The sequence below is a fragment of the Kitasatospora sp. NPDC004531 genome (genome assembly GCF_053602195.1).
The window spans coordinates 1-55,632 of record NZ_JBSGDD010000043.1 but is presented as its reverse complement, the minus strand read 5'-3'; the positions used below and the strand labels follow the sequence as shown (position 1 = coordinate 55,632).

The following is a 55,632-nucleotide window of genomic DNA, read 5'->3' as shown; positions in this document are numbered from 1 at the left end:
GACCCGAGGGGCCCCGACAGGACGGGTCGGGGCCCCTCGTCCGCCCTCAGGGCGTGAGCACCAGCTTGCCGAACACCTGGCCGCGCTCCAGCTGCTCGAACGCCGAGCGCGCCTCCGCCAGCGGCCGCACCGAGTCGATCACCGGACGCACCCCGGAGTTCGCGCACAGCGCCAGCAGGCCGGCCAGCTCCTCCTTCGAACCCATCGTCGAACCGACCACCTTCAGCTCCAGGAAGAAGATCCGGTTCAGCTCGGCGGACTTCGGGCTCGGCCCGCTGGTCGCCCCCGAGATCACGATCGTCCCGCCCGGACGCAGCGACTTCACCGAGTGCGACCAGGTCGCCGCGCCCACCGTCTCCATCACCGCGTCGACCCGCTCCGGCAGCCGCGCGCCGCTCTCGAACGCCGCGTCCGCGCCCAGCTCGACCGCCCGGGCCCGCTTGGCCTCGTCCCGGCCCGTCACCCACACCCGCAGCCCGGCCGCCTTCGCCAGCACCACCAGCGCCGTCGACACCCCGCCGCCGGCGCCCTGCACCAGCACCGTGTCACCCGGCTTCACCCCCGCGTTGGTGAACAGCATCCGGTACGCCGTCAGCCACGCCGTCGGCAGGCACGCCGCCTCCTCGAAGCTCAGCTCCTTCGGCTTCGGCAGCAGGTTCCACGTCGGCACCGCGACGCGCTGCGCGAACGTACCCTGGTAGCGCTCGGTCAGGATCGACCGCGGCTCGTCCGGCCCCACCCCGTGGCCGCTCTGCCCCAACACCGAGTGGATCACCACCTCGTTGCCCTGCTCATCGACGCCGGAGGCGTCGCACCCCAGGATCATCGGCAACCGCTCGGCCGGCAGCCCCACGCCCCGCAACGACCACAGATCATGGTGGTTGAGCGTGGCGGCCTTCACCGTCACCACACTCCACCCCGCCCGCACCTCCGGCTCGGGCACCTCCCCGAGCTCCAGCGCGCTCAACGGATCGTCAGGACTGATACGGGCGGCATACGCAGCAAACATGGCCGGGACCATACAGCTCTAAAGGGTGCGAAACCAGGGAGAGCACAACCGCGGGCGCGTGGGGGTACCTCCCGGCCCGCTAGGGCTGGGGGAGAACTGCGCGAAGGGGAACGCACCCGTCCGCAAGATCGCGGCGCAGGACGATGACCTGCACTTGATCGCGACCTTGCGGACGGGCCTTGCGCTTGTCGCGCAGTTCCCCGCGCCCCTGTCTTCGCGCCCGCCTGCGTTTCGCTCCCTGGCGTCAGACTCGCGCGAGCCCCTCCGCCTTCGCCGCCTCCGCGACCGCGCGGGTGACCGCCGGGGCGACCCGCTCGTCGAACGGGGACGGGATGACCTTCTGCGGGGTCAGCTCGTCCGCGACGACGCCCGCCAGGGCCTTCGCGGCGGCGAGCTTCATGCCCTCCGAGATCCGGCTCGCCCGGACGGACAGCGCGCCGGCGAAGATGCCGGGGAAGGCGAGCACGTTGTTGATCTGGTTCGGGAAGTCGGAGCGCCCGGTGGCGACGACCGCCGCGTAGCGGTGGGCGACCTCGGGGTGGATCTCCGGGGTCGGGTTGGCCATCGCGAAGATGAAGCAGCCGGGCGCCATGGTGGCGACGGCCTCCTCGGGCACGGTGCCGCCGGAGACGCCGATGAAGACGTCCGCGCCGTTCAGGGCGTCCGCGAGGCTGCCCTTGAGGCCGGTCCGGTTGGTGAGCGCGGCGATCTCCGCCTTGACGTCGGTGAGGTCGCCGCGGCCCTCGTACACCACGCCGCGGCGGTCGCAGACGGCGACGTCGCCGATGCCGGCGGCGACCAGCATCTTGGCGATCGCGATGCCGGCCGCGCCGGCGCCGGAGATGACGGCCCGCAGGTCGCCGATCTCGCGGCCGGTGACCTTGGCGGCGTTCCACAGCGCGGCGGTGCTGACGATCGCGGTGCCGTGCTGGTCGTCGTGGAAGACCGGGATGTCGAGGCGCTCCTGGAGCTGCTTCTCGATCTCGAAGCAGCGCGGCGCGGAGATGTCTTCGAGGTTGACGCCGCCGAAGGACGGGGCCATCCGGACCACGGTCTCGACGATCTCGTCGACCTCGGTGCAGGCCAGCGCGATCGGGACGGCGTCCACCCCGCCGAACTGCTTGAACAGGATGGCCTTGCCCTCCATGACGGGCAGCGAGGCCTCCGGGCCGATGTCGCCCAGGCCGAGGACCGCGGTGCCGTCGGTGACGACGGCGACGGTGTTGGCCTTCCAGGTGTAGTCGTTGACCAGCTCGGGCTTCTCGGCGATGGCGGTGCAGACCCGGGCGACGCCGGGGGTGTAGGCGAGGGACAGGTCGTCCGCGTCGCGCACCGGGACGGTGGCCCGGATCTCCATCTTGCCGCCGCGGTGCAGCGCGAAGACGGCGTCGACCGGGTCGTCCGTGCTCTGGGTTTCGGTGATGATCTCCGCTGCCACAATGACCTCTTCGTCATATCAGCGAAGGCGCGCATCCGACGGACTTCGACCCGTTCGCGCGCCGATGCGCGAAGACGGGCACGCCGTCGCTCGGCGTACCCGTGGCCGGGTCGGGGCGCTGCCGTCGGGCGGGCGCCCTCGGGTGAGGGTTTTCGGTGTTCTGCGCTTTTCGTCGGGACGCCGGCTTCGCACCTTGCCGCCGGGTCCGTCTTGTTCCGCGTGGCCCCCCAAGCGAGGGGTCCGCAGGCACTCGCAGGAGTGAACGCAGACACGTGAAGGAGCTGGTGCCTCGGATACGGAGCCGGTGACGGCTTCCGTTCCTGCGCACCCCCGGCCCTGTGGCGAACCGGCGGTCTGAGTTCTGCGTCGGGGGTCACCCGATACCAGATTCTGACACACCCGCCACCGAGGTCGTCCGGGAGGGATGGCAGTATCCGGTGTTCGACCACCGTTGTCCGGACGTTCCCCCGCCTTTCCGGTGCCGTCCGGATCTCCCCCACCGCCTGCGCGGTCGCGCACACCCGCGCGCGCCCGCGTACCGCGGCGGGGCCCGCACCACCTCTCCCACAGGAGCTCCGTCATGTCGTTCACCCCCTCCTCCCGCTCCACTGCAAGACAGCGGCTCGCCCTCGTCGCGGCGGCCGGGTCGCTGCTGCTGACCGCCTGCGGCAGCGCGGCCTCGTCCTCCTCGGACGGCTCGGCCGGCCCCGACCTGCACGGGCAGCTGCCCGACCCGGTGCGCAGCTCGGGGGTGCTGCGGATCGGGACGGACCTGAGCTACGCCCCGATCGGGTTCAAGAACGCGGAGGGCAAGCCGGACGGCCTGGACGTGGACCTGGCGAACGCGCTGGGCAAGGTGCTGGGCGTGCGCGTGGAGTTCACCCAGGTGCCGTTCGAGCGGCTGTTCCTGGGGTTGCAGGGCCGCGAGTTCGACGTGGTGATGTCGGGGGTGACCGACAACCTGCAGCGCCGCGAGGGCACCGACGCCAAGGGCATGAAGATGAACTCCGGCGTCGATTTCGTGGACTACTTCGTCACCGGCACCTCGATCGTGGTGCCCAAGGGCAACCCGCAGAAGATCTCCACCCTGGACGACCTGTGCGGGCGGACGGTGGCGCTGCAGCGCGGGACCGTGCAGGCGGTGCTGGCGGAGCGTCAGGCGGGGGTGTGCGAGAAGTCGACCCGCAAGAAGCTGACGCTCCAGCAGACCGACACGGACGACCAGGCGCTCGCGCTGGTGGCGCAGGGCAAGGCGGCCGCGAACCTGAGCGACACGCCCGCCGCGGCGTACGCGGCGCAGCAGGGGCGCGGTGGGGCGCAGTTCCAGGTGACGGGTGAGCAGATGCAGGCGGGGCCGTACGGCATCGTGCTCTCCAAGGAGGACACGGTGCTGCGGGACACCCTGGTGAAGGCGCTCGACCGGGTGATCCGCAGCGGCGACTACGACAAGATCCTCTCTAAGTGGGGCCTGTCCGCGGGGGCAGCGCAGAACGCGGTGGTCAACGGCGGCTTCTAGCGCCGCGGTGGGAGGCGGGGCCCGGGCCGGTGGCGGTCCTGGGCCCCGTCGGCCGCATAGTGCATACTTATGCGCCATGTGACATGGCCAGGCAAATGGTCCGAATAGCGGACACATGGTGGTCCTGTTATCCGATTTTGATCTGATCCGAGGCCCGATCGGCCGTGCACGGTGGCAGGATTCCCCACACATCGGATCCACCTGTCACCTCGGCGGAGGGTGGCGAGAGCACCGACCCCGCTGTACCCGCACCGCTCCCCCCGGCGGCGCAGACCGTCCGACTCCCAGGAGGAGATCCCCCTCATGACCGCTCGTACCCCGCGCACCCGGCTGATCGCCGCGGCCGCCGTCCTCGCGACCGGCTCCCTGCTCCTGACCGCCTGCGGCAGCAGCACCAGCTCCTCCGGCTCCACCGGTGCCGCGGGCCCCGCGGCCATACCGACCCAGGCCATCGCGGCCGCGTCCGCCGACCCGGCGCTGGCCGCCCTGCTCCCGGCCGACGTCAAGTCCTCGGGCAAGCTGGTCGTCGCCGCGGACGCCTCCTACGCGCCCAACGAGTTCAAGGACGAGAGCGGCAAGATCGTCGGCATGGACGTCGACCTCGCGGTGGCCATCGCCCAGAAGCTCGGCCTGACCGCGGACGTCCAGAACGCCGACTTCACCTCGATCATCCCGGGCATCACGTCGAACAAGTACCAGCTCGGCATGAGCTCCTTCACCGACACGAAGGAGCGCGAGCAGACCGTCGACATGATCACCTACTTCACCGCGGGCTCCGCCGCCGCCGTGAAGAAGGGCAACCCGGCCAAGATCGACCCGAAGGACCTGTGCGGCAAGAAGGTCGCGGTGCAGACCGGCACCACCCAGGCCGACGAGGTCAAGGACGTCCGCAACCCGGAGTGCGTCAAGGCCGGCAAGCCGACCATCCCGAACGACGGCGACAAGTTCACCCTCCAGACGGACGTCACGCAGTCCCTGATGTCCGGCCGCGAGCAGGTGATGCTCGCCGACTCCCCCGTCATCGACTACGCGCTGAAGCAGACCGGCGGCCAGCTGGAGAAGATCGGCGACACCTACGACTCCGCCCCGTACGGCGCGATCGTCAACAAGGGCAGCGAGCTGGCCAAGGCCGTCCAGGGCGCGATCACCGCGCTGATCGCCGACGGCACCTACAAGGCCATCCTCGACAAGTGGGGCGTCGCCGCGGGCGCCGTCACCACCTCCGAGATCAACGCCGCCAAGAGCTGACCCCCTGCCGCCCGAGCCCCTGACGAGGTAATCACGTGAACAAGACCGACCAGGGGTCGGTGACATCGGGACGGCCTGAGGCCATCAAGGCCGTCCCGGTCCGCCACCCCGGACGCTGGGTCGGAATGGCGGTCATCGCCGTCCTCGCGGCGATGCTGCTGCACACCCTCATCTACAACCCCGCCTTCATGTGGGACGTGGTCTGGAAGACCATGCAGGACCGGACCGTCCTCCACGGCGTCTGGGTCACCATCGAGCTGACCGTGCTGTCGATGGTGATCGGCGTGATCGGCGGCGTGCTGCTGGCCGTGATGCGGCTGTCCGGCAACCCGGTGCTGTCCGGCACCGCCTGGTTCTACATCTGGATCTTCCGCGGCACCCCGCTGCTGGTGCAGCTGGTGTTCTGGAACAACATCGGCTTCCTGTGGCCGAAGCTGTCCATCGGCATCCCGTTCGGCCCGGCCTTCTTCTCCGAGGAGGCCAACACGCTGGTGCCGGTGTTCACCGCCGCGCTGCTCGGCCTCGCGCTGAACGAGGCCGCGTACATGGCGGAGATCGTCCGGGCCGGCATCCAGTCGGTGGACGAGGGCCAGACCGAGGCCGCGCACGCGCTCGGCATGTCCCGGGCCGCCACCATGCGCCGGATCGTGCTGCCGCAGGCGATGCGGGTGATCGTCCCGCCGACCGGCAACGAGACCATCTCGATGCTGAAGAACTCCTCGCTGGTGCAGGTGATCGCGCTGGTCGAGCTGTTCACCGCCGGCCACGACATCTACGCCCGCACCTTCCAGACCATCCCGGTGCTGATCGCCGTCTCCATCTACTACCTGATGATGACCTCGGTCATGACGGTCGGTCAGTACTACATCGAGCGGCACTACGCCCGGGGCGCCAACCGGACCCTGCCGCCCACCCCGATCCAGCGGCTGCGGGCCCTGCTCGGCGGCAGGAGCACCCCCAAGCCCGCCCCGGTGACGGAGGAAGGGAACCAGCCATGACCGACCTGACCAAGCCGCCGGTGGCCGTGGACGACCGTCCGATGGTCAAGGCCGAGGGCGTGCACAAGTCGTACGGCCAGGTCGAGGTGCTCAAGGGCATCGACCTGGAGGTCAAGCAGAGCGAGGTGTTCTGCCTGGTCGGCCCGTCCGGCTCCGGCAAGTCCACCTTCCTGCGCTGCATCAACCACCTGGAGAAGATCAACGCCGGCCGGCTGTACGTCGACGGCGAACTGGTCGGCTACCAGCAGCGCGGCGACCGGCTCTACGAACTGAAGGACCGCGACGTCGCGCTGAAGCGCCAGGACATCGGCATGGTGTTCCAGCGGTTCAACCTGTTCCCGCACATGACCGCGCTGGAGAACGTCATCGAGGCGCCGGTGCAGGTCAAGAAGGAGAACCGGGCCGCCGCCAAGGAACGCGCGATGGCCCTGCTGGAACGGGTCGGACTGGCCGACAAGGCCGGCAACTACCCCACCCAGCTCTCCGGCGGCCAGCAGCAGCGCGTCGCCATCGCCCGGGCCCTCGCCATGCAGCCCAAGCTGATGCTCTTCGACGAGCCCACCTCGGCGCTCGACCCCGAGCTCGTCGGCGACGTGCTGGACGTCATGCGGGGCCTGGCCGAGGACGGCATGACGATGATCGTGGTCACCCACGAGATGGGCTTCGCCCGCGAGGTCGGCGACGCCCTGGTCTTCATGGACGGCGGCGTCGTCGTCGAGTCCGGCCACCCCCGCGAGGTCCTCACCAACCCGCAGCACGAACGCACCCGGGCCTTCCTCTCCAAGGTCCTCTGAGACAGGGAGAGCAACCCAGGGGCGCGGGGAACTGCGCGAAGCGGAAGGCACCCGACCGCAAGATCGCGACGCAGGACAATGACCTGCACGTGATCGCGACCTAGCTGACGTGCACTCCCCTCCCGCGCAGTTCCCCGCGCCCCCGTTTGTGCTCCCACTCGCCCCCGCACCCAGCTGTAATACCCTGGAGTCCTTAGGCCCGTTACATCCCGCCTCGGAAGGACCCCCGTGGAGCTCGCCTCGTACGCCGACTTCGCCGTCCGGCTGGTCAACAGCGAGGAGCCCGACCGCGGCACCGACGAGCTCAGCTCGGTGGACGCCGTCCGGGCCCTGTTCGGCAGCACGTCGGCCCGCGCGTGCGCCCTCGCCGACGAGTCCGACCTGCCCCGGCTGCGCGCCGTTCGGACCCGGCTGCGCGGGGTGTTCGAGGCCGCCGCCGAGGGCGAGGCCGTGCGCGCCGTCGATCTGCTGAACAGCCTGATGGTGGAGTACCCCGTCAGTCCGCTGGTCTCCGGCCACGACGACCTGGACGACACCGGCCGCCCGAACTGGCACCTGCACCTGGCCGACAACGCGCCGACCGCAGCGGCCAATTACGCCGCGGTGGCGTGCATGGGGCTGGCCATCCACCTCACCGAGCTCGGCGTCGACCGGCTCGGCATCTGCCAGGCGTCGCCGTGCCGCAACGCCTACCTGGACACCTCCACGAACCGCTCGCGCCGCTACTGCTCTGACCGCTGCGCCACCCGCGCCAATGTCGCCGCCTACCGGGCCCGCAAGCGCCAGGAGGCGCAGCGCGCGCAACTCGCCGCCGCCGCACAGGACTGAGCGGTCGTCAGAGCTCGGTCTCCAGTGGTGCGCTGACGCCCAGCCGCTCGGCCAGCCGGGCCGGGCGGCCGTGCAGCAGTCGTTCGAGCCGGGGGCTCGGGGCCAGCCAGGCGGGCCGGGGCGCCAACCGCAGCAGGACCCGGCCGAGCACCAACTCGTCCGGTACGGCGCCGAATTCACGGCTGTCGGTGCGTACCAGCGGATTGTCGGACAGCATCCACCAGCCGCCCGGCCGGCGGCCCGCCGCGCGTTTCACCACCAGCAGGTCCTGCCGCAGCGGGTGCCGGAACAGCGCGATCGCGCCGGGCCGCAGCGGCGCGCCGTAGCGCACCAGCACCCGGTCGCCGTCGGAGAGCAGCCTGCGCATCGACGGTCCGGCGATGTCGGCCACGCCGAGCGGTGTCCCATATCGCACGATTCCAACTCCTTCTTTTGCCCTAGGCCCCCGGGGCGACGGCGAATTCGGCCCGTCGTGAGGGTAATGTCGGGCCCGGGAAGACGATCTAAGGAAGGACCCCCATGTTCTCTCGTCTGTTTGCTCCGCGGGTCACCGCCCACGCTCACTGCGACCTGCCCTGCGGCGTGTACGACCCGGCCCAGGCCCGCATCGAGGCCGAGTCCGTGAAGGCCACTCAGGAGAAGTACCAGGCCAACGAGGACCCGCACTTCCGGGCTCGCGCGATCGTCATCAAGGAGGAGCGCGCCGAGCTGGTCAAGCACCACCTCTCGGTGCTGCACACCGACTACTTCAAGGCCCCGCACTTCGAGGCGTACCCGGGCCTGCACGACCTGTTCAACCGTGCCGGCAAGGCCGCTTCGGCCGCCAAGGCGTCCACCGACCCGGCCACCGGCCAGGCCCTGCTGGACCTGATCGCCGAGATCGACGCCATCTTCTGGGAGACCAAGAAGGCCTGACGCTCCGCGAATCGAGCGCCTGCCGGAACCCGGCCGCCACTGCCCCCGCCCCGGGGCCCGGCGGCCGGGTTCCGCGTTGTGCGGCCCGGCCGGGGCGGGCCGTGCTCCGTGCGCCGTCCGGCCCCGGGTTTTCCCGGGGTTCTCCCGGGCATACAGCAATTTCCCGGGCGACGGGGCTTTCCGGAAGGAGGGGGGAGATGAGTACGCTCGATCGTATGATCCGCACCGCGACTCCCGCCGACGTCCCCGTCATCCACGCCATGATCCGCGAGCTCGCCGACTACGAGAAGGCCCTGCACGAGGCCCGGGCCACCGAGGAGCAGCTGCACGACGCGCTGTTCGGCGAGCACCCGGCGCTGTTCGGCCTGATCGCCGAGGACGAGTCGGGCGAGCCGGCCGGTTTCGCGCTGTGGTTCCGCAACTTCTCGACCTGGCGCGGCACTCACGGCGTCTACCTGGAAGACCTGTACGTCTCCCCGGACAAGCGCGGCGGCGGCCACGGCAAGGCGCTGCTCACCGAGTTGGCCCGGATCTGCGTGGAGCGCGGCTACCACCGGCTGGAGTGGTCGGTGCTGGACTGGAACGAGCCGTCGATCGGTTTCTACAAGTCGCTGGGCGCTGTCCCGATGGACGAGTGGACGGTCTTCCGGCTCACCGACGACGCGCTCGCCGAGCTGGGCTCCACGCCCCGCTGAGCGCAGTCCCGTTCGAACCCTGATCCCTCGTTCCCGTGACGGTGGACGGAGATCACGACAGACCGACCCCGGGCGCGGTAACGTCTCGGGGCACAAGGCAGTTGAACCGAATGCCAGTGGTGGTGCCGGGGCCTCCGGGCCTCCGAGCACCGAGCGTCACCCAGGAGGTGAGGGTGTCCCAGATCGACGGCGAGCCCGGAGTGAAGGACTTCGTTGAGGTCCGCCTGCCCGCGGCGGGCGCCTACCTCTCGGTGCTGCGGACGGCCACGGCCGGCCTCGCGGCACGGCTGGACTTCACCCTGGACGAGATCGAGGATCTCCGCATCGCGGTGGACGAGGCGTGCGCGATCCTGCTCCAACAGGCCGTTCCGGGCTCGATCCTGAGCTGCGAGTTCCGTCTGGTCGGCGACGCGCTGCGGGTCACCGTGTCCGCGCCGACCACCGACGGCCGCGCCCCGGAACGGGACACCTTCGCATGGACGGTGCTCTCCGCGCTCGCCGGTGAGGTGGACTCCGCGGTGGCCCCGGACAACACGGTCTCCATCAGCCTGCACAAGAAGCGCGGCGGGTCGCCCGGCCAGCCGTAGCCAGTGACGTGTTCTCGGAACGGAACGGGTGATCGCCGTGAGTGATCTGGACCGCACAGTTGCCGTCGTACCGCCGCAGGCGAGCATTGCCCGCACCGCCACCCCTGACGAAGCCCTCCCGAAGGACCCCAGCCGGATGAGCCAGCCGACCGACCCGAAGCCCGAGCGGCCCGCGGCCGAGCCCGAGGAGGGGGACGCCCCGGCGTCCGCCGCCGAGGCCGTCCGCTCGACCGTGCCGGCCCAGGGGCACCGCAGCGGCGCGCCCGACCGCGAGGCGGCCCGGGCCCTGTTCGTGCGGCTGTCCGAGCTGCCGGAGGGCTCGGCGGAACGGGTGGAGATCCGCAACCAGCTGGTCCGGATGCACATCCCGCTGGTCGAGCACCTGGCCCGTCGCTTCCGCAACCGCGGCGAGCCGCTGGACGACCTGACCCAGGTCGCCACCATCGGCCTGATCAAGTCGGTGGACCGCTTCGACCACGAGCGGGGCGTGGAGTTCTCCACCTACGCGACGCCGACCATCGTCGGCGAGATCAAGCGGCACTTCCGCGACAAGGGCTGGGCGGTGCGGGTGCCGCGCCGGCTGCAGGAGCTGCGGCTGTCGCTGACCACCGCGACCAGCGAGCTGTCGCAGCGGCACGGCCGCTCCCCCACGGTGCACGAGTTGGCGGAGCACCTGGGCATCTCCGAGGAGGACGTGCTGGAGGGCCTGGAGTCCGCCAACGCGTACTCCACGCTGTCGCTGGACGTGCCGGACAGCGACGACGAGTCGCCGGCCGTGGCGGACACCCTGGGCGCCACCGACGAGGCGCTGGAGGGCGTCGAGTACCGGGAGTCGTTGAAGCCGCTGCTGGCCCAACTCCCGCCCCGGGAGCAGAAGATCCTGGTGCTGCGGTTCTTCCGGAACATGACCCAGTCGCAGATCGCAGCCGAGGTCGGCATCTCCCAGATGCACGTCTCCCGGCTGCTGGCCCGCACCCTGGCCCAGCTGCGCGAGAAGCTGCTGGTCGAGGAGTAGCCGGCCCCGCACGCGCCGCAGGGCCCGTCCCCGTACCCGGGGGCGGGCCCTGCGTGCGGTGCGGCTACTGCTCGCCGTAGAGGACGGCGGTGACCCTCGGGTTGAGCAGCGCGACGATGCCGACCAGGCCGAGCACGGCGATCGCGGCGCCGACGGCGACCATGCCGCCGCCGGACTGCCACATGTAGTACGCGACCGGCAGGCAGATCGAGTTGGTGAGCACGGCGGGGCTGCGGCCCCAGCGCTGCCCGCGCAGCAGGGCGCGGCCGGCCAGCAGCGGCAGCAGGCCCATCAGCAGCAGCACGGCGCCGCCCATCTCGGTGCGGCCGAAGGCGGCGTCGTCCCCGAGGAAGCCGGAGATCAGGTCGTAGACCCCCCAGCCCGCCATCGCCGCGCCCTCCAGCGCGGTGATGCCCGCGCCGACGAGCAGCGGGACGGGCCGGTCGGGTGCGGAGGCAGCGGCGGGAGCGGTTTCAGCGGTCACCGGGCCAGGGTAACGGGAGTCCTACGCCGGGCGGGTCGTAGGCTGAGCGCCATGCGCGCTCTCCTGGTCGTGAACCCGAAGGCGACCACCACCAGTGGCCGGACCCGGGACGTCCTGATCCATGCCTTGCGCAGCGATCTGAAGCTGGACGTCGCGGAGACCCAGTACCGGGGCCACGCGGGCGATCTGGCCCGGCAGGCGACCGAGGACGGCGCGGTGGACCTGGTGGTGTCGCTGGGCGGCGACGGCACCGTGAACGAGGTCGTGAACGGCCTGTTGGCGCACGGGCCGGGCGAGCGGGTGCCCCGGCTCGCGGTGGTGCCGGGCGGTTCGACCAATGTGTTCGCGCGTGCGCTGGGGCTCCCGAACGATCCGGTGGAGGCGACCGGCGCACTCCTGGACGCGTTGGAGCACCGGCGGGAGCGCGCGATCGGTCTGGGCAAGGCGCTGACCAACGGTGAGCCGGACCGCTGGTTCACCTTCACCGCCGGACTGGGGTTCGACGCGGGGGTGGTCGGCCGGGTGGAGCGCCAGCGCAGGGCGGGGCGCAAATCCACTCACGCGCTCTATGTCATGGAGGCGCTGCGGCACTACGTCACCGAGCGTGAACACCGTCGTTCGGGCCCGATCTCGCTGGAGATCAGCGGCCGCGAGCCGGTGCCGGGCATGGTGATGGCGATAGTCTCCAACACCTCTCCGTGGACTTTTCTGGGCTCCCGTCCGGTCTTTCCGTCCCCCTCGGCCTCGTTCGAAACCGACCTGGACATCTTCGGCATCACTCGAATGACGGCGTTCCGCACCGCCCGGACGGTCCGTCAGATCCTGCGCCCGCAACCCTCCGCGGAGGACGGCGCACGCCCCGCCGGCCCGTCCGGGAAGCATCTCGTCTCCTATCACGACGTCAGGCACTTCACCTTGGTTTCACAGGAACCGGTGCCGTTTCAGGTCGACGGGGACCACCTTGGAGACAGGAGTCGCGTCAGTTTCACAGGCGTACGACGGGCACTGCGTGTGATTGTGTGACCAGAAGGGGGTCTTGGCCTTGCACTCGAACGTGCGAGCCCCTTCACTCCATAGAAGTACCGCCTGTGAGGTAGGCGACACCGAAGAATCAAAAATTTCTTGCCGAAGGGGGTTGTATCCGGCTTCGAGGTTTGCGAACCTCTACATGGCGATCGGGACACACCGCAGACGACATCGCGGCAGAGTCCCTCGAATCGCCGAACCCCTCTCAGCAAAGACCTCCCGGGCCCGGTGGGCCTTTGGTCCCTTTTGCTGTTGCGGGATTCGTGAAAGCGTTCACATTCACAAGCCATTCGAGTGAGTCGCAGGCCACCACACCTGTCGACCGGAGGAGTTGGACGACCATGGACTGGCGCCACCGCGCTGTCTGCCGCGAAGAGGACCCGGAGCTGTTCTTCCCGATCGGGAACACCGGTCCTGCTCTGCTGCAGATCGAGGAAGCCAAGGCCGTGTGCCGCCGTTGCCCCGTCATGGAGCAGTGCCTGCAGTGGGCGCTCGAGACCGGCCAGGACGCCGGCGTCTGGGGCGGCATGAGCGAGGACGAGCGTCGTGCGATGAAGCGCCGCGCCGCCCGCAACCGCGCCCGCACCGCCTGACGCGGCATCAGAAGCAGTACGGATCAACCCACGATCAAGGGTTCGGCCGCATTCGGCCGGCCGAGCCTTCCCGAACGGGCCCCGCTCCCATCGCGGGGCCGACGACGCGAGCCGCCCAGGCACTTGATACTGTTCACTTAGAGCAATATTGTGGACCTGAGGCGCTCACCGTGTGCAACACACCGGGCGGGCGTCGCGCCACACCAGAGCCCCCGTTCCGGCCGACTCCCCCCGACGGCCGGACCGGGTTGAGAGGCCCTGCCGACCCACCCCCCCCGGTCGGCAGGGCCTCGTTTCGCTCTCCGGCCGGCCCGCGCTCAGCGGACCGGGATCTCCAGCACCACCTTGGTGCCGCCGCCCGGCGCGGCCACCATGTCGAAGGTGCCGCCGAGTTCGCCGGTGGCCAGGGTGCGGACGATCTGCAGACCGAGATTGCCGGCCTGCTGCGGGTCGAAGCCCTCCGGCATGCCGCGGCCGTCGTCCTGCACGGTGATCAGCAGGTACTCCTCCGGCCGCGTCCCGCTGTTCCAGCTGTCCGACCAGCCCTTGCCGCTCACCGGGGCGCGCCCGCGCAGCGCGCTCACCTCCAGGTTGCCGGAGGCGGACGGGCCGAACGCGTGCTCCAGCGCGTTCTGGGTCAGCTCGGTGAGGATCATCGCCAACGGCGTGGCCACCTCGGCCGACAGGATGCCGAACGAGCCGCTGCGGCGGGCCGACACCCGGCCGTCCTGGGACAGCTCCATCACCATCGCCAGCACCCGGTCGGCGATCTCGTCGAACGCCACCTGCTCGTCCAGCGCCTGCGACAGCGTCTCGTGCACGATGGCGATCGAACCGACCCGGCGCACCGCCTCGTCCAGCGCGGCCCGGCCGGCGTCGGAGTCCATCCGGCGGGACTGCAGCCGCAGCAACGCCGCGACCGTCTGCAGGTTGTTCTTCACCCGGTGGTGGATCTCCCGGATGGTGGCGTCCTTGGTCATCAACTCGCGGTCCCGACGCCGGAGTTCGGTGACGTCGCGGCAGAGCACCAGGGAGCCGGTGGGCGTCCCCTTGGGCTTCAGCGGGATGGTCCGCAGGGTCACCACGCCGCCCTGCGCCTCCACCTCGGTCTGCCGGGGCGCCCAGCCGCTGGCCATCTTCACCATCGCCTCGTGCACCTTGCCGCGGCTCGGCGGCACCAACTCGGCGGTGGCCTGGCCGAGATGACTGCCCACCAGGTCGGTGGTCAGGCCGAGCCGGTGGTACGCCGACAGCGCGTTCGGGCTGGCGTACGTCACCACGCCCTCGGCGTCCAGCCGGATCAGGCCGTCGCCGACCCGGGGCGCGGCGTCCATGTCGGTCTGTTCGGCGCCCGGGAACGGGAAGGTGCCGGCGGCGATCATCTGCGCCAGGTCGGACGCGCTCTGCAGGTAGGTGAGCTCCAGCCGGCTCGGGGTGCGCACCGTCAGCAGGTTGGTGTTCCGGGCGATCACGCCCAGCACCTTGCCCTCCCGTCGCACCGGGATGGACTCCACCCGCACCGGCACCTCCTCCCGCCACTCCGGATCGCCCTCCCGGACGATCCGGCCCTCGTCGTACGCCGCGTCCAGCAGCGGCCGGCGGCCGCGGGGCACCAGGTGGCCGACCATGTCGTCCTGGTACGAGGTGGGGCCGGTGTTGGGCCGCATCTGGGCCACCGAGACGTAGCGGATGCCGTCCCAGGTGGGGATCCACAGCACCAGGTCGGCGAAGGACAGGTCGGAGAGCAGCTGCCACTCCGAGACCAGCAGATGCAGCCACTCCACGTCGGCACCGGTGAGGGTGGTGTGGCGGCGGACGAGTTCGTTCAGCGAGGGCACACCGTGAGCGTATCCCCGACCGCTCCGGGCCACGTTGTCCAGACCAATCGCGCCGGGCCTCTGGACAACGCGGATTGGTCTAGTCCACAATAAAAGTGCACCAAGGAGAGGCCCCCCGCGCAACTGCCCTGACCGCGCGAGGCCCCTCCGAGGTCGGAGGCGTCGTTCGAGAGTCCCGCACAACTCTCGGCCGGTCCCCGCCTCCGACATACAGCTCCGGGCTGCGGTGCCGCACAGGTTGAGGGTCCTGTGTCGGCGCCGTGGCCCGTAGTGTTTTCCGAAGGATTGTGCGGACGCGAAAACAGGGGCGCGTGGGGGCACCTCCCGGCCCGCCAGGGCTGGGGGAGAACTGCGCGACAAGCGCAAGTCACGTCCGCAAGGTCGCGATCACGTGCAAGTCATTGCCCTCGTCGCGATCTTGCCCTCGGACACGTTCCCCTTCGCGCAGTTCCCCGCGCCCCTGGTTTCGCACCCTCCCGCGCCCCTGGTTTCGCACCCTTCCGCAAACGCACGGCCGCCCCCACCCCGCAGGGTGGAGGCGGCCTTCGCGCAGCAGGTCTCAGTGGGTCTCGGTGACCTTCGCCAGCGCGCGCGGCGCGTCCGGGTCCTGGCCGCGGGCGATGGTGACCTCGTAGGCGAGGAGCTGGAGCGGCAGGATCTCCAGGATCGGCTGGACCTCCTCGGGCACCCCGGCGGGCAGGGCGAAGCCGGCGCTCGCGGCGTCGACCTGGTCCTGCTGGCCGACCACCACGAGGTCCGCGCCGCGGCCGCGGAGGCGGTCGAGGACGGGCTGGAGGGCCTCGCCGCCGCGGCCGTCGGGGACGATCGCGATGACCGGGGAGACGTTGTCGACCATGGCCAGCGGGCCGTGCAGCAGGTCGGCGCCGGAGAACGGGGAGGCCGGGATGTAGGTGGTCTCCATGAGCTTGAGCGCCGCCTCGCGGGCGGTCGGGTAGCCGTAGCCGCGCGAGGTGATGACCAGGCGCTGGGCGAAGCGGTACCGCTCGGCGAGCGCCTTGACCTCGGCCTGGCGGGCCAGGATCCCGGCCGCCAGCTCCGGCAGCACCTTCGCCGCGGAGCCGTCGTTGCCGCGCAGGCCCTCGACGAAGAGGTACAGCGCGAGCAGCTCGGCGGTGTAGGTCTTGGTGGCGGGCAGCGCCTTCTCCGGCCCGGCCAGCACGTCGATGTGGAACTCGGAGACCTCGGCGAGCGGCGAGCCGGCGTTGTTGGTGACGGCCAGCGTGATCGCGCCGGCCTCGCGGGCGGCCTTGGTGGAGGCGACCAGGTCGGGCGAGCCGCCGGACTGGCTGACGGTGATGACCAGGCAGTCGGTGAGGTCCGGCTTGGCGCCGTACGCGGTGGTGGTGGACATCGAGGTGAGGCCGGCGGGCTTGCCGAGCAGGACCTCGATCAGGTACTTGGCGTACAGCGCGGCGTTGTCGGAGGTGCCGCGGGCGGTGAGCAGGACGAACCGCGGGTTGCGGGCGGCGATCTGCGTGGCGATCTCACGGATCGCGGGCGCACCCTCGTCGAGGATGCGCTGCAGGACGGCCGGCTGCTCGGCCATCTCCGCCGACATGATCCTGCCGGGTACGGAAACAGTCTGCGGGTCGGACATCGGGGTGTGCCTCCGTGGAGAGATGGTTCTCACCCGTGGGGCGGGACGCCCGACGGGGACCTCTGGAACGGCGGCGAGTCCGCACCCTCGCTGCGTGGAACTGTGCTGTGCCGATCCTACGTGGACCGGGCACCGCGCGTCGGCACCCGGTCCGTCGGAATCGGATCAGGACGGGTTGTTGATCAGCTGGTCGATCTGCGCGTCGGCCTCCTTGGTGGCGTCCTCGACGCTCTTGCCCTTGAAGATCGCGTCCAGCATGTTCACCAGGACGTTCTGCTTCTCGACCGCGCCCCAGCCGGGGGCGGCCGGGGTGAACCAGGCGTCCTGGACGGCGTTGGCGGCGGCGGCGGTGGCGGGCTTGTTCTTGAGCGGCGCCAGCTGGGTGAGGTTGTTGGGGAGGGTGTCCTTGTCGGCGAGCACCTGCTCGGACTTGGTGCTGGTGAACATCTTGATCCAGTCGGTGGCCGCCGCGGCGTTCTGCGACTTGGCGGTGACGGCCAGGTCGGAGCCGCCGATGAAGGAGGGCAGCGGCTTGCCGTTCGGGCCGGGCATGGTGACGATCTTCAGCGAGTCCTTGAGCGCCGGGGTGCCGGTGATCGGGGCGACGGCGTCGCTCAGCTCCCAGCCGTTGGCGTAGATCAGCGCGGCCTTCTCGTGGCCGAGCACGCCGGCCTGCTTGGCCTCGTTCACCTTGAGGTCGCCCTTGTTGTACGTCCGCACCAGGTTGACGAAGTGCTGGAGGCCGGCCTGCGACTTGGGGTCGTGCAGGGTGCCGTGCCAGATGCCGCTGGAGTCGAACTTGGCGATCGAGCCGCCGAACGCGGTGACGTAGGACATCGCGGCGTACCAGTACGGGCCGGGCAGGTAGAGCGCGGAGAAGCCCGGGACGCTCTTGTTGCGCTGGGCCACCTTGTCGAGCGCGGCGGTCAGTTCGTCCTCGGTCTGCGGGAGGTCCGCGGAACCGGTGGCGTCCTGGAACATCTTCGCGTTGTAGACGCCGACCCGGGCGCCCGCGTAATAGGGGACGCAGTAAAGCTTCTGGTTGTACGTACAGGTGTCGGCGAGACCCTTGATCCAGTTGTCGGAGTTGTCGAAAAGGGTCCGGTCGAGTCCGGCCAGCGCGCCGTTGACCATGTACTTGGTGGTCTCGGTGTTTCCGAGCTCGACCACGTCGGGGGCCTGGTTGGCGGCGATCGCGGCGTCCAGCTCGGCGATCTTGTCCTTCCAGCTGTGGTAGCTGAGCTTCAGCTGCACGTTGGGGTACTTGGCCGCGAACTCGTCGTTGACCTGCTGCACCAGCTCCGGCCAGCTCTTCTGGGCGTCGTCCATCAGCCACACGGTGACCGTGCCGGTCACGTTCTTCGGGTCGATCGCGCCGGCGGGAGCGGCCGATGTGCCGTCGGACGAGCAGCCGACGGCGGTGGCCAGCAGCGCGGCGGTGCCGAGCGTGGCCAGAACCTGACGCTTCACGCGAATCCTCCGAAATAGGTGCGGGGAGGTCTGCGCGGGTGGTACAGACCAGCTTTTCGGATACTGGCCCAGACCAATTGCCGGGTCAACGCGCGTGATGGTTACAACTCACGCTTGTTGTCGATCCGTTGCTGATTCTGCCCCGATCACGTCAATACCTCGGTGGGTATGCCGCTTAAGGCTCACTTAAGGTGCCCTTCAGGCCACGTTGAGCAACCGGAGCGATGCGTTCCGCCGTGGTCGATTCGCCCCGCCATATCCGGATCCGCCCCCGACTTGGTCCAGTCCAACACGGCCGAGTCAAGCGTTGATAACGGCTTGTGCAGACGCTTCGCGATCCCTTGACGCTCGTCATTGGTCCATGCCAATCTCCAGGCGTTGGTCTAAACCAATGGTCTACTCCACCTCACGGATCGGCCCGCCTGCCCCGGCAGTTCGTGTCCGTGTCATTCGGTGACGTTCCCCCTACGGCACGACGCAGCTTCAGGGCCCAGTGGCCCGGCAGCCCGGTGCCCTACCTTGCTCATCCCTCTGGAGGATGGTTTGAACCGCAAGATCGCAGCCGTGGCCGCCATTGCCACTGTGCTCGTCGCCTCGGCTTGCTCCTCGTCTTCGTCCAGCTCCGGCGGTGACAAGGCCACCCTGAGCAAGGACGGCAAGGGCAAGAAGATCACCGTCTGGCTGATGGACGACGCCCAGAAGCAGTGGCCGGGCGTGGTCGACGAGGCGAAGAAGGAGTTCACCGCCCAGACCGGCGCCGAGGTCGACATCCAGTGGCAGTCGTGGTCGAACTACACCACCAAGCTGGACACCGCGCTGCTCTCCGGCAACGCCCCCGACGCCCTGGAGATCGGCAACACCCAGGCCGCCAAGTACATCGACGCCGACTCGTTCGTCGACCTCACCTCGGTCAAGGGCCAGTTCGACAACTCGGACAAGTGGCTGGACTCGCTGGCCGCCTCCGGCCAGACCGCCGACGGCTCCAAGACCTACGCCGTCCCGTACTACGCCGGCGCCCGCGTCATGATCTACCGCAAGGACCTCTTCGAGGCCGCCGGTGTCACCCAGGCCCCGACCACCCTGGCCGAGCTGAAGGAGGCCCTGACCAAGGTCAAGGCCGCCAACGCGGGCACCCCGAACTTCTCCGCCCTGTACCTGCCGGGCAAGAACTGGTACACCGCCGTCTCCTTCGGCGCCGGCTCCTACGGCGTCAAGAACGTCATCGCCAAGAAGGACGGCGCCAAGTTCGCCAGCACCCTGAGCGACCCGAAGTTCGTCGAGGGCGTCGCCACCTGGGCCGACCTCCAGAAGAACTTCTCGACCGGTGGCACCACCTCCGACGAGACCGACCAGGACGCCCAGATGGCCAAGGGCAACATCGCCGCCATCATCGGCAACGGCTGGGAGGTCGGCTCGGTCACCGACGAGAAGAACGGCAACCCGGCCCTCAAGGACAAGCTCGCCACCATCGCCCTCCCGGGCGCGGCGGCCGGCGAGCCGACCCCGGCCTTCCTCGGCGGCTCCGACCTGGCCGTTCCGACCAACGCCAAGAACCCGGGCCTGGGCGCGACCTTCCTGCAGATCTTCACCAACACCGCGCAGCAGACCGCGCTCGCCAAGCACGCGATCCCGAACGCGAAGAACCTGGTCGACACCTACAAGAAGGCCGACCCGGCCAACGTCGCCGCCGGTGCCGCCGCCGAGGGCAAGACCTGGTTCATCCCGAACTCCCCGCTGTGGTCCGGCGCCAACGAGACCGCTCTGAAGGACGCCTTCGGCGCGATCGCCGCCGGTGGCGACCCGGCCGCCGAGCTCAAGAAGGCCGAGGGCGACGTCCTCAAGACCCTGAACGGCTGAGCTGACATCAGCTGATCCGCAGGTCGGCCCGGGGAGTCCGGAACTCCCCGGACGGACCACCGCACTGAGCGCCGGATAGGAGGTGGGCAGTCCGCAATCGCGCGGACTGCCCACCCGTGCGCCAGGACCGACCAGATCCGCGGGCCCGGGAAGGACCCTGATGAGTGTGACCACCAACGAGGCCGTGACCCGGCCCGAGAGCCAGGGGCCTGCCCCGGTGAAGAAGCCGCAGCGGCGCGGCCTCTTCGCGGGCGGCCAGTACATCCCCTACACCCTCCTGCTGCCCGCGGTCGTCGTGCTCGTGGGCGTTCTGGCGTACCCGGTGTACCGCCTGATCGACCTGTCGCTGCAGAACGTCAACCGCTACGCCCTGCTGGCCCACCCCGAGAAGGCCGAGTACATCGGCCTCGACGGGTTCACCAACGTGCTGGGCGACAGCGACTTCTGGGACGTGGTCCTGCGCTCGATCTACTTCACCACGGAGCTGGTCGTCGTCTCCATGGTGCTGAGCATGCTGATCGCGCTGCTGCTGGGCCGGGTCTCCAACTGGGTCCGGGTCACCGTCATCACCGTGATGATGTTCGTCTGGGCGATCCCGGCGCTGGTCAACGGCCAGGTCTTCCGCTGGCTGTTCGCGTCCAACGGCGGCGTGGTCGACTACATCGCCTACCTGATCACCGGCGACGAGAGCTGGAAGCACTACGACTGGTTCGGCGACCCGACCGTCGGCCTGTACGTGGTCGCCGCCGCCGTCGTCATCTGGGGCGCCCTGCCCTTCCTGGTCCTCGGCCTGTACGCCGCGCTCACCCAGGTGCCCAAGGAGCTGATGGAGGCCGCCAAGCTGGACGGCGCCAACAGCTTCCAGGCCTTCCGCCACGTGACCATCCCGGTCATCCGGCCCTTCCTGATGATCAGCACCGCGCTGAGCTTCATCTGGGACTTCCAGGTCTTCGCCCAGATCTTCTCGCTGCGCAACGCCGCCCCCGAGAAGGGCTACCGGACCATCGGCGTCTACCTGTACCAGCAGGGCGTCTCCGCCTCCCGGTACAGCGAAGCCTCGGTGATCTCGATCGTCATGATCCTCATGATGCTGGCGGTACTCGTGTTCTACATCCGCCAGATGCTCAAGATCGGAGCCAACGAGCGATGAGCAACGTCACGTCCCCCGCTCCGAAGACCCAGCAGCCGCCGGCTCCGGTCAAGAAGAAGAAGGTCAAGGAGACCGAGGTTGGCCGCAGCGGCGTCATGACCTGGGTCTGGAACACCCTCGCCCTGCTGTTCGCGGTCGTGATGGCGTTCCCGATCTACTGGATGATCATCACCACGTTCAAGACGAACAAGGACCTGATCTCCCAGGACCCGACGTTCTGGCCGTCCGCGTTCTCGCTGGACAGCTACAAGACGATCTTCGACGACAAGGAATTCCTGCCGGCCCTGCAGAACACCCTGATCCTCACGCTCGGCGCGGTGGTCCTCGGTGTCGCGGTCGGCTTCCTCGCCGCCGTCGCGGTGGCCCGGTTCAACTTCCGCGGCCGCAGCTTCTTCATCGTCACCATGCTGGTGGTCCAGATGGTGCCGCTGATGGCGATCCTCATCCCGCTGTTCGTGGTGATGAACGGCGCCCACATGACCGGAAGCCTGATCGGCGTCGTCTTCGCCTACCTGGTCTTCACCGTCCCGTACGTGATCTGGACGCTGCGCTCGTTCATCGTCAACATCCCGGCGGAGCTGGACGAGGCCGCCATGGTCGACGGCTGCACCCAGTGGGGCGCGTTCTTCCGCGTCATCCTGCCGCTCACCCTGCCCGGCCTGGTCACCACCGCGGTCTACAGCTGGATCCAGGCGTGGAACGAGTTCGTCGTCGCCAGCACCCTGCTGAACAGCAGCGGCGGCTCCAAGACCTCGATGATCTGGCTGACGTTCTACTCCTCCACGCCGACCCGGGCCGCGGACTACGGCTCGCAGATGGCCGGCGGTCTGCTGGTCTCGCTGCCCGTGATCATCCTGTTCGTGTTCTTCCAGAAGAAGGTGTCGGCGGGTCTCACCGCCGGTGCGGTCAAGGGCTGAGTCCCCTTCCACACCCCAATCGCACCTGAAGCACCTCCACCCCCAGGGAAGGAAACATGGCGATGCCCGGTACGGAAAGCGCCGAACTCCTGCGCGACGCCGGAGCGGTCCTGCAGCCCGGCTTCGCCGGTCTGACCGCGCCCGAGTGGCTGCGCCGCAGACTGGGCGACGGCGAACTCGGCGGCGTCGCCCTGTTCGGCCGCAACATCCGCACCCCGCAGCAGGTCGCCGCGCTGACCGCGGAGATGTACGCGCTCAACGGCGACCTGCTGATCGCCATCGACGAGGAGGGCGGCGACGTCACCCGCCTCGAAGTGACCAGCGGCTCCTCCTACCCGGGGAACCTGGCGCTCGGCGAGGTCGACGACACCGACCTCACCGAGCGGGTCGCCCGCTCCATCGGGTTCGACCTGGCCGCCGTCGGCGTGAACCTCAACTACGCGCCCGACGCGGACGTCAACTCCAACCCCGACAACCCGGTGATCGGCGTCCGCTCCTTCGGCGGCGACGGCGACCTGGCGGCCCGGCACACCGCCGCGTACATCCGCGGCCTGCAGTCGGCCGGCGTCGCGGCCTGCGCCAAGCACTTCCCCGGCCACGGCGACACCGCCGGCGACTCGCACCTCGGGCTGCCCCGGATCGACCTGGCCGCCGAGCAGTTCGGCCAGCACCTGCTGCCCTTCAAGGCCGCCATCGCGGCCGGCGCGAAGAGCATCATGACGGCGCACATCCTGTTCGACGCCTACGACGCCGCGCTGCCCGCCACCATGTCGCAGCGGATCCTCACCGGCCTGCTCCGCGAGGAGCTCGGCTTCGACGGGCTGATCGTCACCGACGGCATCGAGATGGGCGCCATCTCCGGCACCCACGGCGTCGCGGCCGGCTCGGTGCGGGCCGTCGCGGCCGGCGCCGACACCATCTGCGTCGGCGGCGGCCTGCAGGACGAGGACGCCTTCGTGTACCTGCGCGACGCGCTGGTCTGGGCGGTCCGCGAGGGCCGGCTGTCCGCCGAGCGGCTGCACGAGGCCGCCGAGCGCAACCGGGCGGTGGCCCGCTGGTCCGCCGACCTGCGCGCCTCGCTGGTGGGCGAGCAGGGCGAGGTCGGGGTCGGCCTGGCCGCCGCCCGCCGGGCGCTGCGGATCACCGGCGAGCTGCGCCCGCTGGGCGGCGTCCCGCACGTGGTGGAGTTCTCCCCCGGCGCGAACATCGCGGCCGGCGAGGACACCCCGTGGGGCGTGGCCGGCCCGCTGGCCGAGCTGGTCCCCGGCACCACCTCCAGCCGGGTCTCCCCGCCCGCCACCGTGACCGAGGGCTCCGGCCTGCTGCACGTGGCGGTCGCCGCCGAGGACGCCGAGATCGACACCGCCCCGCTGCTGGGCGCGGCGGTGGGCCGTCCGCTGGTGCTGGTGGTGCGCGACGTGCACCGCCACTCCTGGATGCGCCGGGCCGCGCTCGCCCTGGTGGAGCACCGTCCGGACGCCGTGGTGGTGGAGATCGGCACCGCCCACGGCCTGGCCGACCTGTTCGCCCCGCACGGCGTCACCACCCTTGCCACGTACGGCGGTTCGCGGGTCTGCGCGATCGCCGCGGCGGAGGCGCTGGCCGGACTCGCGGTGACCGCGGCCGCCGCCGGCTGAGACACTCGGGTACGGGCCCGGGCGGGCGCCAGGCGCACCGTTCCGGGCCCGTCGCATGCCGGTTTGCCCGCAGGCGCTCCCGCTTGCTTCCCCGCGCGTGCAACCATGTGCTGTTACATAGGACTTAGGGGTCCCTTAAGGCCCCGTCTCCAACGAGGAGTGAGAGCTGCCATGAGTGGCGACAGGGATTCGGCGGCGCTCGCCGAGGGCTCCACGGTGCCGACCCAGACCGGCCCTGCCACCACCACGGCCCGGGTGCCCAAGTACTACGGGTTGAAGCGGCACCTGCTGCAGCTGACCGAGACCCAGCCGGCCGGCACCCCGGTCCCGCCGGAGCGGGCGCTGGCCGCCCAGTTCGACACCTCCCGCACCACCGTCCGGCAGGCCCTGCAGGAGCTGGTGGTCGAGGGCCGGCTGGAGCGCATCCAGGGCAAGGGCACCTTCGTCGCCAAGCCGAAGGTCGCCCAGGCCCTGCAACTGACCTCGTACACCGAGGACATGCGCGCCCAGGGCCTGGAGCCCACCTCCCGGCTGGTCGAGGTCGCCTACATCTCAGCGGACGAGCGGCTCGCCCCGCTGCTGGACATCAAGCCCGGCGGGCGCGTGCTGCGCATCGAGCGCCTGCGGCTCGCCAACGGCGACCCGATGGCCATCGAGGTGGCGCACCTGTCGGCCAAGCGCTTCCCCGCGCTCCGGCGCAACCTCGCCAAGCACAACTCGCTGTACACCGCGCTCCGCGAGGTCTACGGCGTGACGGTCGCGGAGGCCGAGGAGACCATCGAGACCACCCTCGCCAACCCGCGCGAGGCCGGCCTGCTCGGCTCCGACCTGGGGCTGCCGATGCTGCAGCTGTCCCGGCACTCCTTCGACGCGGACGGCGCGCCGGTGGAGTGGGTGCGGTCGATCTACCGCGGCGACCGCTACAAGTTCACCACCAGGCTGCAGCGGCCCGAATAGCCGTCGGACAACACGAAGTTGACAGGGTAGTGACACAGCTCACTCCGCTGCCCTACTCTCGCGGGGACCTTTCGATCACCGAAGGTACTGCTCGGCGGACGTGCAGCGATGTGCGGTGCGGTGCCAGTGAGGTGACTCCTCGTCATCCGGGAGCCGCTCGTGTCGTCTCAATCGCCATCCGCGGGCGCACTGCCCGCGGTCTCCCCCGCCCGGGTGCTGGCAGGCCTGTGCCTGCTGGTGCCGATCGTGGTGGTGCTGTGGGTGCCGTCGTACGCCAAGGCCGAGCCGGCGCTCGGCGGCATGCCGTTCTTCTACTGGTACCAGCTGCTGTGGGTGCCGCTGTCGGCGGTGTTCACCACCTCCGCGTACTTCCTGCTGCGGCGTGACGAGGCGGCCCGCAGGGCCGCCTCGGCGAAGCCGCTGCCGGTGCCGTCCCAGCCGGACGGGGGTGAGCAGTCGTGAAGCACGTGGACTGGACCGCGATGACGGTCTTCCTGCTGTTCTTCGCCGCCGTCACCGTGATGGGCTTCCTGGCCTCGCGCTGGCGCCGGGCGGACAACGCCCAGCACCTGCACGAGTGGGGCCTGGGCGGCCGCAGCTTCGGGACCTGGATCACCTGGTTCCTGCTGGGCGGCGACCTGTACACGGCGTACACCTTCATCGCGGTGCCGGCGGCGGTCTACGCGACCGGCGCGGCGGGCTTCTTCGCGGTGCCGTACACGATCGTCGCGTACCCGCTGGTGTTCCTGATCCTGCCCCGGCTGTGGTCGGTGTCGCGGGTGCACGGCTACGTGACGCCGGCGGACTTCGTGCGCGGCCGGTACGGCTCGCGCGGGCTGTCGGTGGCGGTGGCGCTGACCGGCATCCTGGCGACCATGCCGTACGTGGCGCTGCAGCTGGTGGGCATCCAGGCGGTGCTGGACGTGCTGGGCGTGGGCGGCACCGGGAACTGGTTCCTGCAGGACCTGCCGCTGTTCCTGGCGTTCGGCGTGCTGGCCGCGTACACGTACTCCTCGGGCCTGCGGGCGCCGGCGCTGATCGCCTTCGTCAAGGACACCCTGGTGTACGTGGTGATCCTGGTCGCGGTGATCTACATCCCGATGCGGCTGGGCGGCTACGGGCACATCTTCGACGCGGCGGCGCACAAGTTCCAGCCCGACCCCGCGACCGGGAAGTCCTCCGGGTCGCTGATCATCGCGACGGCCTCGCAGTGGCAGTACGCGACGCTGGCGTTCGGGTCGGCGCTGGCGCTGTTCATGTACCCGCACTCGGTGACGGGCGTGCTGGCGGCGAAGTCCCGGAACACGGTGCGCCGCAACATGGCGATCCTGCCGACGTACTCGCTGATGCTGGGCCTGCTGGCGCTGCTGGGCTTCATGGCGATCGCCGCCGGGGTGAGCCGGGGCGACAAGAAGTTCAATGCCCAGCTGGCGGTGCCGCAGCTGTTCGCGGACATGTTCCCGAGCTGGTTCACGGGCGTGGCGTTCGCGGCGATCGGGGTGGGCGCGCTGGTGCCGGCCGCGATCATGTCGATCGCGGCGGCGAACCTGTTCACCCGCAACGTCTACAAGGAGTTCGTGAAGCCGGACGCGACGCCGGCCGACGAGACCCGGGTGGCGAAGATCGCCTCGCTGCTGGTGAAGGTCGGCGCGCTGGCGTTCGTGCTGGTGATGGACAAGCAGGCGGCGATCAACATGCAGCTGCTGGGCGGCGTGTGGATCCTGCAGACCGCGGTGGCGCTGGTGGCGGGCCTGTTCACCCGCTGGTTCCACCGCTGGGCGCTGCTGGCCGGCTGGGCGGTCGGCATGGTCTACGGCACCTGGAAGGCGTACGGGATCTCGTCGGCGGCCACCAAGCACTTCGGCGGGTCGGCGGCGCAGATCCCGGTGCTCGGGGAGGTCGGGTACATCGGCCTGACCGGGTTCGTGCTGAACCTGCTCGTCGCGGTGGTGCTGACGCTGGTGCTGCGGGCCGTGAAGGCCCCGGAGGGGACCGACGAGACCTCGAAGGCCGACTACTCCGCGGAGGCCGGCGACGAGGCCGTGGAGCGGGCCCCGCAGCCCACGCTGGCGCACTGACGCGTGCGGGGGCGCAACTCGCCCCCGAATGCGCCCTTGGGTCGCGCCGTTGCCTCGATCGACACCCGGGTGACGGCGCGATCATCTGTTATGACCGCCTTTTTCGGGAGAGACCGGGGAGAAGACGAGCACCACCGACGCAGCACCGACAACGGGGAGCCACCGCCAATGACCGACCTCACCACGGTACGCACCGGGCACCGCACCCAGACCGACGGCGGACGGCGGCTGCCGTCGGTGCTGATCGCCACCCGGCACGGCGAGTCCACGGCCAACGTGGAGTTCCGGCACGCGGACTCCACCGGTGCGCTGACCGTCCCGATCACCAGCCGGGACGCCGACATCCCGCTGTCCATGCGCGGCCAGGCCCAGGCCGTCGACCTGGGCCGCTGGTGGGCCGCCCTGCCGCCCGCCGACCGGCCCCGCTCGGTGTGGTGCTCCCCGTACGTGCGAACGGTGGAGACCGCGAGAATCGCCCTGGCCCAGGCGTCCGGCCTGGGCGCCGTCCCGGTGGGCCTGCCGGTGCGGTACGACGAGCGGCTGCGCGACCGCGAGCTGGGCGTGCTGGAGATGCTCACCAAGGCCGCCATCGAACGCGACCACCCCGCCGAGGCGGAGCGCCGCCGGCGGATGGGCGAGCTGTACTACCGGCCGCCGGGCGGCGAGTCCTGGCTGGACGTGGCGCTGCGGGTGCGCGGCCTGCTGCGCGACCTGGGCGAGGAGGAGGCGGGCCGCCCGGTGCTGCTGGTCGCGCACGACTGCACGGTGCTGATGCTGCGTCACGTGCTGGACCGCCTCGGCGAGGAGGAGCTGCTGGCGCTGCCGCCGGTCGCCAACTGCTCGACCAGCGTGTGGCGGGCGCGCGAGGGCCGGCTGCGCCCGTCCGGCTGGAACCAGACCGGGCACCTGTCCTGACCGACCGTCAGCCCGCGCGGAGCCCGGCCTTCCGGCCGGGGCCGCCGAAGGCCCGCCGGTAGGCCTGCGGGGTGGTGCCGACCCGGCGGCCGAAGTGGTGCCGCAGGGTGGCGGCGTTGCCGAAGCCGCAGCGGGCGGCGACGGCGTCCACGCTCTCGTCGGTGGACTCCAGCAGGCGCTGCGCGAACAGCACCCGCTGGCCGGTCAGCCAGCGGTGCGGGGTGGTGCCGGTCTCCTGCTGGAAGCGCCGGGCGAAGGTGCGCGGGGACATGTGGGCGTGCCGCGCGAGGTCGTCCACGCTGGTCTCGCGCTCCAGGTGGCGGCGCATCCACTCCAGGGTGCCCGCCAGCGAGTCGCCGCCGGCCGGCAGCGGGCGGTTGACGAACTGGGCCTGCCCGCCGTCGCGGTGCGGGGCGACCACCATCCGGCGGGCGATCTCCCGGGCCACCTCGGCGCCCTGCACCTTGCGCACCAGGTGCAGGCAGGCGTCGATGCCGGCGGCGGTGCCGGCCGAGGTGATCACCGGGTCGTCGTCCACGTACAGCACGTCGGGTTCGACGGTGGTCAGCGGGAAGCGCTCGGCCATCAGCTCGGCGTGCCGCCAGTGGGTGGTGCTGCGCCGCCCGTCGAGCAGGCCGGCGGCGCCGAGCAGGAAGCTGCCGGAGCAGATCGACAGCAGGTACGCGCCGCGCGCGTACGCGGCCCGCAGCGCCTCGCAGAGGGCCTCGGGGTAGTGCTCGCGGATGCCGGTGGCGGTGGCGATCACCAGGTCGGCCTCGGCGATCCGCTCCGGGCCGTACGGGACGTGGACGTCGTAGCCGGCGTGGGTGCGCATCGGCCCGGGCCGGTCGCCGACCAGGCCGAACTCGTACACCGGCAGGCCGCAGTCGCCGCGGTCCAGGCCGAACACCTCGCAGGCCACGCCCAGTTCGAAGGGGTGGACCTCCTCCAGCACGACCGCCGCGACGTTCCTCAGCACCCGGCCAGCATGGCAGTGGCAGGATGTCGGGGCAACCGCGTGTTCCTGCCAGGCTGCGGCGGAACGTCACCGGGACCTGGCCGACCGGCGCCGCGGGCCGTCCGGCACACTGTCCGGATGCACTCCCCGATCGTCCGCCGCGCCCTCGACCACGACCTCGCCGGAGCCGGGGAGGTGAGCGTCGAAGCCTTCGTCGGCGACGGCCACACCCGCCCCGACTCCGACTACGTCGAGCTCCTGCGGGACGCCGCGCGGCGCAACCGGGAGGCCGAGCTGCTGGTCGCCGTGGACGGCGCGGGCGGGCCGGTGCTCGGCTGTGTGACCTTCGCGACGGGCGGCACCGCGTGGGCGGACATCGCGCGCCCGGACGAGGGCGAGATCCGGATGCTGGCGGTCGGCGCGGCGGCCCGCGGGCGCGGCGTCGGCCGGGCGCTGGTGTCCGCGGCGATCGCCCGCAGCCGGGAACTCGGCCTGGCCGGGATGGCGTTCTCCACCCGGCCGGCGATGACCGCGGCGCACCGGATCTACGATGCTCTGGGCTTCCTCCGCACCCCCGAACGGGACTGGACGGCGGCCCCCGGGGTGGACCTGATGGTCTACACGATGCGGTTCTGAGGCGGTTTCGCGGCGGTTTCGCGGGGGTTCCCCGACGGCTCCGGCGCGGTTCCCGTTGTCTACGCGCGGCACCACGACGCGACACGCGCTACTACATCTGGTGCCGCCAGCTCCAGCCGCCACAACATGTATGCTCGACCTCGCTGTCGAAGCAGGGGAACCCGGTGCGAATCCGGGACTGCCCCGCAACGGTGAGCGGGCTGTAGCGACGCCCGCGCAGTCCGAGGACCTGCTGACGGTGTGCGACACGGCATCCCCGCAGACGCCATGCAGCACTGTTTTGCCGTCCGGCCTCGCGGGCGGGCCGGGGGTGGGTCATTCGCGCGCCGATCGAGCGTTTTCGGCGTGCCGTCCTCCCCTGTCTCCCGTGTGCCACCGGACACCCCGAGCCACGTCCGTCGCCGCCACAGGAGAGAGTGCGCCTTGACCGTCGCCGCCTCAGTCACCCTGCCGTCCCAGGGTGCCCCCGTCGCCTTCACCGACCCCGGTGCGGCGCTGCTTCGGCTGCTCACCGACCGCAGCACCGACCTCCCCCAGGTGGACCCCGGCCACGTCGCCGCCGCCGCGCTGCGCGGCCGCCACGCCGGCTCGGACTTCGCCGAGCTGCGGGGGCTGGCCGTGGAGGCCGCCGCGTCGATGATCGCCGAGGACCCGCAGTACTCGAAGCTGGCCGCCCGCCTGCTGGCGATGGAGATCGCCGACGAGGCCGCCACACAGGGCGTCACCTCGTTCTCCGCCTCGATCGCCGTCGGCCACGCCGAGGGCCTGATCGGCGACGCCACCGCCGAGCTGGTCGCCGCCCACGCCGCGCTGTTCGACTCGCTGATCGACGACTCCGCCGACGACCGCTTCGAGTACTTCGGCCTGCGCACCGTGCAGTCCCGCTACCTGCTGCGCCACCCGATCACCCGCAAGGTGGTCGAGACCCCGCAGCACTTCCTGCTGCGCGTGGCGGCGGGCCTGGCGGTCGGCGACTCCGAGCAGTCGGTGCTGGAGGTGGCCGAGCTCTACCGGCTGATGAGCCGCCTGGAGTACCTGACCAGCTCCCCCACGCTGTTCAACTCCGGCACCCGGCACCCGCAGATGTCCTCCTGCTACCTGCTGGACTCGCCGCTGGACAACCTGGACTCGATCTACAACCGCTACGCGCAGATCGCCCGGCTGTCCAAGCACGCCGGCGGCATCGGCCTGTCCTACTCCCGGATCCGCTCCCGCGGCTCGCTGATCCGCGGCACCAACGGCAAGTCGAACGGCATCGTCCCGTTCCTGCGCACCCTGGACTCCTCCGTGGCGGCGGTCAACCAGGGCGGACGGCGCAAGGGCGCGGCCTGCGTGTACCTGGAGACCTGGCACGCCGACATCGAGGAGTTCCTGGAGCTCCGCGACAACACCGGCGAAGAGGCCCGCCGCACCCACAACCTGAACCTGGCGCACTGGATCCCGGACGAGTTCATGCGCCGCGTGAACGCCGACCAGGACTGGTCGCTGTTCTCCCCGGCGGACGTCCCCGAGCTGGTCGACCTGTGGGGCGAGGAGTTCGACGAGGCCTACCGCAAGGCCGAGCAGGCCGGCAAGGCCGTCCGCACCATCCCCGCGCAGACCCTGTACGCCCGGATGATGCGCACCCTGGCGCAGACCGGCAACGGCTGGATGACCTTCAAGGACGCCTCCAACCGGGCCGCCAACCAGACCGCGCTGCCGGGCCGCACGGTGCACTCCTCCAACCTGTGCACCGAGATCCTGGAGGTCACCGACGACTCCGAGACCGCGGTCTGCAACCTGGGCTCGGTCAACCTGGGCGCGCACGTCGCCCCGGGCGCCTCGGCGGACGACCTGCTGGGCGCGATGGACTGGGACCGCCTGGACGCCACCGTGCGCACCGCGGTCACCTTCCTCGACCGCGTGATCGACATCAACTTCTACCCGACCACCGAGGCCGGGGCGTCCAACTCCCGCTGGCGGCCGGTCGGCCTCGGCGTGATGGGCCTGCAGGACGTCTTCTTCAAGCTGCGGCTGGACTTCGACTCCGCCGAGGCGAAGCAGCTGTCCACGCTGATCGCCGAGCGCATCATGCTCACCGCGTACGAGCGCTCCGCGGACCTCGCCGAGCAGTTCGGCCGCCACGAGGCGTACGGCGAGACCCGCGCCGCCCGCGGCCAGCTGCACATCGACCACTTCGGCTCCGCCGCCCCGCAGTGGACCGGCCGCTGGGACGCGCTGCGCGCCCGGATCGCCGAGACCGGCCTGCGCAACTCGCTGCTGCTGGCGATCGCCCCGACCGCGACCATCGCGTCCATCGCCGGCGTCTACGAGTGCATCGAGCCGCAGGTGTCCAACCTGTTCAAGCGCGAGACGCTGTCCGGCGAGTTCCTCCAGGTCAACCCGTACCTGGTGCGCGAGCTGAAGGAGCTCGGCGTCTGGGACCAGCAGACCCGGGACTCGCTGCGCGAGGCCAACGGCTCCGTGCAGGACTTCAAGTGGCTGCCGGAGGAGGTCCGTTCGCTGTACCGCACCGCGTGGGAGCTCCCGCAGCGCGCGCTGATCGACCTGGCCGCCGCCCGGCAGCCGTACATCGACCAGAGCCAGTCGCTGAACCTGTTCATGGCGGCGCCGACCATCGGCAAGCTGTCCTCGATGTACGCCTACGCGTGGAAGGTCGGCCTCAAGACCACCTACTACCTGCGCTCCCGTCCCGCGACCCGGATCGCCCAGGCCGCGTCGGGCGCCGCCCGCACCGCCGCGCCCGTGCCGGTGCAGACCCCGACCCTCAGCCAGGCCGAGCAGGACGCCATCGCCTGCTCCCTGGAGAACCCCGAGTCCTGCGAGGCGTGCCAGTAATGAGCTCCGAAGACCAGAAGAAGATGCTGCTCGACCCGGGCTTCGAGCTGACCCTGCGTCCGATGCGCTACCCGTCGTTCTACGACCGGTACCGGGACGCGATCAAGAACACCTGGACCGTCGAGGAGGTGGACCTGCACTCCGACGTCGCCGACCTCGCCAAGCTCTCCGAGGGCGAGCGGCACATGATCGGCCGGCTGGTCGCGTTCTTCGCCACCGGTGACTCGATCGTCTCGAACAACGTGGTGCTGAGCCTCTACAAGCACATCAACTCGCCGGAGGCGCGGCTCTACCTGTCGCGGCAGCTGTTCGAGGAGGCCGTGCACGTCCAGTTCTACCTGACGCTGCTGGACACCTACCTGCCCGACCCGGACGACCGGGCGGCGGCGTTCGCGGCGGTGGAGAACATCCCCTCCATCGCGCAGAAGGCCCAGTTCTGCTTCAAGTACATGAACGCGGTCGACCACATCGACTCGCTGCGGAGCAAGGAGGACCGGCGGGCCTTCCTGCTGAACCTGATCTGCTTCGCGGCCTGCGTCGAGGGCCTGTTCTTCTACGGCGCGTTCGCCTACGTGTACTGGTTCCGCAGCCGCGGCCTGCTGCACGGCCTGGCGACCGGCACCAACTGGGTGTTCCGCGACGAGTCCATGCACATGGACTTCGCGTTCTCGGTGGTCGACACCGTCCGCGAGGAGGAGCCCGACCTCTTCGACGACAAGATGGCCCAGCAGGTCACCGAGATGCTGGAGGAGGCCGTCGAGGCCGAGCTCCAGTTCGCCCAGGACCTGTGCGGTGACGGCCTGCCCGGCATGAACACCGAGTCGATGCGCCAGTACCTGGAGGCCGTCGCCGACCAGCGCCTGGCCCGGCTCGGCCTGCCGATCCGCTACGGCTCGACCAACCCGTTCGGGTTCATGGAGCTGCAGAACGTCCAGGAGCTGACCAACTTCTTCGAGCGCCGGGTCTCCGCGTACCAGGTCGCCGTCGAGGGCTCGGTCTCCTTCGACGACGACTTCTAGGCCGGCGCCCGAACGGCCCGAGGGCCGCACCCCCGCCGCTGAGCGGGGGTGCGGCCCTCGGCCGTTGTCCGGAGCCGGCCTTCGCGTCACTGGCCGTAGGTGCTGGTGGCCCAGAGCGGGCCGCCGGTGGCCGGGCCGCCGCCCTGGCGGTAGACCACGAAGTTGCCGTCGTCCTGCAGCAGCCCGTACGCGCCCGGGTTGTTGTAGGAGCTGCTCTGCCAGAGGGCGCCGGTGGTGGTGCCGGCCTTGTAGATCACCAGGTTGCCGTCGGGCTGCATGAAGAGGTACGCGCCCGGGTTGTTGTAGGTGTAGCTGGTCCACAGCACGCTGTTGTCGCTGCGGCGGTAGAGCACCAGGTTGCCGTCGTCCTGCATGACCATGCGGACGGTCGCCGACTGGGTCCACTGGTTCTTGGACAGCTGCTGCCCGGAGAAGATCGTGGTCGACAGCGCCCCGGTGTAGCTGGCCCACAGCGCGCCGGTGCCCTGGCCGCCGCCCTGGCGGTAGACCACGAAGTTGCCGTCGTCCTGCAGCGTCGCGTACGCGCCGGCGCTCGCGGTGGTGGTGGCCCACAGCGCGCCGCCGTTGCCCGGGCCGCCGTCGGCGCGGTAGATCACCAGGTTGCCGTCGTCCTGCATGACCGCGTAGGCGCCGGCGTTGCCGTAGGTGTTGGTGCTCCACAGCGGACGGCTGCCGGTGCCGGCCTTCAGGTAGGCGACCAGGTTGCCGTCGGCCTGCATGGTCAGCGTCATCGAGTCGCTGGTCAGGCTCTGACCCGAGGCGAGCCGCTGGCCGGGCTTCAGGGTGTTGCCGGAGGCCTTCGAGGTGACGTCCAGGTAGTTGGCGTCGATGGCCATGCTGACGCCGCCGTAGGACTCGGTGACGTTGCCGGAGTACTGGTGGCCGCGGCGGCCGCCGGTCCACTGGCCGGCGCCGGCGGGCAGGCCCATGCCGGCGTCGGTGACGTCGTGGTGGGAGTTCCAGGCGGCGGCCCACAGCACGTCGGCCTGCGGGTAGGAGCTGTCGTTGTACCGGGCGGAGAGGTCCTTCACACCGCTGGCCGCGCCGGTGTAGACGCCCGCGCGGTAGCCCTTGCTGTGCAGCTGCGCCGTCCAGCCGGCCAGGTAGGCGACGACCCGGTCGCGGTAGACGTTGGAGTCGTAGCCCTCCATGTCGTTGTAGAGCACGGCGCCGGGCTGGAAGCCGAGGCCGTTGGCCTTGGCGATCGCGTCGTCGGCGGCGGCGGTGCCCTGCTGGCGGGCGACCACCGGGTCGGCGTCGACCAGCAGGTTGCCGATCGAGGCCTGACGGCCGACGTACAGCGGCATGAAGCCCCAGCCCTCGGCGTTGCGGGCGTCCACCCAGCTCTTCGCCGGCGAGGCGCAGGCCTGCGCGGGGCCGCCGATGTACACGCCGACGCCCCGGTACAGGGAGTTCGCGGCCCAGGTCGACATGGTGGCGTCCGACGGCGCGGCGCAGCGGTCGAAGGCGAAGCCGGCGATGTCGGTGCGCGGGGCGCCGGTCACGGCGGCGGTCCTGGGGGCGGCCGGCGCGACGGCGTGGGCGTCGGCGTCGAGGCTCGCGGTCTCCAGGATCCGCCGGACCTGGTCGGAGGAGGTGGCGTAGGTCGCCGTCACCTCAAGGCCGGAGGAGCCGAGCCGGGCCTGGATCTGGCGGCCGGCCTCGGCCTCGTCGAGGACGCCCTGTCCGACCGGCCGGCCCGGGACGACGGTGCCCTGCGTGCGGCCGCTCACGGCGGGCTGGATCAGCAGCCCGTCGGCGTGGCCGGGCGCGAGGTGCACCGGACAGTTCTGGTTCGCACCCGGGGTGCCCAGGTAGACGGCGTTCACGTCGAACCGGACGCAGGTGTCGGGCTTCGCGGCCAGGTCGATGACCGGCCAGTCGGCGGGTACCTGGGCGTGGAAGCCCTGGTAGTCGACCTGCTTGGTGCCCTTGTTCGCAGTCGGCTGGCCCCCCGAGGCCCAGGCGCTGGGAACGGCCGTGGCCAGTCCGGTGACGGCAAGCGCGATGATCGCGGCCCGCCCTGCTGTACGACGCTGCATGGTGTTGTGCCCCGCCCCTTGTGTCGTGTCTCTGACGTCTGGTCAGGACTGTAGGGGGTGGGGCACAACAATGGGGCGCATCCGAACCACTGAAGCGATTCTGTGACAATCGATCAGTCGTTCGGAACCGTGGCGTACTTGGGAGTCCCCTCCGCCATCTGTCGCAGGGCGTCCTTGCGGTCGCGCTTGGAGAGGCGGTCGATGTAGAGGTACCCGTACAGGTGGTCGGTCTCGTGCTGGAGGCAGCGGGCGAAGAAGCCGGTGCCCTCGACCCGGATCGGGTTGCCGTGCTTGTCCTGGCCGTTGACGGCGGCCCAGCCCGGGCGGGCCAGCTCCTGGTAGGCGGTGGGCACCGACAGGCAGCCCTCCTGGCCGTCGTCCAGCATCCGGCGGCCCGCGGGGAGCTCCTCCAGCACCGGGTTGACGACGTGTCCGACGTGGCGGACGCCGTCGTCGTCGGGGCAGTCGTAGACGAAGACCTTCAGGTCGACGCCGATCTGGTTGGCGGCCAGGCCGACGCCCTCGGCGGCGTACATCGACTGGAACATGTCGTCGACCAGGGCGGCGAGGTCGTCGTCGAAGGCGGTGACGGTCTGCGTCTCGCGGTGCAGCACCGGGTTGCCGACCACGGTGATCGGGCGGGCGGTGCCCCTGCCGAGGTCGGGCAGGTCGCCGACCACCCGCTGGACGTCGCCGCCCGGGTGCTCGTGGTCGTGCTCGTGCTCGTGGTCGTGGTGCTCGGCCATCGCTTGTGTTCCGCTCCGTCCGCGTCCGGCTGGTGTACCGGTCCAGGGTACGGGGCGGGGCGGCGCGGCCGGGCACCTCGGGGTCGGGAGGGTCAGCACACCTCTTCGAGGTCGCGGTAGGCGCGGGTGGCCGGGGAGGCGGCGACCCAGCGCTCCAGCAGGGTGCGGACCAGTCCGGCGGGCGCGGCGATGCCGCATTCGCGTTCGATCTGCCAGGGGCCGCCGGCCGAGCCCTGGCTGAGGTGGCTGAGGTGGCCGGGGTGCAGCGGGTCGCCGTCGTCGTGCGGGTCGTGGTGCGCGGTGTGGCCGTCGTCGATGGCCATCCGGGACTCCGAGCAGGTGCGGCACAGCAGCCGCACCGAGGACGTCCAGTCCTCGGCGGCGTACCCGGCGTCGGCGACGGTCTTCTCCAGCGCGTCCCGGTCGGCGGCGGTGGCCGCCTGCAGCAGCACCACCCAGGTCGGCACCGGGGAGGGCGCCCACAGCTCGATCTCGTCGAACACCGGGTAGGCGACGCCGTCGGCGACCCGCTCGCCGTGCGGCGCGCCGTCGTGCAGCACCACTTCGCCCCAGCGGCGGCCGGAGGACGGCAGCGGGATGGACAGCACCTCGATCCGCGCCGGGTCGAGGCGGCGGCCCCACACCACCTCGGACTCGCCGTCCGGGGACAGCCGCACCGGGGTGGTGCCCAGGTCGAGCTCGATCGGGCCGTCGGTGCCGGGGCCGCCGGGCAGCCGCAGGCCGTACGCCTGCCAGGCGCGGCGGGCCAGCGGCCAGTCCTGCAGGGCGGTGGCGGTGATGCCGAGGTTCCACCAGTCCGGGGCGCCGTGCTGGCGGTCGAGCAGGGCGACGGCGCGCAGGCCGGCGCTGCGGGCCTGCTCCCAGTCGCGGCGGAACTTGTGCAGCAGGGCCAGGTTGAACCAGGAGTCGGACAGCCACGGCTCCAGGTCGGCCGCCATCACCAGCAGCGCCCCGGCGTCCTCGTACCGGCCGTCGCCGATCAGCGTGAACGCACGGTCGGTGGTCTGCCGCCAGGTCGCCGACGGACGGTGCCGTGCGCGGTGGAAGATCCTCACGTTGGTCCCTTGCCGTCGGTCGTCACCGGGTCGCCCCGCCTCCGGGTCTTCCCGCCACGACCGCATCCAACCACGCCCGCCGCGGGCCGCGCGCCCCGCGCGGCCATTCAGGCCGCGGGGTGCGGGGCTCATCGGGCCGCGAACCGGCAGCGGGCCGCGCGGTGGCCGCGGCGGCCGAGCCGGGCGAGCGCGTCCAGCACCACCGGGTCGTAGCCGCGGCCGGCGTCCAGCCGCAGGTGGTCGAGCGGGTCGAGGGCGCCGGCCCGGGGCCGGTCGGCGGCGGCGGTGCGCAGGTCGTCGTGGGCGTTGGCGACCCGGATGATCCGGGAGGCCAGCGGCAGGGTGGGGTCGTGCCGGCCGTCGTCGAGGCGGCACGGGTCGGCGAGCCGGGCGACCTGCTGCCAGACCTGCTTGGGCACGCCGGTGCGCCGGATCACCTCGCTGCCGAGCCGGGCGATCCGCTGCTGCTCGTCGTCGGGCAGCAGCGCGGTGGCCCCGCCGGGGACGGGCTCCACCAGGGACAGCTGGCCGATGTCGTGCATCAGCGCGGCATATTCCAGCAGCGTCAACTCCCGGCTTCCGAGGCCGAGTTCGCGCCCCAGGGCGCACGCGGTGTCGGCCACCCGGCGGGCGTGCCCGGGGGTGGTGTAGCCGGCGATCTCGGTGGCCCGGGCGAGCGTCTCGATGGTCTGCCCGGTGGTGGCCCGCACCTCGACGGCCCGCCGGAACGAGGCCTGGGCGAGCAGCAGCGGCACGCAGAACACCGGCAGCGCCCACAGCCCGGCCTCGCCGGCCAGCAGGCTGAGCAGCAGTCCGGTGGCGACCTGCGCGGAGCCGATGCCGAGCAGCGCCCGCAGCTGGTCGTCGAGCGCGGCGCTGTACCGCAGCCCGGTGCGGGCCCGCTGCTGCCCGGCCGCCAGCACGGCGTCGCCGAGCGCGGCCAGCGCGGCGACGGCGGCCAGCAGCGCCCCGTACGCGGGGCCGGGCAGCCGGTCGGTGGCGCCGGAGTCGTACAGCGGCTGGAACAGCAGCGCCGCGAAGGAGACGGTGACCACCCGGCGGGCGGCGGCGTCCAGCCCGCCGGGCGGGGTGCGCGGGCGGCGGCGGACGGCGGCCAGCGCGGCCCGCCCCGCCCACTGCGCGGCCAGCCCGACGGCGGTGCCGGCCGCGGTGACGGCCGTGGCCTGCAGCACCCCGTGCGCGGTGGGCAGTCCGTGCAGCGGCCCGAGCAGCGCGTACGCCAGGGCGACGGCGGTGGCCACCGGCGCGGGTTCGCGGTCGCCGGGCAGCGCGGGCCCGGCGCACTGGCCGAGCGCGATCAGGGCGGTGAACGCCAGCGCCACCTGGGTCTGGCTGGTGCCCGCGGCGAGCGCGTGCGCCAGCGCTCCGCCGCCGAGCAGGACGGCGGCCGCGTGCGGCAGCTCGGCCGGCCCCGGCCGGCGCAGGCTCACGTGGTGCCGCCGACGGGCCGGGCCGGCCCGGGCTGCTGCGGCAGCCGGGCCGGTTCGGGCACCCCGAGCGGGATGTCCGGCACCTCGCCGTCCCAGCCGCCGGGCGGCGGCGGCTCGGGCTGCCAGCCGTGCTCGGCGACGGCCTCCACCAGGGCCCGCACCATCACCGGGTCGAACTGGCTGCCCGCGCACCGCTCCAGTTCGACGACGGCCTCCTGGACGGGCCGGCCGCGCCGGTAGGAGCGGGTGGAGGTCATCGAGTCGAAGGCGTCGGCGACCGAGATGATCCGGGCGAACTCGGGGATCCGCTCGCCCGTCAGGCCGTGCGGGTAGCCGCGGCCGTCCATCCGCTCGTGGTGGTGCAGAATGCCGTCCCGCCCTTCGCCGAGGAAGTCCAGCTGCCGCACCAGCTCGTGTCCGAACACCGGGTGCACCTCGACGGCGCGCCGCTCCGCGCAGGTCAACGGCCCGTTGCGGCGCAGCAGTTCGGTGGCGACGGCGAGCTTGCCGACGTCGTGCAGGGTGCCCGCGAAGTGCAGGGTGCGGACGCGCTCCTCGGCCAGGCCCAGCTGGCGGGCGATCAGCACCGAGGCCCGGCCGACGCGTTCGCTGTGGCCCCGGGTGTAGGCGTCCTTGATCTCCACGGCCTGCACCAGCGCCTGCACGGTGGCCCGGTGCGCGGAGCGTTCCCGGTGGCCCTGGGCGGACAGCCAGGCGGTGATGGTCAGCGGCAGCAGCCCGAGCACCGCGGCGAACGCCCCGTACGGGCCCTGCCACAGCACGGCGACCATCAGTCCGCCCGCGCCGTGCAGCAGCGCCGCGGGCGCCGCCCGGTGCAGCTTGCGGATCACGCCGTGGCCGGCCGAGCCGCAGGTCAGCCGCACCATGCCGGCCACCAGCACGCCGTTGACCAGGCAGAACGTCAGGATCGCGGCGAGGGCGCCGAGGGCCGCGCCGGGGAAGCGGGTGCCCAGCAGCAGCCGGGAGCCGCCGAGCAGCCGGAACACCTCGGCGGAGCAGGCGGCGGCCAGCGCCAGCTGGGCGGCGTTCCACACCCGGCGCAGCGCGCGGGGCCGCTGGGCCGGGCCGAGCAGCGCCCCGGGCAGCGCGACCAGCGCGGCGGCGGCGGGCGGCAGCATCAGCACGCCGGCGAACAGCACCGGGAAGAAGCCGCTGCCGCGCGGGTCGGCCGGGGCCTCCCGGGCGGGCCGGCCGCGCAGCCACCGCCACACCCGGGCGCACGGGGTGCGAGCGCCCTGGGCGAGCGACTCCAGGCACAGGTGCAGCAGGGAGAGCAGCCCGATCCGGGGCCAGTCGAGTTCCGCCGCTGTCGCCGACAGCGGCAGCAGCGCGGCGATCGCCGCCGTCAGCACGGCGGCCAGATAGGCCACGGCCCGCCCCGGCAGGGCGATGCGCTCGCATTCGCTGGCGATCTCGGCCTCCCCAGCCCGAACCGGGCCCTCCGACGTGAGGACTCGTCAGAGAATAGGGCCCGGCCACCCGGACGGGACGCACGATCGCCAATAGCCGCAGCCGGAGCAGCGACAGCTCACCCGATCGAGTGAGTAATCACTCCGCGGTGGCGACGGCGGAGCCGTGACCGGCCGATCCCTCGACCGTCATCTCCATCGTGACGGAGGACACCTCGACCACCGGCTCGTCGCCGGGACGCTGGCCGGCGCGGATCGAGTCGATCCGGGCCAGCACCTTCGCCCGGAGGTCGGAGGGCGTGTCGTCGCAGCCGCACGAGCGCTTGATCAGCGCCTTGATCGCCTGCTCCAGGCCGTACTTCTCCAGGCACGGCGAGCACTCGTCGAAGTGCACCCGCAGCTTGGCGCAGTCGCCCTCGGGCATCTCGTTGTCGAGGAATTCGTAGAGGTGGTCGAGCACCTCTCCGCACTCGGTCTCGTGCGGATCGCCGCAGCTCATGAGCGCGCGCCCTTCGCATCGTGCCCTGCACCGGTACCGGCCGGGACCAGCCCCCGCTCGCGGGCGTAGTCCTCCAGCATGCCGCGCAACTGTCGGCGGCCACGGTGCAGTCGGGACATCACCGTACCGATGGGTGTACCCATGATGTCCGCGATCTCCTTGTACGCAAAGCCCTCGACGTCCGCGAGGTACACCGCGATCCGGAACTCCTCCGGAATGGCCTGCAGGGCGTCCTTCACATCGCTGTCCGGCAGGTGGTCGAGCGCCTGCGCCTCGGCGGAGCGCAGCCCCGTCGACATGTGCGACTCGGCGCGCGCCAGCTGCCAGTCCTCGATCTCCTCGGCCGCGGTGCGCTGCGGTTCGCGCTGCTTCTTGCGGTAGGAGTTGATGAACGTGTTGGTGAGGATGCGGTACAGCCAGGCCTTGAGGTTGGTGCCCTCGCGGAACTGGTGGAACGACGCGTACGCCTTGGCGAACGCCTCCTGGAGCAGGTCCTCCGCGTCGGCCGGGTTGCGGGTCATCCGCAGCGCCGCCGAGTACATCGGTTCCAGGAAGCCCAGCGCGTCGCGCTCGAAGCGCTCCCGCCTGGCCTCCTCGCTCTCGTTCTCGGACACCCGGAAGGTGTCCTCGCCGATCACCTCGGCCAGTTCGTCGCCGGTGAGCTGTTCGCCCTCCGGACGGCCCTGGTCGGTGCCTGAAGCACCCGACACGGCCGCGTCATCGGTCCCGACGACCGGACCCACCTCCTCGCTCAGCTGCACACGGCCCACCACGGGCCGACCCGCAAGCGAGGATATCGGGCTCACCGGCTTCTCGCCCGCGGCAACCCACTGCGACCAGTCCGGCACGAGCGACGACTCGGCCGCCCGCTCGTCGGGCCGTTCGGGGCACGCGATCGAAACCATGGACGCTGCCTTTCCACCGGGAGACGTTCTGACGACTCGTGCAACCGCGTGCGGCGACCAGACATTCCCGGGCTCCGGCCCCGGCTTCAGAGCCAGCCCGCGACGGCCTCGGTGATCGTCCGCAGTGCCGCGTCCTGGCTCAGCGGCGCCTTCTTCGGCACCTTGAACCCGTGGGAGCCGTACGGCACTTCGACCAGGCGGTGGGTGTCGGGCAGGGCCGGGAACTCCTCGGGGGCGCCGAAGGTGTCCGCGCCGCCCTGCACGACCAGGGTCGGCAGGCCGGTCTCCAGCAGCTCCCCGGCGCGGCTCTTCTCCGGGCTGCCGGGCGGGTGCAGCGGGAAGGCCAGCGCCAGCACACCGGCCGCGCCGAGGCCGGCGGAGGTCCGGCAGGCGACCCGGGCGCCGGCGCTGCGGCCGCCCGCGTACACCGGCAGGCCCTCCTCGGCGGCGGCGGCGAACTGCGCGGGCCACCCGGCGTCGAGGGTCTTCGGGGCGGGCGCGAGCTTCTTCCCGGCCACCCGCCAGGGCTGCTCGGCGAGGACGACGGTGACGCCCGCCGCGGGGAGCGCGGCGGCCAGCGCCTGCAGGTCGGGGGCCTCGATGCCGCCGCCCGCGCCGTGGCCGAGCAGCAGGACGGCGCGGGGGGCGGCGGCCCGGTGCCAGTGGAGCCGGGCGTCGCCGGCGGGGGTCTCGATGATCCGCTGCATGGCGCCGAGCGTATAGAGGGGACGCGCTCAGAACAGCGTGGTGCGGTCGTCCTCGGTGAGTCGCCTGGTCAGGCCGGGGTGGTTGGTGCGGATCGAGCCGACCTCGTCGGGCACGGCGTGGATGCGCAGCTCGCCGGGCGGCGGCGGGGTGAGGTCGGCGGTCTCGGCATGGGGGTCGAGCCAGGCGTCCCAGCGGTCGGGGCCGAGGTACAGCGGCATGCGTTCGTGGACGGGGGCGAGCAGCGGTTCGGCGGCGGTGGTGACGACGGTGCAGGTGACCAGCCAGGCGTCGGGGTGGTCGCCGGGCACGGCCCGGTTGCGCCAGAACTCGTAGAGGCCGGCCAGGGCCAGCGGGGCGCCGTCGGCGCGGGAGACGAAGTAGGGGCGGCGGGGCGGGCGGGAGAGGTCGTCGGTGGGCGCGGTCTGCCACTCGTAGTAGCCGTCGACGGGTATCAGGCAGCGCCGCGAGGCGAACGCCTGCCGGTAGGCGGGCTTCTCGTGGACGGTCTCCGCCCGGGCGTTGATCATCTTCACCGCGGTGTCCGGGCTGCTCGCCCAGGCGGGCACCAACCCCCAGCGCAGCACCCGCAGTTGGCGGACCGGCCGGCGCTCGCCGCGGGGCGCCCGGTCCAGCACGACGAAGGCCGACGCGGTGGGCGCGACGTTCCAGCTGGGAGCCAGCGTCTCGGCCGGGTCCCACTGCCGGACGCCGAAGTACCGCACCAGCTCGGCGGGGTCGGTGGAGGAGGCGAAGCGGCCGCACATGCCGTTCAGCTTGCCAGAGCAGAACCGGCCGCTGGTCGCCGTCCGTCCTTCCGTGAAACGCTGCCCGCCCGGACGACGGTGATCGGAGGCCCACCGACATGGACTTCGTACGACTGTGGGACCACGCGACGGCCGTGCAGCCCGGCCCGCCGGCCTGGCTGGTGTGGGCCACGGCGGCGGCGGCGCTGCTGGCGGTGGCGGTGCGCCCGGTGTGGCGGCTGAGCCGGACGGTGGTGACCATCGCGCACGAGGGCGGGCACGGCGTGATGGCGCTGCTGACCCGCCGCCGGCTGGCCGGGATCCGGCTGCACTCGGACACCTCGGGGCTGACCGTCTCCTCGGGGCGGCCGACCGGCCCGGGCATGGTGCTGACGGCCGCGGCCGGCTACCCGGCGCCGTCGCTGCTGGGCCTGGGCGGGGCGGCGCTGCTGTCCACCGGCCGGACCACGGCGCTGCTGTGGATCGGGACCGCGCTGCTGGCGGCGATGCTGCTGACGCTGCGCAACCTGTTCGGGGTGCTGGCGGTGCTGGCGACCGGCGGCGCGTTCCTCGCGGTGTCCTGGTACGGGAGCGCCGAGTGGCAGGGCGCGTTCGCCCACCTGGGCGTGTGGTTCCTCCTGCTGGCGGGGGCGCGTCCGCTGGTCGAGCTGTTCTCCACCCGGCGGGGCGGCGGCGCGGGCGGCTCGGACGCCGACCAGCTGGCCCGGCTGACCGGCGTGCCCGCGACGGCCTGGACGCTGCTGTTCCTGGTGGTGGCGCTGGCCTGCCTGGTGCTGGGGGCGGCCTGGCTGCTGCCCCGGTAGCGGCATCGGGCCTCATAGACTGGGCGGCATGACCGACTCCCTGTGGCCCGCTCCCGTCGCCACCTCCGCCGTGGACGCCACGGTGACGATCCCCGGCTCGAAGTCCGCGACCAACCGCGCGCTGGTGCTGGCCGCCCTCGCCGACGGCCCGGGCTGGGTGCGCCGCCCGCTGCGCAGCCGCGACTCGCAGCTGATGGCGGACGGCCTGCGGGCCCTGGGCGTGACGGTCGAGGAGACGGTGAACGAGGCCTCCGGCGGCACCGGCGGCGGCGAGGCCTGGCGGGTCATCCCGGCCGAGCGGCTGCGCGGCCCGGCGCAGGTGGACGTCGGCAACGCCGGCACCGTGATGCGCTTCCTGCCGCCGCTGGCCACCCTCGCGGACGGCCCGGTGCACTTCGACGGCGACCCGCGCAGCCACGAGCGCCCGCAGCACGGCGTGATCGACGCGCTGCGCGCCCTCGGCGCCCGGATCGACGACGGCGGCCGCGGCGGCTTCCCGCTGACCGTGCACGGCGCCGGCGCGCTGGACGGCGGCCCGGTCGAGGTGGACGCCTCGTCCTCCTCGCAGTTCATCTCGGCGCTGCTGCTGTCCGGCGCCCGCTTCAACAACGGCGTGGAGATCCGCAACGTCGGCGCGACGGTGCCCTCGCTGCCGCACATCCGGATGACCGTCGACATGATCCGCAAGGCCGGCGGCCAGGTCGACGCCCCCGAGGACGGCGGCGAGAAGGACGTCTGGCGGGTCACCCCCGGCGCGCTGATCGGCCGCGACCTGGTGGTCGAGCCGGACCTGTCGAACGCCGCCCCGTTCTTCGCCGCGGCCCTCGCCACCGGCGGCCGGGTCGTCGTCCGGGACTGGCCCAAGCACACCTACCAGCCCGGCGACCAGCTCCGCGAGATCTACACCGCGATGGGCGGCTCCTGCCAATTCGTCGACGAGGGGCTGGAGTTCACCGGCACCGGCAAGATCCACGGGATCGAGGTGGACCTGCACGACGTGGGCGAGCTGACCCCGGTGATCGCCGCCGTCGCGGCCCTCGCCGACTCCGAGTCCCACCTGTACGGCATCTCCCACCTGCGCCTGCACGAGACCGACCGGCTGGCCGCGCTCGCCAAGGAGATCAACGACCTCGGCGGCGACGTGTCGGAGACCGAGGACGGCCTGCGGATCCGCCCCCGCCCGCTGCACGGCGGCGTCTTCCACACCTACGAGGACCACCGGCTGGCCACCGCCGCCGCCGTCCTCGGCCTGGTGGTGGACGGCGTCCTGGTGGAGAACGTGGCGACCACCGCGAAGACCCTGCCGGACTTCCCGCAGATGTGGGCCGACCTCCTCGGCCAGGGCTGACGGGAGGATCACGAGCATGCGCCGCTACGGCAAGGACGCCGACGAGGACGACATCCGCAGCCGCCCGGGCCGCCGGGGCTCCCGCCCCCGCACCCGCATCCGGCCCAAGCACGAGGACGCCGCCGAGGCGATGATCCTCACCGTGGACCGGGGCCGGATGACCTGCCTGGTCGACAGCGGAACCAAGGACGAACGCCTGGTCACCGCCATGAAGGCCCGCGAACTCGGCCGCAAGGGCGTGGTCGTCGGCGACATCGTCAACCTGGTCGGCGACCTCTCCGGGGCCCCCGACACGCTGGCCCGCATCGTCCGCGTCGAGGAGCGCACCTCGGTGCTGCGCCGCACCGCGGACGACGACGACCCGTACGAGCGGATCGTGGTCGCCAACGCCGAGCAGCTGGCCATCGTCACCGCGCTCGCCAACCCCGAGCCCCGCCCCCGGCTGATCGACCGCTGCCTGGTCGCCGCGTACGACGCCGGGATGGAGCCGCTGCTGGTGCTCACCAAGTCCGACCTGGCGCCCGCCGACGAGCTGCTGGAGTCGTACGCCGCGCTCGGCATCGACTACGTGGTGACCCGGCAGGACGAACTGGAGACCAGCGGCGCCGAGGCCGTCCGCGAGCACCTGCGCGGGCGGACGACCGTGTTCATCGGGCACTCCGGCGTCGGCAAGACCACCCTGGTCAACGCGCTCGTCCCGGAACGGCAGCGGACCACCGGCCACGTCAACGCCGTCACCGGCCGCGGCCGGCACACCACCGTCTCCGCGCTCGCCCTGCGGCTGCCCCCGCCGCCCGGTGCGAAGCCCGGCTCCAAGAAGGCCCTCGACCCGGGCTGGGTGATCGACACCCCCGGCTTCCGGTCCTTCGGCCTGTCCCACATCGACCCGTCCCGGGTCATCCACGCCTTCCCCGACCTGGAACCCGGCACCGAGGACTGCCCGCGCGCCTGCTCCCACGACGAACCCGACTGCGCGCTGGACGCCTGGGTCGCCGACGGCCACGCCGACCCGGCCCGGCTGTACTCGCTGCGCCGCCTGCTCGCCACCAAGGAAGCCCACGAAGGCGACTGAGAGTTCACACAGCCGACGAGTCGCCCGGCCCTGCCCACTGGGTAACGATAGGAAGGTCACACCGTCCTACCTGACAGGGAGTCAACCCGATGGCATGGGCCATGGTGATCCTCGCCGGTCTGCTGGAAACGGGATTCGCGGTCAACCTCAAGCTCAGCCACGGCTTCACCAAGCTCTGGCCCACCATCAGCTTCTGCCTCTTCGCCCTCGGCTCCTTCGGCCTGCTCACCCTCTCCCTGAAAACCCTCCCGGTGGGCAGCGCCTACGCCGTGTGGACCGGCATCGGCGCGGCCGGCACCGCACTGTACGGAATCGTCTTCCTCGAGGAGTCCTCCTCCACCCTCAAGCTGGTCTCGGTCAGCCTGGTCATCGCGGGCGTGATCGGACTGCAGCTCAGCGGCTCCGGACACTGAGTCCGCTAGGGTTCGGGGCATGGCCGACTACCACGACGATCTCCGACTCGCCCACGTCCTCGCCGACTCGGCCGACTCGGTCACCATGGAGCGCTTCAAGGCACTCGACCTCAAGATCGAGACCAAGCCCGACCTGACGCCGGTCAGCGACGCCGACAAGGCCGCCGAGGAACTCGTCCGCTCCGTCCTGCAGCGCGCCCGCCCCCGCGACGCGGTGCTCGGCGAGGAGTACGGCCTGCAGGGCTCCGGCCCCCGCCGCTGGGTGATCGACCCCATCGACGGCACCAAGAACTACGTCCGCGGCGTCCCCGTCTGGGCCACCCTGGTCGCCCTCCTGGAGGAGCAGCCCGACGGCGAGTTCGCCCCCGTCGTCGGCATCGTCTCCGCCCCCGCCCTCAGCCGCCGCTGGTGGGCCGCCAAGGGACTCGGCGCGTTCGCCGGCCGCAGCCTCGCCAAGGCCCAGCGCATCCACGTCTCCAAGGTCTCCCGGCTCGCCGACGCCTCCCTCTCCTACTCCTCCCTCAGCGGCTGGGAGGAGCGCGCCCGGCTCGACGCCTTCCTCGACCTCACCCGCAAGTGCTGGCGCACCCGGGCCTACGGCGACTTCTGGTCCTACATGATGGTCGCCGAGGGCGCCGTCGACATCGCCGCCGAACCCGAACTCTCCCTCTGGGACATGGCCGCCCCCTGCATCGTCGTCCAGGAGGCCGGCGGCCGCTTCACCGGCCTCGACGGCATCGACGGCCCCACCGGCGCGGACGCGGTCGCCACCAACGGCATCCTCCACGAAGCGACGCTGCGCTCGCTGACCGTGTGAGAGAGAGCAACCCCGGGGGCGCGGGGAACTGCGCGAAGGGGAACGCGCCACGTCCGCAAGATCGCGACGCAGGACAATGACCTGCACTTGATCGCGACCTTACGGACGTGACTTGCGCTTGTCGCGCAGTTCTCCTTTACGCGGACAGCTCCGCAGTCATCGCCTCCAGCAACCGCCCCGCCCGCTCCGCGACCTCCGCAGGACCGTATTCCGCGGCGCGCTTGCACCAGTTCTCGGCCTGCACGGCCTCCCCCCGCCGCAGGGCGAGCAGCGCGAGCCGGAGCGCGGCGCGGCCGTGGCCGGCGTCCGCGGCGCGGGTGTACCAGAGCATCGCCTCGGCCTCGGAGTCCTGGCGCGCCAGCAGCAGCCCGAGGTTGAACGCCGCACTGCGGCTCCCGCCCTCGGCCGCGCGCCGGTACCAGCTCTCGGCGATCTGCAGCGCCCCGCGCTCGGCCGCCCGGACCCCCATCCGCACCTGGGCCCGCAGGTGCCCCGCGTCCGCCGCGACCGCGTACCAGTGTTCGGCGTCCGCGTCGGCGTCCCCCCGCCGGTCGAGCAGCGAGGCGAGCCGGAAGGCTCCCTCCGCGGAGCCGCCGTCCGCGGCCTGCCGGTAGCGGTCGAGCGCGCCGACCAGGTTGCCGCGCTGTTCCTGGACGACGGCGAGCTGGAGCGCGGCCTCGCCGTGCCCCTCGGCGGCGGCGCGGGCGTACCACTCCTGGGCCTGCCGGGTCTCGCCGCGGCCGGCGTGCAGCACGCCGAGGTTGAACGCGCCGTCGACGGAGCCCGCTTCGGCGGCCTTGGAGAACCAGGGTTCGGCGCCGGACTCGTCGCCGCGCTGGAGCAGCATGACGGCGAGCGCGTTGCAGGCTTCCCGGTGGCCGGCGTAGGCCGCGCGGCGGTACCACTGTTCGGCCTGGGTGTCGCGGCCGGCGCCGGCGCACAGCAGGCCGAGGTTGAAGGCCCCGTTGTGGTCGCCGGCGTCGAGGGCGGCCCGGTACCAGCGTTCGGCGACGGTGTTCTCGCCGCGTCCGGCGTGCAGCGCGCCGAGCGCGTTGGCGGCGGTGCCGTCGCCGGCCTCGGCGGCCTCCTGCCACCATTCGGCGGCGGCGGTGGGGTCGCCGGCGTCGCGGAGCAGGAAGCCGAGGGCGCAGGCGGCGCGGGCTTCGCCGTTCTGCGCGGACTGGCGGTACCAGCGGGCGGCTTCGTCGAGGTCGCCGCGGGCTTCGAGCAGCACGCCGAGGCGCAGCGCGGCGCGGGCGTGGCTGCGGGCGGCGGCGGTGCGGTACCAGGTTTCGGCGGTGTCCTTGTCGCCGGCGGCTTCGCGCATCCGGGCGAGGCGGTAGGCGGCTTCGCGGTGGCCGGAGTCGGCGGCGGCCTTGAACCAGCGTTCGGCGCGGACGTCGCGGCGGTGTTCCATCAGGTCACCGAGGGCGTAGGCGCCGAGCGGGTGGCCCTGTTCGGCGGCGAAGTGCAGCCAGTACTCGGCGGCCTCCTCCTCGCCCTGGTCGCGCAGTTGCAGGCCGAGGGCGTGGGCGGCGGGTGCGGAGCCGGCGACGGCGGCCTGTCGCCACCACTGGCCGGCTTCGGCGCGGTGGCCCTGCTGGTGGAGCAGCACGCCGAGGTTGTTGGCGGCGGCGCGCAGTCCGGCGGCGGCGGCGGTGCGCAGGTAGGGTTCGGCGTCCTGGAGGTCGCCGCGGCGCAGCAGGAGTGCGCCGAGCTGGCTGGCGGCGCCGGGGTCGCCGGCGTCGGCGGAGCCGCGGTGGCGGGCTTCGAGGGCGGCCTGTTCGCGGGCGGCGAGGGCGGTCTCGAAGCTGTCGGCGCCGTCGTCGCTCTCCAGCAGGTCGCGGGCGGAGGCGGTGGCGACGACCTGGTCGGCGGTCAGGTGGACGAGGCTGTCGGGGCCGTAGCCGGACGTGGCGAGGCCGCCCCGGGTGCTGCGCTGCGCGGGCAGGCTGCTGCCCGGTCGGCGGGCGGGTCGGGCACCGGTGTCGCTGTCCGTGGTGCTGTTGGCCGCCAGTCGTTCTCCCGTCCCGTTCTTTCCGATGAGTTTCATGCCGACTCCAGCTCCCCCCGAGTGTCGCGGCATTCGCCTCCGGCCGTCGGCCCGGGGTGGTTCCCCCGGGGGTCGCGCCGGATCGGGCGGCCCGTCAACGGCCGTGCCGCGTCCCCCTGGTGGTCCATCGTCGCATCACCCGCAACCCTCGTACACCTGCTCCGTCCGTTTTGGCGGAGCGGGGCCGAAGCCCGGCGAGATTGCTTCGGCGCTTTGTCGATTTCCCGACACTGAGCCCCACAAACCCCGGCCACGCATCGTACCGGAGTCGATCAACACTCGATGCACACAAGGGCGAAGGCCCGGAGGTGGTTCCTCCGGGCCTTCACTGGAACAGGTGGTGCCGCGGGATCAGCTGACGCTGAAGTCGTCCGCCTGGTAGGAGCCTTGGCCGTACCAGCCGTGCACCCAGATGGTCACCGAGGTGACCGAGGCGCCGGTGGTGAACTTGGTGGACAGCTGCGTCCACGCGCTCCCGCCGGGCGTCCAGGTGGAGCTGTCCGCCCCGGAGCCGGTGACGCCCAGGTAGGCGTAGTTGCCCTTCACCCATGCGGACAGCGTGTAGCTGGTGTTCGGCTTGACCGTGATGGTCTGCTGGCACTGCGCGGTGTCACCGGCACTGGCGTTGCCCTGCAGGGCGTACGAGCCGGTGTGGCCGCCGCTGACCGCGCTGCCGCCGCTGCCGGCGCAGGTCCACGGGCTGAGCGCGCCGGACTCCAGGCCGGGGTTGGCGACGATCCCGCCCCCGCCGGGGCCGCTCGGCGAGGAGGACGGGCTGCCGGACGGCGAACCGGAGGGCGAGCCCGACGGCGAGGAGGACGGCGAACCCGAGGGCGAGCCGGACGGCGACGGGCCACCGCTGTTGCTCGCACTCGGCGACGGGGAGGTCGGCGGGGCGGGGCAGTTGGCGGCCGAGCCGGAGGTGGCCGTCATCAGCGGGTTCAGCAGCGCGGCGTTCGGGTCGTCGTACAGCGAGAACACGAAGGAGCCGCCGAGGCCGTTGCAGTGCGCGTAGTCCAGCTTGGCCTGGATGGACTTGGCGGTCTCCCCGGACCAGAAGTTGGTCCCGTCGTAGAAGTAGGAGGCCTGCGACGCCGCGTCCCAGTACGTGTAGCTGGGGTTGTCGACGACGCCCAGCAGTTCCTTGTACATCCGCACGCCGGCCACGTTGCCGGAGTTCGGCGCGCCCTGCGCGGGCCCGCTCGCGGGCTGGAACAGCCCGTGGTTGGCGCCGGCCGCCACGCCCGTCCAGCCGCGGTAGTACAGCGGGACGCCCATGTTCAGCTTGTTGGCCGGGAAGCCGCCGGGGATGCCGTACGCGGGGTCGCCGACCGTGTACGCCTTGATCGCCTCGTCGATGGAGTACTTGGCGGCGCCCGGCGGGACGGGGTTCGACGGGTCGTTCGGGTTCTCGTAGATCGGCGTCTGGTGGTTGGTCGGGCCCTTCGCCTCCCAGCCGCCGTGCATGTCGTACGTCATCGGGTCGGCGAAGGTCAGGTACTGGGCGATCTTGTCGGTCTCGATGTGCTGGATCTTGTCCTGGCCGGCCGGCAGGGCGGCGGCCAGCGCGTAGCTCTTGCCGTCCGCGGCGCCCTGGGTGTTGAGCTGGCTGCGGAACTCGGCGAGCAGCGCGGTGAAGTTCTGCTTGTCGTTGGGCGAGGCGTGGTTGCCGGTGTGGCCGCCGCCGCCCGGGTACTCCCAGTCGATGTCGAAGCCGTCGAAGATGCCCTTGCCGGTGCCGGGGCCGCCGTAGCCGCCCTGCTGGGGCAGGTTGCCCTTGATGAACATGTCGACGCAGGAGGAGACGAACTTCTTGCGGGAGGCGTCGGTGGCGGCCGCGTCCGAGAAGTACTTGGAGTAGGTCCAACCGCCGATCGACATCAGCACCTTGAGCTTCGGGTACTTGGCCTTGAGCTCCTGGAGCTGGTGGAAGTTGCCCGCGATCGGCTGGTTCCAGGTGTCGGTGGTGTTGTCGACGCTGTTGCCGTTGGCGAAGGTCTTCGCGTAGTCGGCGTAGTAGTCGCCCGCGCCGTCGCCGGCGTTGGGGTTGTTCTCGTCCTGGGAGGCCGCCGAGTTGGCCTCGAAGCAGGTGAGGTCGGTGGGGTGGATGTTGGCGAAGTCGTACAGCAGGTAGTCGAGCTTCCCGGCCATGCCGTTGGTGTCGACGTTCTTCAGGTAGTAGGCGTTCTGGTAGATCGACCACTGGTCGAAGTAGGCCACCTTGATCCCGCCGCTGGTGGCGGGGGCTCCGGTGGTGTTGGCCGGTCCGGCGGTCGCGTCGGGGGCTCCCAACAGCGACATCGCCCCGGCGAGCAGGGTGGCGGCCGCGGCCGTGACGGCCCAGACCCTTCGATTGTTGCGGTGCATGCGGATGTGCCTCTCCTGTCACGTGGGGATGCAGGAAACGCCGTCCGACACCCCGGTCGGGGAGAGCGGCAGACGGGGCATAACACGATCAATTGCCTTTACTGGCATGCGCGTTGCAGCACCACAGGGCGGACGGTGGGGGCCGTCCGTCATGGGCACGACCCAGATTGGACTGGACCACTGGGGGTGTCAACGGGTCTGCACCGGGAAATGGCAAAGGCAAAGGCCCGGAGGCTGATGCCTCCGGGCCTTTCGCTACAGAGTAGCGGGGACAGGATTTGAACCTGCGACCTCTGGGTTATGAGCCCAGCGAGCTACCGAGCTGCTCCACCCCGCGTCGGTGAAACCACTGTAGCACGATCACGGGGTGGACCAACAAATCGGTTTTCCCAGCTCAGCCGGTGGGCGACGGCTGACCCGACGGCGCGGGGGCCTTCTTCTCCGCCGCCACCGCGGCGTCCAGCGCCTTCTGCAGCGCCTGCTGGGCCTGCCCGTAGGCCGCCCAGTCGCCGTTCTTCAGCGCGGCCTGGCCGTCGGTGAACGCCTTCTGGGCGTCCGCCAGCGCCTTGTCCAGCGCCGGGTTCTCACCCGGCGTCGGCGGGGCCGGCGGGGTGCTGCCCGACTCGGCGGGAGGCGCGGGCGGGGTGGTGGCCCCGTCGGCCGCCGCGCCGAGCACCTTGGCCAGCGCCTTGTCCAGGCTGTCCTCCAGCGCCACGTTGTGGTCGCCGTACACCGCCAGCACCTTCTTCAGCACCGGCACCTTCGCGCCGCGCGCCACCAGGTACACCGGCTCCACGTTGAGGATGCCGCCGCCGACCGGCAGGGTCAGCAGGTTGCCGTACACCAGGTCCGAGTCGCTGCCGCTGCGCAGCAGCGTCAGCTGGCGGGCGACCTCGGTGTCGGAGTTGAACTTCGCCTGGGTCAGCGCCGGGCCGAGCGCCCCCGACTCGGAGGACATCCGCAGGATCCGCAGCTTGCCGTAGTCCTCGCCCGGGTCGGCGTTCGCGGTCATGAACGCCGCCAGGTTCTTGCGGCCCGAGGGCACGAACGAGGTGGTCAGCGAGAAGCTGGCCTTCTCGGTGCTCGGCATCCGCACCGTCAGGTAGTACGGCGGCTGCACCTCGTCGGCGTTGACCGTCGGGTCGACCGGCACCTCCCAGATGTCGGTGCCGTTGAAGAACGCCGTGGCGTCCGTCATGTGGTACATCCCGAGCAGGTCGCGCTGCACCTTGAACATGTCCTGCGGGTAGCGCAGGTGCGGCCGCAGCTCCGCCGGGATGTCCGCCTTCGGCTGGACCGTGCCGGGGAACGCCTTCATCCAGGTCTTCAGCACCGGGTCGGACTCGTCCCACTGGTAGAGCGTCACCTCGCCGGTGTACGCGTCGACCGTGGCCTTCACCGAGTTGCGGATGTAGTTGACCTCGTTGACGGCGGTCAGCGTCCGGCCGCGCTGGTCGGTCAGCGAGTCCTTGGTGGCGTCGCCCAGCACCGTCTTGGACGAGAACGGGAAGCCGTCCGAGGTGGTGTAGCCGTCCAGCACCCACATCAGCCGGCCGTTCTCCACCACCGGGTACGGGTCGGCGTCGATCGACAGCCACGGCGCGACCTTCTCCACCCGCTCCTTCGGGGTGCGGTCGTAGAGGATCTTCGCGCCGTCCTTGATCGCCCCCGAGTACAGGATCTGCGGCTCGGCGAACTTCACCGCGAACGCGGCCCGAGTCAGCGGGTTGTCCAACGAGACGCCGCTGCCGCCGGTGTACTGGTACGTCCGGTCGGGCTCGGTGTCCCGGGTGTAGTCGATCTCGTCCATGCCGGGGCCGACGATCGAGTACATCGGCGACTTCTCGCCGTAGTACACCCGCTGCTGGTAGTCGCCCATCGAGCCGGTGGTCGGCAGCGACTGCTGGGTGTAGACCGGGTTGCCGTTGGCGTCCACCTGGTTGCCCTTGGCGGCGACCACGCCGTAGCCGTGGGTGTACTTGAAGTGGTCGTTGATGAAGTTGCGCTGCTGCACGCCCGTCAGGTCCAGCTCACGCACGCCCAGCACGGTGTCCTGGTCGCCGTACCGGTCCACGTCCAGGGTCTTCGGGAACGCGTAGTACTGGCGCAGCGCCTGGTTCTGCTGGAACGTCGGCGAGACCACGTTCGGGTCCAGCAGCCGCAGGTCGGCGATGGTCTGCGCGTCCTGCTTCAGCTTCGTCGCGTCCGGGGTGTTGGCCGCCGGGTACGCCTCCGGCTGGACGTCGGCGATGCCGTACGCCTGCCGGGTCGCGTCGATGTTCTTCTGGATGTACGGCGTCTCCTTGGCCTGCTCGTTCGGCTTGACCTGGAACTGCTGCACGATCGCCGGGTACAGCCCGCCGACCAGCACCGCCGACAGCGCCATCAGCCCGAAGCCGATCAGCGCCGGCGCCCAGGTCCGCCGCACCGGCGTCAGGAAGAACAGCACGGCGCAGATGATCGCCACGAAGAACAGGATCGTCTTGGCCGGCAGGAACGCGTTCGCGTCCACGTACCGCAGACCGGTCCAGCCGCCGACGCCCTTGTACGACTCGCTCTTCACCGCCAGCGCGTACCGGTCCAGCCAGTACGCGCCCGCCTTCAGCAGCACGAACACGCCCAGCAGCACGGCCAGGTGACCCTGCGCCCCGGCACTCGCCCGCCGGCCCGGGCCCTGCAGCCGCAGGCCGCCGTACAGGTAGTGCACCACCGTCGCCGCCAGCAGCGAGACGATCACCGCGCTGAAGGCGAAGCCCAGCAGGAACTCGTACCAGGGCAGGTCGAACGCGAAGAACGAGACGTCCAGGTGGAACTGGCTGTCCTTCTGCCCGAACGGGGTGCCGTTGATCCACAGCATCCACGTCCGCCACTGCGCGCTCGCGGCCGCGCCGGCCGCCAGGCCGACCAGCAGCGACAGGCCGATCAGCAGCCACTTGCGGAACGGCGCCACGCCCATCCGGTAGCGGTCCAGGCTCTGCTGCTCCACCGACATCGCCGCCAGCGGCGGCCGCAGCCGGTACGCCAGCCACAGGTTGAACCCGACGACCAGCGCCATCAGCAGCCCGAACACCGCGAACAGGCCGGCCTTCGCGCCCAGCTGCGAGGTGAACACCGAGCTGTACTTCACCGACCTGAACCACAGCCAGTCGGTCCACAGGCCGGCGAACGTCACGAACAGCAGGAACAGCACGGCCAGCACGCCGACCGTCAGCAGCAGCACCTTCGTCCGTCGCGGCGGCGGCCCGACTCTCGCTCGGAAACCCGGATCGGACCGATCCGGCATCTGGAAGGTCAAGACGCCACCTCAGCTGTTGTTGTCGTTGGGGACGACCGGCAGCGCGCCGTGGACGGGCGGACACCGGTCTCCCAGTGCAACTTAAACAGTCTTTACCGGAGTTCCCGGACACTGCGTCGGAGTTGGAGACGGCCCCCCGGGACATGTGAGGATGGCCCCATGTCCGACTCCCCTGACCTGACTTCCGCCGCCTCCGGCATGCCCGCGGCCACCCCCCTCACCCGGGCCGCGCTGGAGATCGACGAGCACGCCGCCACCCTCGGCTGGGACGGCCCCTCCCGCCTGTTCGCGCTGGTCGACAACGCCCAGATGCGCAAGGCCAACCCGCGGCTCGCCACCCAGCTCGGCCTGGACGACAACCCGACCGGCCTCACCCCGGTCGAGCAGGAGGAGATCCCCCCGGGCACCGAGCTCGACCGCTTCCTCGGCACCATCGCCTGGCCCGACGGCGTGGTGGGCTGCGCCCTGGTCGTCGAACGCCTGATGCTCCCGCCCGGCGCCGAGTCCTCCCGCCCGAAGAACGCCACCGAGCAGGAGATCAACCAGTGGGTGGCGAGCCACCCGCAGCGCCAGGAGGTCCGCATCACCGCCGCGGTACTCCGCGACGGCGCCCGCGAGGTCGCCCTCCGCCTCCGCGAGAAGGACATCGCCCGCGAGGTCCTCACCGGCCCCGACCTGGTCCCCAACCTCACCCAGGCCCTCCTCGCCACCTTCCAGTAGGGCGCGAAAACGGGGGCGCGTGGGGGTACCTCCCGGCCCGCTAGGGCTGGGGGAGAACTGCGCGAAGG

48 protein-coding genes, 1 tRNA gene and 1 riboswitch are annotated in these 55,632 nt (G+C 71.5%); of the genes, 28 read left to right on the top strand and 21 right to left on the bottom strand.

Annotation, left to right across the window (positions count from 1 at the left end; genetic code table 11):
- Window positions 1-46 precede the first annotated feature (46 nt).
- Entirely contained in the window at window positions 47-1,009 is a 963-nt protein-coding gene (locus ACWEMJ_RS18935) for a zinc-binding dehydrogenase (protein ID WP_452138197.1), read from the bottom strand.
- A 244-nt stretch (window positions 1,010-1,253) separates the two neighbouring features.
- The gene (locus tag ACWEMJ_RS18930; RefSeq protein ID WP_452138196.1) at window positions 1,254-2,447 is read right to left on the bottom strand and encodes an NAD(P)-dependent malic enzyme; all 1,194 of its coding nucleotides are present in this window, start codon (window positions 2,445-2,447) and stop codon (window positions 1,254-1,256) included.
- Between the two features lie 580 nt (window positions 2,448-3,027).
- Between ACWEMJ_RS18930 and ACWEMJ_RS18925 the strand changes: the two genes are divergently transcribed.
- The 5 genes from ACWEMJ_RS18925 to ACWEMJ_RS18905 all read left to right on the top strand — a co-directional run bounded on the left by ACWEMJ_RS18925 (window position 3,028) and on the right by ACWEMJ_RS18905 (window position 7,831).
- Window positions 3,028-3,963 (top strand): ABC transporter substrate-binding protein, encoded by a 936-nt coding sequence (locus ACWEMJ_RS18925; protein WP_452138195.1) that lies wholly within the window; start codon window positions 3,028-3,030, stop codon window positions 3,961-3,963.
- A 303-nt stretch (window positions 3,964-4,266) separates the two neighbouring features.
- On the top strand, window positions 4,267-5,211 hold the full coding sequence (locus ACWEMJ_RS18920) for an ABC transporter substrate-binding protein (RefSeq protein ID WP_452138194.1): 945 nt from the start codon (window positions 4,267-4,269) through the stop codon (window positions 5,209-5,211).
- A 125-nt stretch (window positions 5,212-5,336) separates the two neighbouring features.
- The gene (locus tag ACWEMJ_RS18915) at window positions 5,337-6,209 is read left to right on the top strand and encodes an amino acid ABC transporter permease (protein ID WP_452138193.1); all 873 of its coding nucleotides are present in this window, start codon (window positions 5,337-5,339) and stop codon (window positions 6,207-6,209) included.
- Between the two features lie 41 nt (window positions 6,210-6,250).
- On the top strand, window positions 6,251-7,003 hold the full coding sequence (locus tag ACWEMJ_RS18910) for an amino acid ABC transporter ATP-binding protein (protein WP_452138202.1): 753 nt from the start codon (window positions 6,251-6,253) through the stop codon (window positions 7,001-7,003).
- Window positions 7,004-7,231: 228 nt separating this feature from the next.
- A complete protein-coding gene (locus tag ACWEMJ_RS18905) occupies window positions 7,232-7,831 on the top strand; it encodes a CGNR zinc finger domain-containing protein (protein ID WP_452138192.1) in 600 nt (199 codons plus the stop codon).
- A 7-nt stretch (window positions 7,832-7,838) separates the two neighbouring features.
- Here the strand turns inward: ACWEMJ_RS18905 and sodX are convergent, their stop codons facing one another.
- A complete protein-coding gene (gene sodX / locus ACWEMJ_RS18900) occupies window positions 7,839-8,246 on the bottom strand; it encodes a nickel-type superoxide dismutase maturation protease (protein WP_452138191.1) in 408 nt (135 codons plus the stop codon).
- A gap of 104 nt (window positions 8,247-8,350) precedes the next feature.
- Between sodX and sodN the strand changes: the two genes are divergently transcribed.
- The 4 genes from sodN to ACWEMJ_RS18880 all read left to right on the top strand — a co-directional run bounded on the left by sodN (window position 8,351) and on the right by ACWEMJ_RS18880 (window position 11,043).
- Window positions 8,351-8,746: a superoxide dismutase, Ni gene (gene sodN / locus ACWEMJ_RS18895; protein WP_043915979.1), complete on the top strand. Its 396-nt coding sequence runs from the start codon at window positions 8,351-8,353 to the stop codon at window positions 8,744-8,746.
- A gap of 215 nt (window positions 8,747-8,961) precedes the next feature.
- Entirely contained in the window at window positions 8,962-9,441 is a 480-nt protein-coding gene (locus tag ACWEMJ_RS18890; protein WP_452138201.1) for an N-acetyltransferase family protein, read from the top strand.
- 173 nt (window positions 9,442-9,614) lie between these two features.
- Window positions 9,615-10,028 (top strand): ATP-binding protein, encoded by a 414-nt coding sequence (locus ACWEMJ_RS18885; RefSeq protein WP_035865865.1) that lies wholly within the window; start codon window positions 9,615-9,617, stop codon window positions 10,026-10,028.
- A gap of 37 nt (window positions 10,029-10,065) precedes the next feature.
- Window positions 10,066-11,043 (top strand): RNA polymerase sigma factor SigF, encoded by a 978-nt coding sequence (locus ACWEMJ_RS18880; RefSeq protein ID WP_452138190.1) that lies wholly within the window; start codon window positions 10,066-10,068, stop codon window positions 11,041-11,043.
- A 64-nt stretch (window positions 11,044-11,107) separates the two neighbouring features.
- Here the strand turns inward: ACWEMJ_RS18880 and ACWEMJ_RS18875 are convergent, their stop codons facing one another.
- Entirely contained in the window at window positions 11,108-11,527 is a 420-nt protein-coding gene (locus ACWEMJ_RS18875) for a hypothetical protein (RefSeq protein WP_452138189.1), read from the bottom strand.
- Window positions 11,528-11,578: 51 nt separating this feature from the next.
- Between ACWEMJ_RS18875 and ACWEMJ_RS18870 the strand changes: the two genes are divergently transcribed.
- Window positions 11,579-12,550 carry a diacylglycerol/lipid kinase family protein gene (locus tag ACWEMJ_RS18870; protein ID WP_452138188.1) on the top strand — a complete coding sequence of 324 codons (972 nt, stop codon included), beginning with the start codon at window positions 11,579-11,581 and terminating at the stop codon, window positions 12,548-12,550.
- A 344-nt stretch (window positions 12,551-12,894) separates the two neighbouring features.
- Window positions 12,895-13,146: a WhiB family transcriptional regulator gene (locus tag ACWEMJ_RS18865; protein WP_014138019.1), complete on the top strand. Its 252-nt coding sequence runs from the start codon at window positions 12,895-12,897 to the stop codon at window positions 13,144-13,146.
- Window positions 13,147-13,463: 317 nt separating this feature from the next.
- Here ACWEMJ_RS18865 and ACWEMJ_RS18860 read toward each other — a convergent pair whose 3' ends face one another.
- The 3 genes from ACWEMJ_RS18860 to ACWEMJ_RS18850 all read right to left on the bottom strand — a co-directional run bounded on the left by ACWEMJ_RS18860 (window position 13,464) and on the right by ACWEMJ_RS18850 (window position 18,072).
- Window positions 13,464-14,984 (bottom strand): sensor histidine kinase, encoded by a 1,521-nt coding sequence (locus ACWEMJ_RS18860; protein ID WP_452138187.1) that lies wholly within the window; start codon window positions 14,982-14,984, stop codon window positions 13,464-13,466.
- 559 nt (window positions 14,985-15,543) lie between these two features.
- On the bottom strand, window positions 15,544-16,602 hold the full coding sequence (locus ACWEMJ_RS18855; protein WP_452138186.1) for an SIS domain-containing protein: 1,059 nt from the start codon (window positions 16,600-16,602) through the stop codon (window positions 15,544-15,546).
- Window positions 16,603-16,767: 165 nt separating this feature from the next.
- Window positions 16,768-18,072 carry an extracellular solute-binding protein gene (locus ACWEMJ_RS18850; RefSeq protein WP_452138185.1) on the bottom strand — a complete coding sequence of 435 codons (1,305 nt, stop codon included), beginning with the start codon at window positions 18,070-18,072 and terminating at the stop codon, window positions 16,768-16,770.
- Between the two features lie 564 nt (window positions 18,073-18,636).
- Between ACWEMJ_RS18850 and ACWEMJ_RS18845 the strand changes: the two genes are divergently transcribed.
- The 8 genes from ACWEMJ_RS18845 to ACWEMJ_RS18810 all read left to right on the top strand — a co-directional run bounded on the left by ACWEMJ_RS18845 (window position 18,637) and on the right by ACWEMJ_RS18810 (window position 27,583).
- Window positions 18,637-19,929: an extracellular solute-binding protein gene (locus tag ACWEMJ_RS18845; protein WP_452138184.1), complete on the top strand. Its 1,293-nt coding sequence runs from the start codon at window positions 18,637-18,639 to the stop codon at window positions 19,927-19,929.
- Between the two features lie 160 nt (window positions 19,930-20,089).
- Complete coding sequence (locus ACWEMJ_RS18840) at window positions 20,090-21,079, top strand: carbohydrate ABC transporter permease (protein WP_452138183.1); 990 nt, start codon at window positions 20,090-20,092, stop codon at window positions 21,077-21,079.
- Entirely contained in the window at window positions 21,076-21,996 is a 921-nt protein-coding gene (locus tag ACWEMJ_RS18835) for a carbohydrate ABC transporter permease (protein ID WP_452138182.1), read from the top strand. Before ACWEMJ_RS18840 ends, ACWEMJ_RS18835 begins: the two co-directional genes overlap by 4 nt.
- A gap of 56 nt (window positions 21,997-22,052) precedes the next feature.
- Window positions 22,053-23,633, top strand: a complete 1,581-nt coding sequence (locus tag ACWEMJ_RS18830) for a glycoside hydrolase family 3 protein (RefSeq protein WP_452138181.1) — start codon at window positions 22,053-22,055, stop codon at window positions 23,631-23,633.
- 171 nt (window positions 23,634-23,804) lie between these two features.
- Window positions 23,805-24,590, top strand: a complete 786-nt coding sequence (locus ACWEMJ_RS18825; RefSeq protein ID WP_452138180.1) for a GntR family transcriptional regulator — start codon at window positions 23,805-23,807, stop codon at window positions 24,588-24,590.
- A 159-nt stretch (window positions 24,591-24,749) separates the two neighbouring features.
- On the top strand, window positions 24,750-25,052 hold the full coding sequence (locus ACWEMJ_RS18820) for a DUF3311 domain-containing protein (RefSeq protein WP_452138179.1): 303 nt from the start codon (window positions 24,750-24,752) through the stop codon (window positions 25,050-25,052).
- A gap of 20 nt (window positions 25,053-25,072) precedes the next feature.
- Window positions 25,073-26,668, top strand: a complete 1,596-nt coding sequence (mctP, locus tag ACWEMJ_RS18815; RefSeq protein WP_452138200.1) for a monocarboxylate uptake permease MctP — start codon at window positions 25,073-25,075, stop codon at window positions 26,666-26,668.
- 168 nt (window positions 26,669-26,836) lie between these two features.
- Window positions 26,837-27,583: a histidine phosphatase family protein gene (locus ACWEMJ_RS18810; RefSeq protein ID WP_452138178.1), complete on the top strand. Its 747-nt coding sequence runs from the start codon at window positions 26,837-26,839 to the stop codon at window positions 27,581-27,583.
- A gap of 7 nt (window positions 27,584-27,590) precedes the next feature.
- On the opposite strand, the gene ACWEMJ_RS18805 is transcribed toward ACWEMJ_RS18810, so the two are convergent.
- Complete coding sequence (locus ACWEMJ_RS18805; protein ID WP_452138177.1) at window positions 27,591-28,562, bottom strand: helix-turn-helix domain-containing protein; 972 nt, start codon at window positions 28,560-28,562, stop codon at window positions 27,591-27,593.
- A 117-nt stretch (window positions 28,563-28,679) separates the two neighbouring features.
- Here ACWEMJ_RS18805 and ACWEMJ_RS18800 point away from each other — a divergent pair, with 117 nt between their 5' ends.
- The 3 genes from ACWEMJ_RS18800 to ACWEMJ_RS18790 all read left to right on the top strand — a co-directional run bounded on the left by ACWEMJ_RS18800 (window position 28,680) and on the right by ACWEMJ_RS18790 (window position 33,034).
- A complete protein-coding gene (locus tag ACWEMJ_RS18800; protein ID WP_452138176.1) occupies window positions 28,680-29,177 on the top strand; it encodes a GNAT family N-acetyltransferase in 498 nt (165 codons plus the stop codon).
- Window positions 29,178-29,267: 90 nt separating this feature from the next.
- Window positions 29,268-29,428, top strand: a riboswitch (cobalamin riboswitch).
- A 172-nt stretch (window positions 29,429-29,600) separates the two neighbouring features.
- A complete protein-coding gene (locus ACWEMJ_RS18795; RefSeq protein ID WP_452138175.1) occupies window positions 29,601-32,015 on the top strand; it encodes a ribonucleoside-diphosphate reductase subunit alpha in 2,415 nt (804 codons plus the stop codon).
- Complete coding sequence (locus tag ACWEMJ_RS18790) at window positions 32,015-33,034, top strand: ribonucleotide-diphosphate reductase subunit beta (RefSeq protein WP_452138174.1); 1,020 nt, start codon at window positions 32,015-32,017, stop codon at window positions 33,032-33,034. Before ACWEMJ_RS18795 ends, ACWEMJ_RS18790 begins: the two co-directional genes overlap by 1 nt.
- An 86-nt stretch (window positions 33,035-33,120) precedes the next feature.
- Here ACWEMJ_RS18790 and ACWEMJ_RS18785 read toward each other — a convergent pair whose 3' ends face one another.
- From ACWEMJ_RS18785 to ACWEMJ_RS18745, 9 genes are all read right to left on the bottom strand, one after another.
- Window positions 33,121-35,097 carry a glycoside hydrolase domain-containing protein gene (locus ACWEMJ_RS18785; protein WP_452138173.1) on the bottom strand — a complete coding sequence of 659 codons (1,977 nt, stop codon included), beginning with the start codon at window positions 35,095-35,097 and terminating at the stop codon, window positions 33,121-33,123.
- 113 nt (window positions 35,098-35,210) lie between these two features.
- Window positions 35,211-35,843: a peptide deformylase gene (def, locus tag ACWEMJ_RS18780; protein WP_452138172.1), complete on the bottom strand. Its 633-nt coding sequence runs from the start codon at window positions 35,841-35,843 to the stop codon at window positions 35,211-35,213.
- 92 nt (window positions 35,844-35,935) lie between these two features.
- A complete protein-coding gene (locus tag ACWEMJ_RS18775) occupies window positions 35,936-36,919 on the bottom strand; it encodes a tetratricopeptide repeat protein (protein WP_452138171.1) in 984 nt (327 codons plus the stop codon).
- Between the two features lie 128 nt (window positions 36,920-37,047).
- Entirely contained in the window at window positions 37,048-38,370 is a 1,323-nt protein-coding gene (locus ACWEMJ_RS18770; protein WP_452138170.1) for an HD-GYP domain-containing protein, read from the bottom strand.
- The gene (locus ACWEMJ_RS18765; protein WP_452138169.1) at window positions 38,367-39,761 is read right to left on the bottom strand and encodes an HD-GYP domain-containing protein; all 1,395 of its coding nucleotides are present in this window, start codon (window positions 39,759-39,761) and stop codon (window positions 38,367-38,369) included. The genes ACWEMJ_RS18770 and ACWEMJ_RS18765 overlap by 4 nt, the downstream gene beginning before the upstream one ends.
- Window positions 39,762-39,939: 178 nt before the next feature.
- Window positions 39,940-40,299, bottom strand: a complete 360-nt coding sequence (rsrA, locus tag ACWEMJ_RS18760; RefSeq protein ID WP_452138168.1) for a mycothiol system anti-sigma-R factor — start codon at window positions 40,297-40,299, stop codon at window positions 39,940-39,942.
- Window positions 40,296-40,946 carry a sigma-70 family RNA polymerase sigma factor gene (locus tag ACWEMJ_RS18755; RefSeq protein WP_452138199.1) on the bottom strand — a complete coding sequence of 217 codons (651 nt, stop codon included), beginning with the start codon at window positions 40,944-40,946 and terminating at the stop codon, window positions 40,296-40,298. Before ACWEMJ_RS18755 ends, rsrA begins: the two co-directional genes overlap by 4 nt.
- A gap of 344 nt (window positions 40,947-41,290) precedes the next feature.
- Complete coding sequence (locus ACWEMJ_RS18750; protein ID WP_452138167.1) at window positions 41,291-41,911, bottom strand: alpha/beta hydrolase family protein; 621 nt, start codon at window positions 41,909-41,911, stop codon at window positions 41,291-41,293.
- A 27-nt stretch (window positions 41,912-41,938) separates the two neighbouring features.
- Complete coding sequence (locus ACWEMJ_RS18745; protein WP_452138166.1) at window positions 41,939-42,676, bottom strand: SOS response-associated peptidase; 738 nt, start codon at window positions 42,674-42,676, stop codon at window positions 41,939-41,941.
- 98 nt (window positions 42,677-42,774) lie between these two features.
- On the opposite strand from ACWEMJ_RS18745, the gene ACWEMJ_RS18740 reads away from it, so the two are divergent.
- The 5 genes from ACWEMJ_RS18740 to hisN all read left to right on the top strand — a co-directional run bounded on the left by ACWEMJ_RS18740 (window position 42,775) and on the right by hisN (window position 47,129).
- A complete protein-coding gene (locus ACWEMJ_RS18740; RefSeq protein WP_452138165.1) occupies window positions 42,775-43,479 on the top strand; it encodes a M50 family metallopeptidase in 705 nt (234 codons plus the stop codon).
- Between the two features lie 28 nt (window positions 43,480-43,507).
- Window positions 43,508-44,827 (top strand): 3-phosphoshikimate 1-carboxyvinyltransferase, encoded by a 1,320-nt coding sequence (aroA, locus tag ACWEMJ_RS18735; protein WP_452138164.1) that lies wholly within the window; start codon window positions 43,508-43,510, stop codon window positions 44,825-44,827.
- A gap of 16 nt (window positions 44,828-44,843) precedes the next feature.
- Complete coding sequence (gene rsgA / locus ACWEMJ_RS18730) at window positions 44,844-45,899, top strand: ribosome small subunit-dependent GTPase A (protein WP_452138163.1); 1,056 nt, start codon at window positions 44,844-44,846, stop codon at window positions 45,897-45,899.
- Window positions 45,900-45,988: 89 nt separating this feature from the next.
- Window positions 45,989-46,312, top strand: coding sequence for a DMT family transporter (locus ACWEMJ_RS18725; protein ID WP_452138162.1), 324 nt, complete (start codon window positions 45,989-45,991; stop codon window positions 46,310-46,312).
- A 19-nt stretch (window positions 46,313-46,331) separates the two neighbouring features.
- Window positions 46,332-47,129: a histidinol-phosphatase gene (gene hisN, locus ACWEMJ_RS18720; RefSeq protein WP_452138161.1), complete on the top strand. Its 798-nt coding sequence runs from the start codon at window positions 46,332-46,334 to the stop codon at window positions 47,127-47,129.
- 136 nt (window positions 47,130-47,265) lie between these two features.
- Here the strand turns inward: hisN and ACWEMJ_RS18715 are convergent, their stop codons facing one another.
- From ACWEMJ_RS18715 to ACWEMJ_RS18700, 4 genes are all read right to left on the bottom strand, one after another.
- Window positions 47,266-49,182 (bottom strand): tetratricopeptide repeat protein, encoded by a 1,917-nt coding sequence (locus ACWEMJ_RS18715; RefSeq protein ID WP_452138160.1) that lies wholly within the window; start codon window positions 49,180-49,182, stop codon window positions 47,266-47,268.
- 351 nt (window positions 49,183-49,533) lie between these two features.
- Window positions 49,534-51,549, bottom strand: a complete 2,016-nt coding sequence (locus ACWEMJ_RS18710; protein ID WP_452138159.1) for a glycosyl hydrolase family 18 protein — start codon at window positions 51,547-51,549, stop codon at window positions 49,534-49,536.
- 263 nt (window positions 51,550-51,812) lie between these two features.
- Window positions 51,813-51,886, bottom strand: a tRNA-Met gene (locus ACWEMJ_RS18705).
- A 57-nt stretch (window positions 51,887-51,943) separates the two neighbouring features.
- The gene (locus tag ACWEMJ_RS18700; protein WP_452138198.1) at window positions 51,944-54,832 is read right to left on the bottom strand and encodes a UPF0182 family membrane protein; all 2,889 of its coding nucleotides are present in this window, start codon (window positions 54,830-54,832) and stop codon (window positions 51,944-51,946) included.
- A 171-nt stretch (window positions 54,833-55,003) separates the two neighbouring features.
- Between ACWEMJ_RS18700 and ACWEMJ_RS18695 the strand changes: the two genes are divergently transcribed.
- Entirely contained in the window at window positions 55,004-55,564 is a 561-nt protein-coding gene (locus tag ACWEMJ_RS18695; RefSeq protein WP_452138158.1) for a PPA1309 family protein, read from the top strand.
- Window positions 55,565-55,632 lie beyond the last annotated feature (68 nt).

What these genes read in the sequence shown, in the direction of transcription:
- ACWEMJ_RS18935 (WP_452138197.1), bottom strand. Translation starts at nt 1,009, where the DNA reads ATGTTTGCTGCGTATGCCGCCCGTATCAGTCCTGACGATCCGTTGAGC.
- ACWEMJ_RS18870 (WP_452138188.1), top strand. Translation starts at nt 11,579, where the DNA reads ATGCGCGCTCTCCTGGTCGTGAACCCGAAGGCGACCACCACCAGTGGC.
- def (WP_452138172.1), bottom strand. Translation starts at nt 35,843, where the DNA reads ATGGCCGAGCACCACGACCACGAGCACGAGCACGACCACGAGCACCCG.
- ACWEMJ_RS18855 (WP_452138186.1), bottom strand. Translation starts at nt 16,602, where the DNA reads ATGTCCGACCCGCAGACTGTTTCCGTACCCGGCAGGATCATGTCGGCG.
- ACWEMJ_RS18865 (WP_014138019.1), top strand. Translation starts at nt 12,895, where the DNA reads ATGGACTGGCGCCACCGCGCTGTCTGCCGCGAAGAGGACCCGGAGCTG.
- mctP (WP_452138200.1), top strand. Translation starts at nt 25,073, where the DNA reads ATGACGGTCTTCCTGCTGTTCTTCGCCGCCGTCACCGTGATGGGCTTC.
- ACWEMJ_RS18740 (WP_452138165.1), top strand. Translation starts at nt 42,775, where the DNA reads ATGGACTTCGTACGACTGTGGGACCACGCGACGGCCGTGCAGCCCGGC.
- ACWEMJ_RS18725 (WP_452138162.1), top strand. Translation starts at nt 45,989, where the DNA reads ATGGCATGGGCCATGGTGATCCTCGCCGGTCTGCTGGAAACGGGATTC.
- ACWEMJ_RS18825 (WP_452138180.1), top strand. Translation starts at nt 23,805, where the DNA reads ATGAGTGGCGACAGGGATTCGGCGGCGCTCGCCGAGGGCTCCACGGTG.
- ACWEMJ_RS18830 (WP_452138181.1), top strand. Translation starts at nt 22,053, where the DNA reads ATGGCGATGCCCGGTACGGAAAGCGCCGAACTCCTGCGCGACGCCGGA.
- aroA (WP_452138164.1), top strand. Translation starts at nt 43,508, where the DNA reads ATGACCGACTCCCTGTGGCCCGCTCCCGTCGCCACCTCCGCCGTGGAC.
- ACWEMJ_RS18700 (WP_452138198.1), bottom strand. Translation starts at nt 54,832, where the DNA reads ATGCCGGATCGGTCCGATCCGGGTTTCCGAGCGAGAGTCGGGCCGCCG.
- ACWEMJ_RS18715 (WP_452138160.1), bottom strand. Translation starts at nt 49,182, where the DNA reads ATGAAACTCATCGGAAAGAACGGGACGGGAGAACGACTGGCGGCCAAC.
- ACWEMJ_RS18925 (WP_452138195.1), top strand. Translation starts at nt 3,028, where the DNA reads ATGTCGTTCACCCCCTCCTCCCGCTCCACTGCAAGACAGCGGCTCGCC.
- ACWEMJ_RS18750 (WP_452138167.1), bottom strand. Translation starts at nt 41,911, where the DNA reads ATGCAGCGGATCATCGAGACCCCCGCCGGCGACGCCCGGCTCCACTGG.
- rsrA (WP_452138168.1), bottom strand. Translation starts at nt 40,299, where the DNA reads ATGAGCTGCGGCGATCCGCACGAGACCGAGTGCGGAGAGGTGCTCGAC.
- ACWEMJ_RS18785 (WP_452138173.1), bottom strand. Translation starts at nt 35,097, where the DNA reads ATGCAGCGTCGTACAGCAGGGCGGGCCGCGATCATCGCGCTTGCCGTC.
- rsgA (WP_452138163.1), top strand. Translation starts at nt 44,844, where the DNA reads ATGCGCCGCTACGGCAAGGACGCCGACGAGGACGACATCCGCAGCCGC.
- ACWEMJ_RS18840 (WP_452138183.1), top strand. Translation starts at nt 20,090, where the DNA reads ATGAGTGTGACCACCAACGAGGCCGTGACCCGGCCCGAGAGCCAGGGG.
- sodN (WP_043915979.1), top strand. Translation starts at nt 8,351, where the DNA reads ATGTTCTCTCGTCTGTTTGCTCCGCGGGTCACCGCCCACGCTCACTGC.
- ACWEMJ_RS18695 (WP_452138158.1), top strand. Translation starts at nt 55,004, where the DNA reads ATGTCCGACTCCCCTGACCTGACTTCCGCCGCCTCCGGCATGCCCGCG.
- ACWEMJ_RS18835 (WP_452138182.1), top strand. Translation starts at nt 21,076, where the DNA reads ATGAGCAACGTCACGTCCCCCGCTCCGAAGACCCAGCAGCCGCCGGCT.
- ACWEMJ_RS18745 (WP_452138166.1), bottom strand. Translation starts at nt 42,676, where the DNA reads ATGTGCGGCCGCTTCGCCTCCTCCACCGACCCCGCCGAGCTGGTGCGG.
- ACWEMJ_RS18790 (WP_452138174.1), top strand. Translation starts at nt 32,015, where the DNA reads ATGAGCTCCGAAGACCAGAAGAAGATGCTGCTCGACCCGGGCTTCGAG.
- hisN (WP_452138161.1), top strand. Translation starts at nt 46,332, where the DNA reads ATGGCCGACTACCACGACGATCTCCGACTCGCCCACGTCCTCGCCGAC.
- ACWEMJ_RS18890 (WP_452138201.1), top strand. Translation starts at nt 8,962, where the DNA reads ATGATCCGCACCGCGACTCCCGCCGACGTCCCCGTCATCCACGCCATG.
- ACWEMJ_RS18910 (WP_452138202.1), top strand. Translation starts at nt 6,251, where the DNA reads ATGGTCAAGGCCGAGGGCGTGCACAAGTCGTACGGCCAGGTCGAGGTG.
- ACWEMJ_RS18920 (WP_452138194.1), top strand. Translation starts at nt 4,267, where the DNA reads ATGACCGCTCGTACCCCGCGCACCCGGCTGATCGCCGCGGCCGCCGTC.
- ACWEMJ_RS18710 (WP_452138159.1), bottom strand. Translation starts at nt 51,549, where the DNA reads ATGCACCGCAACAATCGAAGGGTCTGGGCCGTCACGGCCGCGGCCGCC.
- ACWEMJ_RS18800 (WP_452138176.1), top strand. Translation starts at nt 28,680, where the DNA reads ATGCACTCCCCGATCGTCCGCCGCGCCCTCGACCACGACCTCGCCGGA.
- ACWEMJ_RS18915 (WP_452138193.1), top strand. Translation starts at nt 5,337, where the DNA reads ATGGCGGTCATCGCCGTCCTCGCGGCGATGCTGCTGCACACCCTCATC.
- ACWEMJ_RS18810 (WP_452138178.1), top strand. Translation starts at nt 26,837, where the DNA reads ATGACCGACCTCACCACGGTACGCACCGGGCACCGCACCCAGACCGAC.